The 56,115-nt window shown below is 66.3% G+C and carries 56 protein-coding genes, 1 other RNA gene, 1 pseudogene and 1 riboswitch (1 of these 59 only partly in view); of the genes and pseudogenes, 34 read left to right on the top strand and 24 right to left on the bottom strand.

From position 1 onward, the window contains the following. From J0I99_RS19220 to J0I99_RS19200, 5 genes are all read right to left on the bottom strand, one after another. A protein-coding gene (locus tag J0I99_RS19220; protein ID WP_291399085.1) for an arsenate reductase (azurin) large subunit crosses the window boundary here: on the bottom strand, positions 1-528 show its 5' portion. It extends 1,938 nt beyond the left edge of the window; only the first 528 of its 2,466 coding nucleotides appear in the window; the start codon lies at positions 526-528; its stop codon lies beyond the left edge, outside the window. A gap of 11 nt (positions 529-539) precedes the next feature. Beyond that, on the bottom strand, positions 540-1,061 hold the full coding sequence (locus J0I99_RS19215; RefSeq protein WP_291399084.1) for an arsenate reductase (azurin) small subunit: 522 nt from the start codon (positions 1,059-1,061) through the stop codon (positions 540-542). A gap of 155 nt (positions 1,062-1,216) precedes the next feature. Then, positions 1,217-2,542: a sigma-54 dependent transcriptional regulator gene (locus J0I99_RS19210; RefSeq protein WP_291399083.1), complete on the bottom strand. Its 1,326-nt coding sequence runs from the start codon at positions 2,540-2,542 to the stop codon at positions 1,217-1,219. Continuing rightward, positions 2,532-3,983, bottom strand: a complete 1,452-nt coding sequence (locus J0I99_RS19205) for a HAMP domain-containing sensor histidine kinase (protein ID WP_291399082.1) — start codon at positions 3,981-3,983, stop codon at positions 2,532-2,534. The genes J0I99_RS19210 and J0I99_RS19205 overlap by 11 nt, the downstream gene beginning before the upstream one ends. Then, the gene (locus J0I99_RS19200) at positions 3,980-4,840 is read right to left on the bottom strand and encodes a PhnD/SsuA/transferrin family substrate-binding protein (RefSeq protein ID WP_291399081.1); all 861 of its coding nucleotides are present in this window, start codon (positions 4,838-4,840) and stop codon (positions 3,980-3,982) included. Before J0I99_RS19200 ends, J0I99_RS19205 begins: the two co-directional genes overlap by 4 nt. Positions 4,841-4,971: 131 nt before the next feature. Here J0I99_RS19200 and moaA point away from each other — a divergent pair, with 131 nt between their 5' ends. The 4 genes and pseudogenes from moaA to J0I99_RS19180 all read left to right on the top strand — a co-directional run. Further along, the gene (gene moaA / locus J0I99_RS19195; protein ID WP_291399080.1) at positions 4,972-5,991 is read left to right on the top strand and encodes a GTP 3',8-cyclase MoaA; all 1,020 of its coding nucleotides are present in this window, start codon (positions 4,972-4,974) and stop codon (positions 5,989-5,991) included. A 3-nt stretch (positions 5,992-5,994) separates the two neighbouring features. Further along, a complete protein-coding gene (locus tag J0I99_RS19190; RefSeq protein ID WP_291399079.1) occupies positions 5,995-6,597 on the top strand; it encodes a molybdenum cofactor guanylyltransferase in 603 nt (200 codons plus the stop codon). Beyond that, a complete protein-coding gene (gene mog, locus J0I99_RS19185) occupies positions 6,594-7,121 on the top strand; it encodes a molybdopterin adenylyltransferase (protein ID WP_291399078.1) in 528 nt (175 codons plus the stop codon). Before J0I99_RS19190 ends, mog begins: the two co-directional genes overlap by 4 nt. A 45-nt stretch (positions 7,122-7,166) precedes the next feature. Continuing rightward, a pseudogene (locus tag J0I99_RS19180) lies at positions 7,167-7,328 on the top strand (IS5/IS1182 family transposase); the annotation flags it as partial. 288 nt (positions 7,329-7,616) lie between these two features. On the opposite strand, the gene gap reads toward J0I99_RS19180, so the two are convergent. Both gap and tkt read right to left on the bottom strand, forming a co-directional pair. Further along, positions 7,617-8,624, bottom strand: coding sequence for a type I glyceraldehyde-3-phosphate dehydrogenase (gene gap, locus J0I99_RS19175; RefSeq protein ID WP_291399077.1), 1,008 nt, complete (start codon positions 8,622-8,624; stop codon positions 7,617-7,619). A gap of 43 nt (positions 8,625-8,667) precedes the next feature. Next, entirely contained in the window at positions 8,668-10,647 is a 1,980-nt protein-coding gene (tkt, locus tag J0I99_RS19170; protein WP_291399076.1) for a transketolase, read from the bottom strand. 197 nt (positions 10,648-10,844) lie between these two features. Here tkt and J0I99_RS19165 point away from each other — a divergent pair, with 197 nt between their 5' ends. The 6 genes from J0I99_RS19165 to J0I99_RS19140 all read left to right on the top strand — a co-directional run bounded on the left by J0I99_RS19165 (position 10,845) and on the right by J0I99_RS19140 (position 14,021). Beyond that, positions 10,845-11,135 (top strand): DUF4164 family protein, encoded by a 291-nt coding sequence (locus tag J0I99_RS19165; RefSeq protein ID WP_291390988.1) that lies wholly within the window; start codon positions 10,845-10,847, stop codon positions 11,133-11,135. Then, positions 11,135-11,509, top strand: a complete 375-nt coding sequence (locus J0I99_RS19160) for a cell division protein ZapA (RefSeq protein WP_291390990.1) — start codon at positions 11,135-11,137, stop codon at positions 11,507-11,509. Before J0I99_RS19165 ends, J0I99_RS19160 begins: the two co-directional genes overlap by 1 nt. A gap of 95 nt (positions 11,510-11,604) precedes the next feature. After that, positions 11,605-11,761, top strand: a non-coding RNA gene (gene ssrS / locus J0I99_RS19155) — 6S RNA. Between the two features lie 20 nt (positions 11,762-11,781). Beyond that, positions 11,782-12,375 (top strand): 5-formyltetrahydrofolate cyclo-ligase, encoded by a 594-nt coding sequence (locus J0I99_RS19150; protein ID WP_291390992.1) that lies wholly within the window; start codon positions 11,782-11,784, stop codon positions 12,373-12,375. Then, a complete protein-coding gene (locus J0I99_RS19145; RefSeq protein WP_291390993.1) occupies positions 12,372-13,187 on the top strand; it encodes a TIGR00282 family metallophosphoesterase in 816 nt (271 codons plus the stop codon). The genes J0I99_RS19150 and J0I99_RS19145 overlap by 4 nt, the downstream gene beginning before the upstream one ends. An 84-nt stretch (positions 13,188-13,271) precedes the next feature. Then, positions 13,272-14,021 carry a YebC/PmpR family DNA-binding transcriptional regulator gene (locus J0I99_RS19140; protein ID WP_291399075.1) on the top strand — a complete coding sequence of 250 codons (750 nt, stop codon included), beginning with the start codon at positions 13,272-13,274 and terminating at the stop codon, positions 14,019-14,021. Here the strand turns inward: J0I99_RS19140 and J0I99_RS19135 are convergent, their stop codons facing one another. Then, positions 14,022-14,795: a GGDEF domain-containing protein gene (locus tag J0I99_RS19135; RefSeq protein WP_291399074.1), complete on the bottom strand. Its 774-nt coding sequence runs from the start codon at positions 14,793-14,795 to the stop codon at positions 14,022-14,024. A 90-nt stretch (positions 14,796-14,885) separates the two neighbouring features. Then, positions 14,886-15,662 carry a GGDEF domain-containing protein gene (locus J0I99_RS19130; protein WP_291399073.1) on the bottom strand — a complete coding sequence of 259 codons (777 nt, stop codon included), beginning with the start codon at positions 15,660-15,662 and terminating at the stop codon, positions 14,886-14,888. A 155-nt stretch (positions 15,663-15,817) separates the two neighbouring features. Here J0I99_RS19130 and ruvC point away from each other — a divergent pair, with 155 nt between their 5' ends. From ruvC to J0I99_RS19100, 6 genes are read left to right on the top strand one after another with little or no spacing between them, the layout of a single operon-like run. After that, positions 15,818-16,321 (top strand): crossover junction endodeoxyribonuclease RuvC, encoded by a 504-nt coding sequence (gene ruvC, locus J0I99_RS19125; protein ID WP_291390997.1) that lies wholly within the window; start codon positions 15,818-15,820, stop codon positions 16,319-16,321. After that, positions 16,318-16,935: a Holliday junction branch migration protein RuvA gene (gene ruvA / locus J0I99_RS19120; RefSeq protein ID WP_291399072.1), complete on the top strand. Its 618-nt coding sequence runs from the start codon at positions 16,318-16,320 to the stop codon at positions 16,933-16,935. Before ruvC ends, ruvA begins: the two co-directional genes overlap by 4 nt. Positions 16,936-16,988: 53 nt before the next feature. Then, positions 16,989-17,285 (top strand): AbrB/MazE/SpoVT family DNA-binding domain-containing protein, encoded by a 297-nt coding sequence (locus tag J0I99_RS19115; protein ID WP_291399071.1) that lies wholly within the window; start codon positions 16,989-16,991, stop codon positions 17,283-17,285. Then, entirely contained in the window at positions 17,282-17,677 is a 396-nt protein-coding gene (locus tag J0I99_RS19110) for a PIN domain-containing protein (RefSeq protein WP_291399070.1), read from the top strand. Before J0I99_RS19115 ends, J0I99_RS19110 begins: the two co-directional genes overlap by 4 nt. Further along, positions 17,674-18,717: a Holliday junction branch migration DNA helicase RuvB gene (ruvB, locus tag J0I99_RS19105; RefSeq protein ID WP_291399069.1), complete on the top strand. Its 1,044-nt coding sequence runs from the start codon at positions 17,674-17,676 to the stop codon at positions 18,715-18,717. The genes J0I99_RS19110 and ruvB overlap by 4 nt, the downstream gene beginning before the upstream one ends. After that, a complete protein-coding gene (locus J0I99_RS19100) occupies positions 18,714-19,106 on the top strand; it encodes a YbgC/FadM family acyl-CoA thioesterase (protein WP_291399068.1) in 393 nt (130 codons plus the stop codon). Before ruvB ends, J0I99_RS19100 begins: the two co-directional genes overlap by 4 nt. A gap of 29 nt (positions 19,107-19,135) precedes the next feature. Here the strand turns inward: J0I99_RS19100 and J0I99_RS19095 are convergent, their stop codons facing one another. Continuing rightward, positions 19,136-19,573 carry a CHRD domain-containing protein gene (locus J0I99_RS19095; RefSeq protein ID WP_291399067.1) on the bottom strand — a complete coding sequence of 146 codons (438 nt, stop codon included), beginning with the start codon at positions 19,571-19,573 and terminating at the stop codon, positions 19,136-19,138. 301 nt (positions 19,574-19,874) lie between these two features. On the opposite strand from J0I99_RS19095, the gene tolQ reads away from it, so the two are divergent. From tolQ to J0I99_RS19035, 12 genes are all read left to right on the top strand, one after another. Next, entirely contained in the window at positions 19,875-20,579 is a 705-nt protein-coding gene (gene tolQ / locus J0I99_RS19090) for a protein TolQ (protein WP_291394211.1), read from the top strand. Continuing rightward, positions 20,579-21,040: a protein TolR gene (gene tolR, locus J0I99_RS19085; RefSeq protein ID WP_291394204.1), complete on the top strand. Its 462-nt coding sequence runs from the start codon at positions 20,579-20,581 to the stop codon at positions 21,038-21,040. Before tolQ ends, tolR begins: the two co-directional genes overlap by 1 nt. A gap of 4 nt (positions 21,041-21,044) precedes the next feature. After that, positions 21,045-22,163, top strand: a complete 1,119-nt coding sequence (locus tag J0I99_RS19080; protein ID WP_291399066.1) for a hypothetical protein — start codon at positions 21,045-21,047, stop codon at positions 22,161-22,163. Between the two features lie 38 nt (positions 22,164-22,201). Continuing rightward, complete coding sequence (gene tolB, locus J0I99_RS19075; protein WP_291399065.1) at positions 22,202-23,509, top strand: Tol-Pal system beta propeller repeat protein TolB; 1,308 nt, start codon at positions 22,202-22,204, stop codon at positions 23,507-23,509. Between the two features lie 337 nt (positions 23,510-23,846). Next, entirely contained in the window at positions 23,847-24,338 is a 492-nt protein-coding gene (gene pal, locus J0I99_RS19070) for a peptidoglycan-associated lipoprotein Pal (protein WP_291394207.1), read from the top strand. A gap of 221 nt (positions 24,339-24,559) precedes the next feature. Continuing rightward, positions 24,560-25,606, top strand: a complete 1,047-nt coding sequence (gene ybgF, locus J0I99_RS19065) for a tol-pal system protein YbgF (protein ID WP_291399064.1) — start codon at positions 24,560-24,562, stop codon at positions 25,604-25,606. Then, complete coding sequence (gene tilS / locus J0I99_RS19060) at positions 25,588-26,616, top strand: tRNA lysidine(34) synthetase TilS (protein WP_291399063.1); 1,029 nt, start codon at positions 25,588-25,590, stop codon at positions 26,614-26,616. The genes ybgF and tilS overlap by 19 nt, the downstream gene beginning before the upstream one ends. Before the next feature lie 142 nt (positions 26,617-26,758). Next, positions 26,759-28,690, top strand: a complete 1,932-nt coding sequence (gene ftsH, locus J0I99_RS19055) for an ATP-dependent zinc metalloprotease FtsH (RefSeq protein ID WP_291399062.1) — start codon at positions 26,759-26,761, stop codon at positions 28,688-28,690. Between the two features lie 380 nt (positions 28,691-29,070). After that, positions 29,071-30,414 (top strand): phosphoglucosamine mutase, encoded by a 1,344-nt coding sequence (gene glmM / locus J0I99_RS19050; protein ID WP_291399061.1) that lies wholly within the window; start codon positions 29,071-29,073, stop codon positions 30,412-30,414. A 307-nt stretch (positions 30,415-30,721) separates the two neighbouring features. Next, positions 30,722-31,477, top strand: a complete 756-nt coding sequence (locus J0I99_RS19045; RefSeq protein WP_291399060.1) for a hypothetical protein — start codon at positions 30,722-30,724, stop codon at positions 31,475-31,477. A 98-nt stretch (positions 31,478-31,575) separates the two neighbouring features. Further along, positions 31,576-32,268, top strand: a complete 693-nt coding sequence (locus J0I99_RS19040) for a pentapeptide repeat-containing protein (protein ID WP_291399059.1) — start codon at positions 31,576-31,578, stop codon at positions 32,266-32,268. A gap of 105 nt (positions 32,269-32,373) precedes the next feature. Beyond that, positions 32,374-32,721, top strand: coding sequence for a hypothetical protein (locus J0I99_RS19035; protein WP_291399058.1), 348 nt, complete (start codon positions 32,374-32,376; stop codon positions 32,719-32,721). A 56-nt stretch (positions 32,722-32,777) separates the two neighbouring features. On the opposite strand, the gene J0I99_RS19030 is transcribed toward J0I99_RS19035, so the two are convergent. From J0I99_RS19030 to J0I99_RS18985, 10 genes are all read right to left on the bottom strand, one after another. Continuing rightward, positions 32,778-33,083 carry a hypothetical protein gene (locus J0I99_RS19030; RefSeq protein ID WP_291399057.1) on the bottom strand — a complete coding sequence of 102 codons (306 nt, stop codon included), beginning with the start codon at positions 33,081-33,083 and terminating at the stop codon, positions 32,778-32,780. Positions 33,084-33,171: 88 nt separating this feature from the next. Beyond that, a complete protein-coding gene (locus J0I99_RS19025) occupies positions 33,172-34,311 on the bottom strand; it encodes a crosslink repair DNA glycosylase YcaQ family protein (protein ID WP_291399056.1) in 1,140 nt (379 codons plus the stop codon). A gap of 197 nt (positions 34,312-34,508) precedes the next feature. Continuing rightward, a complete protein-coding gene (locus tag J0I99_RS19020) occupies positions 34,509-36,569 on the bottom strand; it encodes an ATP-dependent helicase (RefSeq protein WP_291399055.1) in 2,061 nt (686 codons plus the stop codon). A 68-nt stretch (positions 36,570-36,637) separates the two neighbouring features. Beyond that, positions 36,638-36,985, bottom strand: coding sequence for a hypothetical protein (locus J0I99_RS19015; protein WP_291399054.1), 348 nt, complete (start codon positions 36,983-36,985; stop codon positions 36,638-36,640). A gap of 89 nt (positions 36,986-37,074) precedes the next feature. After that, positions 37,075-38,202, bottom strand: coding sequence for a hypothetical protein (locus J0I99_RS19010; RefSeq protein WP_291399053.1), 1,128 nt, complete (start codon positions 38,200-38,202; stop codon positions 37,075-37,077). A gap of 67 nt (positions 38,203-38,269) precedes the next feature. Continuing rightward, positions 38,270-38,485, bottom strand: a complete 216-nt coding sequence (locus J0I99_RS19005; RefSeq protein WP_291392311.1) for a hypothetical protein — start codon at positions 38,483-38,485, stop codon at positions 38,270-38,272. A 179-nt stretch (positions 38,486-38,664) separates the two neighbouring features. Next, complete coding sequence (locus J0I99_RS19000; RefSeq protein WP_291399052.1) at positions 38,665-39,363, bottom strand: TfuA-like protein; 699 nt, start codon at positions 39,361-39,363, stop codon at positions 38,665-38,667. Further along, positions 39,363-40,481, bottom strand: a complete 1,119-nt coding sequence (locus J0I99_RS18995) for a YcaO-like family protein (protein WP_291399051.1) — start codon at positions 40,479-40,481, stop codon at positions 39,363-39,365. The genes J0I99_RS19000 and J0I99_RS18995 overlap by 1 nt, the downstream gene beginning before the upstream one ends. A 101-nt stretch (positions 40,482-40,582) precedes the next feature. After that, positions 40,583-40,801, bottom strand: coding sequence for a hypothetical protein (locus J0I99_RS18990; RefSeq protein ID WP_291399050.1), 219 nt, complete (start codon positions 40,799-40,801; stop codon positions 40,583-40,585). Positions 40,802-40,821: 20 nt separating this feature from the next. Continuing rightward, the gene (locus J0I99_RS18985) at positions 40,822-42,705 is read right to left on the bottom strand and encodes a BTAD domain-containing putative transcriptional regulator (protein WP_291399049.1); all 1,884 of its coding nucleotides are present in this window, start codon (positions 42,703-42,705) and stop codon (positions 40,822-40,824) included. 283 nt (positions 42,706-42,988) lie between these two features. Between J0I99_RS18985 and J0I99_RS18980 the strand changes: the two genes are divergently transcribed. The 3 genes from J0I99_RS18980 (at position 42,989) to serA (ending at position 46,707) form a co-directional block, all read left to right on the top strand. Further along, a complete protein-coding gene (locus tag J0I99_RS18980; RefSeq protein WP_291392319.1) occupies positions 42,989-43,462 on the top strand; it encodes a MucR family transcriptional regulator in 474 nt (157 codons plus the stop codon). Positions 43,463-43,856: 394 nt separating this feature from the next. Then, complete coding sequence (locus J0I99_RS18975) at positions 43,857-45,032, top strand: phosphoserine transaminase (RefSeq protein WP_291392323.1); 1,176 nt, start codon at positions 43,857-43,859, stop codon at positions 45,030-45,032. A gap of 88 nt (positions 45,033-45,120) precedes the next feature. Then, positions 45,121-46,707 carry a phosphoglycerate dehydrogenase gene (gene serA / locus J0I99_RS18970; RefSeq protein WP_291399048.1) on the top strand — a complete coding sequence of 529 codons (1,587 nt, stop codon included), beginning with the start codon at positions 45,121-45,123 and terminating at the stop codon, positions 46,705-46,707. Positions 46,708-46,765: 58 nt separating this feature from the next. Here serA and J0I99_RS18965 read toward each other — a convergent pair whose 3' ends face one another. Then, positions 46,766-47,710, bottom strand: coding sequence for a DMT family transporter (locus tag J0I99_RS18965; RefSeq protein WP_291399046.1), 945 nt, complete (start codon positions 47,708-47,710; stop codon positions 46,766-46,768). 437 nt (positions 47,711-48,147) lie between these two features. On the opposite strand from J0I99_RS18965, the gene J0I99_RS18960 reads away from it, so the two are divergent. Together J0I99_RS18960 and J0I99_RS18955 are read left to right on the top strand one after the other, a co-directional pair. Next, the gene (locus J0I99_RS18960) at positions 48,148-49,437 is read left to right on the top strand and encodes an adenylosuccinate synthase (protein WP_291389880.1); all 1,290 of its coding nucleotides are present in this window, start codon (positions 48,148-48,150) and stop codon (positions 49,435-49,437) included. Positions 49,438-49,485: 48 nt separating this feature from the next. Continuing rightward, on the top strand, positions 49,486-51,633 hold the full coding sequence (locus J0I99_RS18955) for a hypothetical protein (RefSeq protein ID WP_291399045.1): 2,148 nt from the start codon (positions 49,486-49,488) through the stop codon (positions 51,631-51,633). 12 nt (positions 51,634-51,645) lie between these two features. On the opposite strand, the gene J0I99_RS18950 is transcribed toward J0I99_RS18955, so the two are convergent. The 3 genes from J0I99_RS18950 to thiB all read right to left on the bottom strand — a co-directional run bounded on the left by J0I99_RS18950 (position 51,646) and on the right by thiB (position 55,054). Continuing rightward, entirely contained in the window at positions 51,646-52,284 is a 639-nt protein-coding gene (locus J0I99_RS18950) for an ATP-binding cassette domain-containing protein (protein WP_291399043.1), read from the bottom strand. Further along, on the bottom strand, positions 52,271-53,872 hold the full coding sequence (locus J0I99_RS18945) for a hypothetical protein (protein WP_291399041.1): 1,602 nt from the start codon (positions 53,870-53,872) through the stop codon (positions 52,271-52,273). The genes J0I99_RS18950 and J0I99_RS18945 overlap by 14 nt, the downstream gene beginning before the upstream one ends. 180 nt (positions 53,873-54,052) lie before the next feature. Further along, complete coding sequence (gene thiB, locus J0I99_RS18940) at positions 54,053-55,054, bottom strand: thiamine ABC transporter substrate binding subunit (protein ID WP_291399040.1); 1,002 nt, start codon at positions 55,052-55,054, stop codon at positions 54,053-54,055. Between the two features lie 65 nt (positions 55,055-55,119). Next, positions 55,120-55,215, bottom strand: a riboswitch (TPP riboswitch). Between the two features lie 26 nt (positions 55,216-55,241). On the opposite strand from thiB, the gene J0I99_RS18935 reads away from it, so the two are divergent. After that, a complete protein-coding gene (locus J0I99_RS18935; protein WP_291394309.1) occupies positions 55,242-55,940 on the top strand; it encodes a thiamine diphosphokinase in 699 nt (232 codons plus the stop codon). Positions 55,941-56,115 lie beyond the last annotated feature (175 nt).

The raw sequence follows: 56,115 nt of genomic DNA, 5'->3' as shown, positions 1-56,115 counted from the left end.
ACCGCCGCCGGCGCCGCCATGGTCGAACGCCGAGACGAAGAGGCCGTCCTCACCCTGATCATCGATGACGGCAGCGGTCACGCGGGCGACGAGATCGAGTGCATCGTCCCAACTCGTTGGCTGCATCTGGCCGTAGCGCCAGACCATCGGGTCGGTGAGGCGCTGCTGCTGAGTTAGGCGGGCCTTGCTGTAGCTGAGCTCCGCCATGCGGGCGCCGCGGATCGAGCCGAGGCCGGAGTTCACCTCGCAGCCGGGATCCGGCTTGATGACGAGGTGGACGTCTTTGCCGTCCTGCTTGACGATGTTGTACATCGACGGAGCGTACCAGTTCGACGTGTCGGCATCCTGCTGCACAGAGAGATCGACGCCGAAGACGTTTTCGGACGGGTCGGTGCCGCCCTGCTTGTTCACCGGCCAGCTGTAGGCATGGTAGCCGCAGCCGACGATGCAGAAGTGGCAGGTGACGATCTGTTCCTTGGCGCCGGCGGGAATAATCGGAAGCCGATCGATATGTCGCTTGAAAGCCATGACTTCCTCCCTCAGAGCACGTTGGACAGGCGACCGTAGAGCAACTCGTCGAGCCCCTCTGCGTAGATGTCGCCCTTGTCATCGACCCGCAGGATGTACTGCGGCAGGTTCTGCGTGGCGTGACCCCAGACCTGCTGGCCGCCTTTCTCACAGTCGAAGCGGGAGTAGTGACCCGGGCAATTGAGGGTCTTGTCGTTGGCGTCAAACGACATGGGGAAGCCCTTGTGGGGGCAGATCGTCGAGAAACCGACGATGTCGCCGTCGGGTCCCGCACCACCCTCGACCTTGGTGCCGAGCTTGATCAGCACGCCGGGAGCGGAGTCGTCGGGGTAAGACACGTCGAGTGGCTCATTCAGTATCAGGTCGGACACGTTGCCAAGCCGATTGGCCGGGTAGTTCACCAGAGCCTGGCCCGGCGCCGCCTGGGCGGGCTGGGCCACAACCGTAGCGGTGGCGGCCGACGCCACGCCGATGCCGGCGCCCCTCAGAAATTGGCGACGCCCCATATCAACGAGCTTTTCGCAGCTTGCCATCGATCCCTCCCTGCAACTGCCTCAGTGACGACAGTGCTGCAAGGGCCGTGCCACGGCTGGCTAAGGCAGTTAGGACCGACGCGGCAGTCCGCATTCAGGATGGGCACGTTTGGCTTTGCGAACGCCTCAGGCGGCCAGGTTCGGAAATCCGAACGTCAGTGGGTCGTGGATGACAATCCAAGGCGCCTCATCTTCTCCCAAAGGGTGGTGCGCGAAATTCCGAGCAGCTTGGCGGATTGGGCCATCTCGTTATTGGTCATCCCCAGCACCCGAAGAATGTGCTTGCGTTCGGCCTCGTCGCGCGTGGCCTCGAGAGACGGCACTTGTCCGTCTTCCTCGACTTCAGCAGGCCGCCGCTCCGGGAACAGATCAGACGGCATGAGCCAGGGGCCGGCCGCGAGTGCCACTGCCCGCTCGACCCGATTTCTCAGCTCCCGCACGTTGCCTGGCCACGGGTGTGTCAAAGCTACCTCTTCGACGAGGGCGCTGATGCCGCGCAGGTCGGCGTCGAAGCTCGGTGCGTAGGTGTCGAAGAACATCTCTAAGAGCGGCATGACGTCCTCCGGCCGCTCCCGAAGTGGGGGCACCTGAATGCTGAGGACGTTGATGCGGTAATAGAGGTCCTCCCGGAAACTCCCGGCCTCGACGCGTTTTTCCAGATCCGCGTTGGTGGCGCAGACGACCCTGGCTTCGAACTCAAGCACTTTCTCTCCGCCAATACGTGAGAATCGGCGCTCTTCAAGGACTCGCAGCAGTTTGGATTGAAGTGCGAGCGACAACTCGCTGATCTCGTCGAGAAACAGTGTTCCCTTGCCAGCTCGTTCTGCATACCCGGCGTGCCGGGCCTGGGCGCCGGTGAACGCGCCCTTCTCGTGCCCAAAGAGTTCGGCCTCCATGAGATCGTTGGGAATCGCCGCGCAGTTCACGGCGATGAACGGGCGATCGGCGCCTCCCGCTTCGTGGAGGAACCGAGCACAGACCTCCTTGCCCGATCCCGTCTCGCCGGTGAGGAGGACGGCGGTTTTGACTTTTGCGACCCGCCTCAGGCTCTGGGCTACCGAGCGCATCCCCGCCGACTGGCCGAGCGGCGCCCCGACCTCGTTCGCCGCGACCTCAGGGAGGATTCCCTGCAGGCGCTCGAGGAAGTCCGGCATCTCGAATGGCTTGGTCAGGTAGTCTCCAGCGCCGGCGCGGATCAGGCCCACGGCATGGTCGATATCGCCAAAGGCGGTGATGAACAGGAAAGGCGGAACCCCACCCGTCGCAGCCATTTCCCTGAAGACCTCATCACCGCCCATATCGGGGAGGCGGATGTCGCAGATAACCGCCTCTGGCTTGGCCTTGCCTAGTTCGGCGATCGCCTCGCGGCCGGTCTTCCACCAGCGCACCACGGTGCCTTCCAAGGCCAGCCGCTGAACCAGCGACTCGCCCATGATCAGGTCGTCTTCCAGGAGACCCACAACTCGTCCGCTAAGCGACACGCTCAATCTCCTCGTCAACGACCACAACTACGGGAACAACAATGCGGAAACGCGCTCCGCCCTGGGCGGACTTGCCAACGATCACCGACCCGCCCTGTTCCTTGACGGTTCGCTTGGTGACCCACAGCCCTAGTCCGGACGATGTCAGACGTGCTGCAGAGGGCCCGTCGTTGGCCAGGAACTCGGCGATGTGCGGCGGCAGCCCTGGTCCCTGATCGGAGACCTCGATCTCTAGCGCCCGGGTCGTCACCTCCGCTCGGAACACCAGTGCACCCCCGTTTGGCGTCGCGCGGCAGGCATTCAGCAGCAGGTTCAGCACGACCTGCCGCATGCCAAAAGCGTTGACGGGCGTGGCCGGGGGCAGGTCGTTCGACCAGGTCAACTTGATCTGCTTGCGGCGAACCTCAGGGCGGACAAGTACCAGCAGATCATCGAAGTCCGCCGGCGTCAGGTCTCGTGGCTCCCGGTCAGCGCGATAGGATGCGAGTACGGTTTGCACGACATCCCGGATCCCGCGGAGCCCACGATCTACCAATTGGACGGCGCTGAGGCGAACGCGGGGATCGTCGCCGTGAACCTTGATCGTGTCGACAGCATTCAGGATGCCGCCCAGGGGGTTATTGATCTCGTGCGCCACGCTGGAAGCGAGTTTTCCGAGACTGGCGAGCCGCTCTTCATCGGCGACTTTGGTGAGCAGGGTTTCGCGTTCCGCGAATGCCTCCGCCATGGTGTTGAACCGCCGAAACAGCCTTGCCCATTCCGGGCCCTGGCGCTTCACCACGTTGGCCGGGATGGGCAAGGCCGTCCCTCCGGCGGCTGAGTTGATGTGCTCCATCAGGATCTTCATCGGAGCGATCATCCCACGCACCGCAAACCAGCCCAGAGCGGCGAGAATGAGCGTAAGGACGGCGTTGCTGGCGATAAGGTACCAGAGCACCTCGCCACGCTCGGTGAGCAACGGAGAGATGTCCAACTGGGCGTATATGTACCCTACGGTGCGCCCCTCCACCGATAGCGTCCTGTCGAGGACAGCGACTTGCTGGCTCTGCTCGAGAGCAACATCAGCCTGTGTTTCCGGGGCTACCGGGCTTAGCTCGCTGCCGATAGGTGCCGACTTCGGATCCGAGGAGGCGAGCACCGTTCCTGCCGCGTCGGTGACGGTCGTCGAAAGGGGCCTTACCGCCGCATAGACGTTTCTCGCCCGATCGAGTGCGTCGAACACTTCCCAAGGGTCCTGGCGAAGCACCGGGTCAATGAGTGCCGCCTCAAGGCCGTCGAGGTAGGCATTTGCCAGATCCGTCAGCTGGCGCTCCTGCGTCACCGCCAGGCGCGCCAGGACGACCTGCGAGACTCCAAAGCTCACGAAGACCATGAGCAGGACTACGACGAGCGGCACACTCACCGTCACGGGCAGGCCATGCTTGAGGACCCTCGAAATCATGTGATGCCCCGGACCAAATCCCAGTTTTGCTCGATCGAGGCGAAGAGCGCCGGTTCCTGTTCCGCGAAACGATCGAGGCGCAGCATAGCCAGAACTTCCTGGCCGCTTTCGTCCTTGTGCATGTTCAGCAACGCCTGCTGGAGATCGAATGTTTTGGCCGAGGTGGCAGCGGCCCGAGGAACAGCGGTCGGCGGAAAGCCGAACCATTCGGAAGCCCGTACGACACGCGTCCCGCCAATTAGTGCTGGACTGGTTTCCTTCAGTACCTCATAGACATAGCCGTCCACGCTCCCACTTTGGGCGAGTCCGGCAGCCACGGCACGAACCACGTTGAAATGGCTGTAGGTGAAAATGGTCCGGCGGAAGAATTTGTCCGGCGTGGACTTCTGCCTTGCGAGTTCCGCTGCGGTCACCAGATACCCGGAGTTGGAGTCCGGATCGGAAAAGGCATGAATGTCGTCGGCGAGGTCCCCAATCGCGGTAGCATCGCGATCTGCTGAGCAGATGAGGTAGGACTGATAGAGCGGTTTCCCGCGCCAGACAGGCACCGCCAACAAGCTCAGTTGCGTCTTGTGCTCGACGAACGGGAAGCCGCACAGCCAGGCCCCATCGACCTGTCCGGAGACGAGCAGGGCCGTGACCTCCTGGTAGGTCCGTCGAGTGACAAGTTGCACCGTCTGACCGGTGGCCTTGCCCAGATAGGCCTTCAGGTGGTCGAGCAGGTCCAGATCCGAGGAGAGGAAGACCGGCGTCAACGCGAACCGAAGTACATCGTCCTGCGCAACGGCGTGCCTAGTTGTCGCCAGGACGGCCGAACCGCCCAAGACCAGCATCTCACGCCGGTTCATGGTCCCCATGATCGCGTCCTCCTCCGCAGATCAGCAAGTCACGCTAGCATGGAACAATTCTAAGGTGAAACCGGCCCGGTTCTTGCATGGAAATTGGCTAAGTCGAGGCCGCTAGACCTCGTCATGGGGAGGGGCCCTATATGAACATGATGCTTCCGCAGCGTCCGGCTCTGGTCGATCCATTTCGGCGTCACATCACCTATTTGCGGGTGTCCGTGACGGATCGGTGTGACTTTCGATGCGTCTACTGCATGGCGGAGGACATGACCTTCCTGCCGCGTAAGGATCTGCTCACGCTCGAGGAGCTCGACCGCCTTTGCTCGGCGTTCATCGAGCGCGGCGTGCGGAAACTTCGCCTGACCGGCGGGGAGCCATTGGTCCGCCGCGACCTGATGAAGCTGATCCGTTCTCTCTCGCGTCACCTGAGCAGCGGCGCCCTCGACGAACTGACCCTCACTACCAACGGATCCCAGCTGGCAAGGTACGCCGTCGAACTGGCAGATGCCGGCGTTCGGCGCATCAACGTCTCGGTCGACACGCTCGACCCCGAGAAGTTCAAAACGATCACGCGGCGCGGCAATCTGGATCAGGTTCTGGAGGGCATCGTCGCTGCCCAGGCCGCCGGCCTGCAGGTGAAGATCAATGCCGTAGCCCTGAAGGACGTCAACGAGCGCGAGATTGCCGATATGATGCAGTGGGCCCATGGAGCAGGCATGGATCTGACACTCATCGAGACCATGCCGCTCGGAGAGATCGAAGCCGACCGAACCGACCAGTTCCTCCCGTTGTCGCTGGTAAGGCAGCGGCTCGCCGAGCAGTGGACGCTGGAGCCCATTCCGTACAAGACCGGTGGTCCTGCGACTTACGTCAACGTGGCAGAAACCGGTGGCCGGGTCGGGTTCATCACTCCTTTGACCCACAATTTCTGTGAAACCTGTAACCGGGTCCGAGTCACCTGCACGGGCACCCTTTTCATGTGCCTTGGGCAGGAGGATGCTGTGGACCTGCGCGAACCGCTCAGAGCATCGGAGGCGGACGACCTGCTCCACGCTGAGATCGAGCGGGCGATCGCTCACAAGCCGAAGGGGCACGATTTCATCATCGACCGCCGGGGAGCAGCGCCGGCCGTCAGCCGACACATGAGCATGACTGGCGGCTGACGCATGCATGATGTTGCCGTAGTCTTGGCGGGCGGCCGCTCGACTCGCATGGGCGGTGGCCACAAGTTCATGCGCGAGATCGGCGGTTCGATGGTCATCGAGTGGGTGATCGAGCGATTGCGCCCACAGGTCGATCTGTTGGTGGTCAGCACCGGTACGATCGCCGTACCGCTGGATCTGGATGGTACCTGCGTGCCTGACCTAGTGCCCGATGGAGGCCCACTCGCCGGCATTCACGCTACGTTGAAATGGGCAGCGGCGGCGTTCGCACCTGACACGCGGATCGTAACCGTTCCAGCGGATACGCCGTTTATCCCGTTCGATCTGGTTCAGCAGTTTACGGGTGCTGCCAACGATCCCTTCTCGATCGCCGTTGCGGAGTCGGCCTCAGGGCCCCACTACGCGGTTGGTGCGTGGCCGGTGGGCGTGGGCGACGAGCTGAGCCGGTGGCTCGAAGCTTCGGATAACCGGTCAATCCGAGCGTTCCTCGCGACACAAAAGACTCGCCTCGTGAGGTTCGAGGGCGTCCCTGACCCATTCTTCAACATTAACACGCCTTCAGACCTTGCTATTGCAGACGCTATCGCCTCGAGGATTCGTGCATGAAGATTGGCATTCTTACCGTTTCGGATCGCGCTAGCCGTGGCGAATACGAGGATCTTAGCGGGCCAGCCATCGAACGGTTCCTCCATCGCGCTCTCACCAATCAGTGGGAAGCCGTTCAACGGATCGTTCCGGACGGCAGGGCCTCTGTCAGAGAGGCACTCGTGCGGCTCTGTGACGAGGACAAGGCGGGCCTCGTACTGATCACGGGCGGCACCGGCCCGGCGCCGCGGGACGAAACACCGGAAGCGATGGACGACGTCATCGAAAAGCAGCTTCCGGGGTTTGGCGAGTTGATGCGGAAGGTGAGCCTCGAGCAGGTGCCGACCGCCATTCTATCGCGGCAAGGCGCCGGGACACGCGGCTCCACCCTCATGATATCGCTTCCAGGCAAACCGTCGGCTATCGACGTCTGCCTCGGGGCTGTGTTCCCGGCGGTTCCCTACTGCCTCGACCTGATCGGAGCGGGGCGACTGGAAACCGATCCTGCAATCGTCAAAGCCTTCAGGCCCGGCAGCCCTCGGTGAGGATGCCCACGACGTGGCTCGAGCCTTGGCTACTACACCGGGCTTCGAAGCCCCCGGCCCTGGCGCAAGAAGGTCGGGATACTGTTCGCTCACCTCAAGTGCATTCTCAGGCGCGACCGCTTACGGCGCGGACCATGGGGCACTTGCGACGAGTTGCTGCTAGCTGCAACCGCCCAGAACCTCAGAGGGCTCGCTAGGCTCAGACCAACCACCGCGCTCGCGTATGTCGCGCAGGCATCCACCTGGGTCGATCTCTGCCGCTCACAGTCTCGCCGACTACGATGTGGGCGCGAAGCATCCGCGAGGTAGCCGGGACAACAGCTACGGCGTATAGGTCCGAATTCAGCACCAAAGGCTCTGGTGCACCTCCCGATGAAAGGCCCCCGCATTTCGGGGCCTTTCATGTTCATATCGAGGGTGCGCCAAACTGTTGCTTGTCATTGAGCCACACTGTGGATGGCATATGCCTATCCTTTGTGGGCGATCACATCTCGATCAGAGCATCCTGGCGAACAGGGCCGTGACGTCTGCCATGCGGTTCGAGAAGCCCCACTCGTTGTCGTACCAGCCGAATATGGTGACGAAGTTGCCTTCGATCACCTTGGTCTGGTCGAGCAGGATCGTGCACGAATGCGGGTCGTGGTTCAGGTCCGAGGAGACCAGCGGATGCCGGGTGTAGGTCATCACGCCCTTGAGCGCGCCTTCCGAGGCGGCGATCAGCGCCTCGTTAACTTCCTGCACGCTGGTATTGCGCCTAGCAACGAAGTTGAGATCGACCAGGGACACGTTCGGGGTCGGCACGCGGATCGAGATGCCGTCGAGCTTGCCCTTCAGTTCGGGCAGCACGAGGCCGATGGCCTTGGCGGCGCCGGTCGAGGTCGGGATCTGGCTGAGCGCGGCAGCGCGGGCCCGGTATAGATCCTTGTGCATGGTATCGAGCGTCGGCTGGTCACCGGTGTAGGAGTGGATGGTGGTCATCATCCCCTTCTCGATGCCGACCAGGTCGTTCATCACCTTGGCCATCGGCGCTAGGCAGTTGGTGGTGCACGAGCCGTTCGAGATGACCACGTCATCCTTGGTCAGCGACGCGTGGTTGATGCCGTAGACGATGGTCTTGTCGGCGCCGTCGCCCGGGGCCGAGATGATCACCTTCCTGGCGCCCGCGGCGAGGTGGGCCGAGGCCTTCTCCTTGGAGGTGAAGATGCCGGTGCACTCGAGCACGATGTCGACGCCGAGCTCCTTGTGCGGCAGCTGGGCCGGGTCCTTGACCGCGGTCATCTTGAAGGTCTGGTTGCCCGCGGTGATGGTGTCGCCGTTGACGGTCACATCATGCGGGAACTTGCCGTGCACGCTGTCGTAGCGGAGCAGGTGGGCGTTTGTCTCGACCGGGCCGAGATCGTTGGCGGCAACGACCTCAATGTCGGTGCGACCGCTTTCGACGATGGCGCGCAGGATGTTGCGGCCGATGCGGCCAAAGCCATTGATTGCGACGCGTACAGCCATGGTGGCTCCTTGGGACTTCTTGAGGAGGAGAAGGCGCGGTGTCTTACAACTGCGCCATGACAGCTTCAACTATGGCATTCGCGGTGATGCCGAAGTGCTCGTAAAGCTTTTCGGCCGGGGCGCTGGCGCCGAAGCTGTGCATGCCTACGAACCGACCCCTGTCGCCGAGGAGTTTCAGCCAGCTCATCTCGATGCCGGCTTCGATCGCGACCTTGGCCTTGGGCTTGCCGATGACGCTGTCACGGTATTCCTGCGACTGGGCGAAGAACAGCTCCATCGAAGGGACCGAGACGACCTTGCCCGAGATGCCCTGCTGGCTGAGCAGGTCCAGGCTCGAGACCGCGATGGCGACTTCCGAGCCGGTGGCGAAGATCACGGCGTCGGCGTCCTTGCCGCCGGCGATGACATAGGCACCCTTTGACGACGGGTTGCCTTCGACGATTTCGGTGCGGAGCGCCGGCAGGTTCTGGCGGCTGAGCGCCAGGATCGAGGGCTTTTCGGCCTCGATCGCGAGCTGCCAGCATTCGAGCGTTTCGACCGCGTCGGCCGGGCGGAAGACGAGCAGGCCGGGAATGGCACGCAGGGTGGACAGGTGCTCGACCGGCTGGTGGGTCGGGCCGTCCTCGCCGAGGCCGATCGAGTCATGGGTCATCACGTAGATGACCTTCTGCTCCATGATGGCGGAGAGGCGGATGGCCGGGCGGGCATAGTCGGTGAAGACGAGGAAGGTGCCGCCGTAGGGGATGAGGCCCTTGTGCAGCGCTATGCCGTTCATGGCGGCCGCCATCTCGTGCTCGCGGATGCCGTAGCGCATGTAGCGGCCGGTGCGGTCTTCGGCGGTGAAGGGCAGGGTCTCGGGCGTGTTGGTGAGGTTCGAGCCCGTGAGGTCGGCCGAGCCGCCGATGGTTTCGGGCAGGATCTTGTTGATCACCTCGAGCGCCATCTGGCTCGACTTGCGGGTCGCGACCTTCGGCTTGTCGGCGATCAGCTTGGACTTGTAGGTCTCGATCGCCTCGTTCCAGTTCTTGGGCAGTGCGCCCTTCATGCGGCGCTCGAACTCGGCGCGCAGTTCCGGCTTGGCGGCAGCGAGGCGGCCTTCCCAATCACCGCGCGCGTTGGCCGAGCGGGTCCCGGCGGCGCGCCAGGCGTTGAGGATGTGCGCCGGGATCTCGAATGCCGGGTAGTCGATGCCCAGCTTTTCCTTGGCGCCCTTCAGTTCCTCGGCGCCGAGCGGCGAGCCGTGGACGCTGTGCGAGTCGGCCTTCTTGGGCGCGCCGTAGCCGATGATGGTCTTGGCCGCGATCAGGGTCGGCTTGTCGGTCGACCTCTTGGCCTCGAGCAGGGCTTTCTCGACCGCGGCCTGGTCGAGGCCGTCGACCTCGATCGTGTTCCAGCCGCAGGCCTTGAAGCGGGCGATCTGGTCGGTCGAGTCGGCGTTGGAGACGCGGCCGTCGATGGTGATGTTGTTGTTGTCCCAGATGACGACGAGCTTGTTGAGCTTCAAATGCCCGGCGAGCGAGATCGCCTCCTGGCTCACGCCCTCCATCAGGCAGCCGTCACCGGCGATGACCCAAGTATGGTGGTCGACGAGGTCGGAACCGAACTCGGCGGCAAGCTTGGCCTCGGCCACGGCGAAGCCGACCGAGTTGGCGATGCCCTGGCCGAGCGGACCGGTGGTGGTCTCGATGCCGGCGGCGAAATGGTACTCGGGATGGCCGGCGGTCTTCGACCCAAGCTGTCGGAACTGCTTGATCTGGTCGATCGTCATGTCCTCGTAGCCGAGCAGGTAGAGCGAGGCGTAGAGCAGCATCGAGCCATGGCCGGCCGACAGGATGAAGCGGTCGCGGTCGGCCCACCACGGATCGGCGGGGTCGAACTTCATCACCTTGGTGAACAGCACCGTGGCGATGTCCGCCACGCCCATCGGCAAGCCAGGATGACCAGAGTTGGCTTTCTCAACCGCGTCCATGGCGAGGGAGCGGATGGCGTTGGCCATTTCATTGGCTTGCTGCGAATTGGGCATGAGACCTGCTTTCGGCTGGCGCTGAAAAAGCCCGGAAACCGGGCGCCACGCACCCGGTCTGCGAGGCGGGTTGACGCTTAGCAGGTTCATTTGACCTGTCAATGTCGCCTCCCGGAGGGGTGACAATTGCCACGGCGCTCCAGCTTTGCGCTATAGTAGCAAGTGGAATCGCCGTTTTTCACGCGCGGGGGGTCGCCGTGGCAGAACCAAGTCCGGATGAAGGTTACGAGGCCGCGGCCAGTCGACTCGACAGGGCGTTCGGGCGGCTGGAAGCGAGCGTGCGCAGCCTCAACGGGCGCATGCGTGCGCACAGCCGGATCGAGGCCGACACGCAGAAGCTGGTGGGCGAACGCCAGCGGCTGGCGCAGGAGCTCGACAAGGTGAGCGCCAGGGCCAAGCGGCTGGACGACAGCTCGGCCGAGGTGGCGCGCCGCCTGGTGGTCGCGATGGAGTCGGTACGCGAAGTGCTCGCCAGGGGAGAGGGCTGATGCCCGAGGTCAATGTCGACATCAATGGCCGCAAGTACCGCATGGCCTGCGAGGAAGGGCAGGAGCCGCATCTGCTCGGGCTCGCCGACCGGTTCAACCGGCAGATCGACCAGTTCAAGGGCACGTTCGGCGAGATCGGCGACAACCGGCTGACGGTGATGGCCGGCATCGCCGTGCTCGACGAACTGGCCGAGGCCGAGCGGCGCATCGCCGAACTGACGCAGGACGTCGCGAACCTGACCCGGGCGGGCGAGGCGCTGACGCACGAGGCCGAGGAACTCGAGCGCAAGTTCGCCAAGCGGCTCAACGAGGCAGCCCGCAAGATCGAGGCGATCTCGACGGCCATCGACGAGACCGGTGCCGCCGCGAACTGAGGGCTGGCGCCCAGCATGCCGGATGCCACGAGGCGACGGCCGCGAGGGAAAAACAAACAAGCGCTTGGCGTCGGGGCGTCGGCACCCCTATATTGTGGGTGCTGCCCGGTGCGTGTTGGATCATTTTTCCCCGGGGCCGTACTGATCCTGAAGGGAGCTGTCCCCGCCCGGACCCCTGGGTTCGGGCACACGGCGCCCACCTACGTAAGTAGGTTCCCGGGATCTGTATCCCACGGCCAGGGCGGCACCTGTTCTTTCGCCAGAAAGCTTCAATGAGCGACGCAAGGATCGAAGAGGCTAAGGCGGCGCTGCGCAAGGTCGCCCACAAGAAGCGGGCTTCGCTGCATCCCTCGTTGCGCAGCGAGGCGGCGGCAGCGGCGACCGCGCATTTCTTCGAGCACGTGCCGTTGCACAGCGGCGAGGTGGTGGCGGGCTACTGGCCAATCCGCGACGAACTCGACATCAGGTCGATCGTTGCGAGGCTGATGGACGCGGGCCAGCCGGTCTGCCTGCCGGTGGTGGTGGGCGACGAGCAGCCGCTGGAACTCAGGCTGTGGCAGGAGGGGGCCTCGTTGTACGAGGCCGGTTACGGCACACTGGCGCCGGCCGACGACGCGCCCCGCGCCGAGCCCGACGTGATCCTGATGCCCCTGCTCGGTTTCGACAAACACGGCACGCGGCTCGGCTACGGCGGGGGCTACTACGACCGGACGCTGGCGGCGCTGGGCAGGCGTCCGCGGCTCATCGGCTTCGCCTTCACGCTCCAGGAAGTCGATGACATTCCGCGCGAGGGGCACGACGTGCCGCTCGATGCCATCGTCACGGAAGCGGGCGTCCGTGTCTTCGAGAAGGCGCCTGTCACGTGAGACTGCTGTTCCTGGGCGATGTGGTCGGCAAGTCCGGCCGGGACGCCGTTGCCGACCGGTTGCCCGGTTTGATTGACAAGCACAGGTTCGATTTCGTCGTCGTCAACGGCGAGAACGCCAGCCACGGCCGCGGGCTGACCGAAACCCATTTCGCCGAGATCAGGGCGGCCGGCGCCGACGTGGTGACGCTCGGTGACCACGCCTTCGACCAGCGCGACACGCTGACCTACATCACGCGGGAGCCGACGCTGCTGCGACCGGTTAACCTGGCGCCGGGGACGCCGGGACGCGGGGCCAATCTCTACGAGAGCCGGGCCGGCCACCGGGTGCTGGTGATCAATGCGCAGGGCCGCGTGTTCATGGATCCGGTCGACGATCCGTTCCGGGCCGTGGAGGCGGCGGTCGCCGCCTGCCCGCTGGGCGAGCAGGCCGACGCGATCGTGCTCGATTTCCACACCGAGGCGACATCCGAGATCCAGGCCATGGGGCACTTTCTCGACGGCAAGGTGAGCCTCGTGGTCGGCACGCACACCCATATTCCCACCTCGGACCACCGCATCCTCAGGGGTGGGACGGCGCTTATGGCGGATGCCGGCATGTGCGGCGACTACGACTCGGTGATCGGCGTCGATGTCGAGGAGCCGCTGAACCGCTTCCTGACCGGCATCGCCAATGGCCGCTTCACACCGGCAGAAGGCGAGGCGACGCTGTCGGGCATAGCGATCCAGACCGATCCGAAGACCGGCCTCGTGACCGACCTGTCGCCGCTCCGGGTCGGCGGTTCGCTGGCGCAGGTCGAGCCGACGTTCTGAGCGACGCCGGTACCTTCACAATTGCGCGTGCCGCCCTTATAAGGCGCGCCATACTCCGTTTTTCCAGTCGAATGAGGGGATCGAATGGCTGGCCATTCGCATGCCAAGAACATCATGCACCGCAAGGGCAAGTCCGACGCGGCGCGCTCCAAGGTGTTTTCGAAACTCGCCCGTGAAATCACCGTCGCCGCCAAGCTCGGCATGCCCGATCCGGCGTTCAACGCCCGCCTGCGCCTGGCGGTGCAGAATGCCCGCGCGCAGTCGATGCCCAAGGACAATATCGACCGCGCCATCAAGAAGGCATCCGGCAACGACGGCGAGAACTACGAGGAGATCCGCTACGAGGGCTACGGCCCGGGCGGCGTCGCGGTAATCGTCGAGGCGCTGACCGACAACCGCAACCGCACCGCTTCGAACGTGCGCTCGACCTTCTCCAAGAACGGCGGCGCGCTGGGCGAGACCAACTCGGTCGGCTTCATGTTCGATCGCGTCGGCGAGATCTACTACCCGGCCTCGGCCGGCAGCGAGGACAAGGTGATGGAAGCGGCCATCGAGGCCGGTGCCGACGACGTCGAGAGCGACGAGGAAGGCCACTGGATCTACACCTCGTTCGAGTCGTTGAACGAAGTGGCGGCGGCGCTCGAGAAGGTGCTGGGCGCGGCGGAATCGGCCAAGTTCATCTTCAAGCCGCAGAACGAGGTGCCCGTGGATGCCGAAAAGGGCGCATCGCTGCTGCGGCTGATCAGCATCCTCGAGGAAGACGACGACGTGCAGAACGTCTACTCGAATTTCGACATTTCCGACGAGGACATGGCCAAGATCGACGCCGCCTGATCAGGCGGCCGTGGCCGGCAGGGTCTCATAGTGTGCGATGGACGAGACTGCGCTGCAGTTTCGTCCGTTTTGCTTTGCGGCGTAAAGCTGCTGGTCGGCGAGACGGAACAGTTCGGCCAGCGGCAGGTAGCGGTCATAGACCGCGCCGCCGATGCTCACGGTCAGCTGGCGCCGGCGGTTGTCCGGCCGGAACTCGGCGGCAAGGACGGCGAGGCGCAGGCGCTCGGCAACCGCTTCGGCGATGAGCTGGCTGGCGCCGGGCAGGAACACCGCGAACTCCTCGCCGGCAATGCGGCCGACGCGGTCGGCAGCACGCAGCGCGCCCTGCAGGATGCCTGCGATCAACTGCAGTGCGGCGTCGCCGTGCTCGTGGCCAAAGCTGTCGTTAATGTCCTTGAGGTTGTCGACGTCGACGACGAGGAGCGCGCCGCGCATGCCGTCGGGGGCAAAGCGCGCATCGGCCAGTTCCTCGTCGACTTCACGGGTGAAGGCGGCCCGGTTGAGCAGGGCGGTGAGGCCGTCGGTGTCGGCGTGCCGGCGCAGCAGCCGATGGGCGCTGGCCAGTTGCCGCAGCTTGCTCAGCAGGACGTACAGGATCGGGGCGGCGAGCAGCACCGACACGACAATGTCGGTCGCCGCGGCGTGCAGCAGTCGGGCCGGTTCGAGGGTCGCGTGGTTGACTGCCGCAAGGAACAGGGCGACGGCCACGCAGCCGATCGTTCCGAGGACCGTCCCCAGGAGCACACGACCCTGGCCGGTGGGTGAAAGATCCAACGCGTCGCTCCGCCGTCTGCAAGCGAAGCGAAGCTAGGCCGGCCGGGTTGAAATCAGCTCAAGCCGGTCGGTGGGATTTTAGCCATCGGTTCAGCCGATTGCGGCCACCAGCGCGGCGACATCGGAGTCGTCAATGCTTCCGCCCAGTTCGACGCGGTTGCGCCCGGCGTGCTTGGCGGCATAGAGGCGCCGGTCGGCGACCCGGAACAGCTGGGCGAAGCCGCCGTCGCCGGCGCAGACGGCGCCGCCGATGCTCACCGAGAGACGCTGCACGACGCCTTCGGAGGTGACGAAGAGGCCGTTGATCGCGGCCCGGATGCGCTCGGCGATGCGGCCGGCGGCCTCGAAGCCGGCGCCCTTGAGGAACACGCCGAACTCCTCTCCGCCCAGCCGGCCGACCAGGTCGCCGTCGCGGATGCTGTCGCGAATGGCGGCGGCAATCATCTGCAGAACCTCGTCGCCGCGCTCGTGGCCGAAGCGGTCGTTGATGGTCTTGAAGTGGTCGGCGTCGATGACGAGCAGCGTTCCCGTCGGCTCGCCGCTGTCGAGGGCCGAGCTGACGCTGGCGGTGAAGACGCGGCGGTTGAGGCAGTCGGTCAGCCAGTCCGTCGAGGCGAGCGTCTCGAGCCGGCGATTGGCGACGCGCAACTGGGCCGAGCGGACCTGCAGAAACAGCAGGACCGGCCCCCCGAGTGCCGCCGGCAAGGTCAGGGCGAGGATGGTGCCGACGTCATTCATGCCCTGCTGCAGGGACATCATGACGAGGTTGGAGACGAGCCAGGAGGCCACGGTCGAGGCAGCGGCGATAAGGATCGTGCGTCGCCAGACGACACTCCATTCCGATGGTGGCAGCACAGACTTCTCCATTCAGAGCCCCAGGACGCGAATGCGTAGGCCATAGGGGTAAAATGCTTGCCTGCCGATTAATCCGGCGTCGGAGATCGAAGGCAATTCGGTGGATCGTTTCTGTTTCGTTCACAATCCGCTTGGTAGGTTTGCCGGCGTGACCTAAAGCATGAGCCATGGCGGAAACCGTGCGAATCATCGGCATCGATCCGGGCCTCAGGCGGTGCGGCTGGGGTATCATCGAGAGCACCGGCAACCGGCTTGGCTTTGTCGCCTGCGGCACGATCACGCCGGCCACCGATGCCCCGCTGTCGGAGCGGCTCGTCGAGCTGCACCGCGGCATCGCGGCCGTGCTGGACGAGCATGAGCCCGACGAGGCGGCGGTGGAGGAGACGTTCGTCTCCGCGGGGGCACGGTCGGCCCTGCAACTCGGCCAGGCGCGCGGCGTCGTGCTGATGACTCCGGCGCTGCGCGGATTGCCGGTGGGCGAATACGCCGCCAACCTGATCAAGAAATCCGTCGTCGGCACCGGACATGCCGAGAAGGCCCAGATCCAGATGATGATCAAGATCCTGCTGCCGACCGCCAGCTTCAAGGGCGCCGACGCGGCCGACGCGCTCGCCATCGCGGTGTGCCACGCGCACCACCGCGCGATCCGTCAGATCCGGGCCATCGCATGATCGGCAAGCTCAAGGGCCTGGTCGACGGCTTCGGCGATGATTTCGTCCATGTCGACGTCAACGGCGTCGTCTACGAGGTGTTCTGTTCGTCCAAGACGCTGGCGGCCCTTCCGCAGGTCGGGCACGCGGCGGTGGTGCACATCGAGACCATCGTCCGCGAGGACATGATCCGGCTCTACGGCTTTTTCACCGAGGCGGAGAAGGCCTGGTTCAACGTGCTGATGACCGTGCAGGGGGTGGGCGCGCGGGTTGCGCTCTCCATCCTCTCCACGATCACCCCGTCGGAGCTCGCGAGCGCCATCGCATTGCAGGACAAGGCGATGGTCGGGCGCGCCAACGGGGTTGGCCCCAAGCTCGCTGTCCGCATCGTCACCGAGCTCAAGGGCAAGGCGCCGGTCGGCGGCACGGTGGATGCGGGTACCCTCGGGCTGCAGGCGGCGCTGGGCGAAGGCGTGGCTTCGGGCAACGTCGCCGACGCCGTTTCGGCGCTGGTGAACCTCGGCTACTCGAGCGCGCAGGCCTCGGCTGCCGTGGCGCGCGTCGTGGGCAAGGAAGGCGACGGGCTGGCGACGGACAAGCTGATCCGGCTCGGACTCAGGGAATTGAGCAGCTAATCCTTGCACTGAGCCTTACTCCTTACTATTGTGGCCAAGTAAGGAGAGATGAAATGGCAGGCAAGTCGCAATCTGCACGGACAAGATATGTGGGTAAGGTCACCAGCAAGGGTCAGACCACCGTGCCCAAGGAAGTGCGGGACTTTCTTGGCCTCGAAGAGGGAACGCTGATGGAATGGATCGTGGATGACGGCAAAGTCATCGTGAAGCCGCGGAAGCTGCGGGCGATTGACCTGGCCGGGATGCTCGGCCCGCCGCCGAGCGGCGTGAGAAACACCACTGTCGAAGAAATGAATGAGGCGATCGGTGATGCGATCGTCGAAAGCTACGAGCGCTCGCTGAAGCAATGATCGGCGTCGACACCAATGTTCTCGTGCGACTGCTGGTGGCGGGGGAGCCGCAGCGGGAAAAGGCGGAGGCGTTCTTTTCTCAACGTTCCGCTGCGGATCCGGCTTTCGTTTCTATCGTCGTCCTCGTTGAGCTGGTCTGGGTCCTCAATCGCCACTACGGGTACGGATATGAACAGCTTCAAAAGGCGGCACAGTGGCTGCTGGACTCCGATGATTTCGTGGTCGAACATCGTGATCGGGTCGAGTGGGCGGTGGCGAACTACACGCGTTCAAAGATCGATTTCGCTGATTTGTTGATTGCCCGCGCCGGCGAAGAGACAGGGGCGCCGCGAACGGCGACGTTCGACGTCAACGCCGCCAAATTCGTCCCAGGCATGGAACTGCTCAAGTGAACGCTGACCTCACCTCCGCCACTGCCGGGCGCGACGATCCGCTGGATGTCTCGCTGCGTCCCTCGGGCTTTTCAGAGTTCATCGGCCAGGCCGAAGCGCGCGCCAATCTCGAGGTATTCATCAAGGCGGCCAAGCACCGGGGCACGGCGCTCGACCATGTGCTGTTCGTCGGTCCGCCGGGACTGGGCAAGACGACGCTGGCGCAGATCGTGGCGCGCGAGCTCGGGGTTGGTTTCAGGGCTACCTCCGGCCCGGTGATCGCCAAGGCGGGTGACCTTGCTGCCTTGCTCACAAACCTCGAAGAACGCGACGTGCTGTTCATCGACGAGATCCACCGGCTCAATCCGGCGATCGAGGAGGTGCTCTATCCGGCGATGGAGGACTACCAGCTCGACCTGATCATCGGGGAAGGACCGGCGGCGCGCTCGGTGCGGATCGATCTCGCCAAATTCACCCTGATCGGCGCCACCACCCGCGCGGGCCTCCTGACGACGCCGCTGCGCGATCGCTTCGGCATTCCCATCCGGCTCAACTTCTACACGCCGGAAGAACTGGTGAAGATCGTCGAGCGCGGCGCGCGCCTGCTCGGCACGCCGATGGCGCCCGATGGCGCGATGGAAGTGGCGCGCCGGTCGCGCGGCACGCCGCGCATTGCCGGGCGGCTGCTGCGCCGTGTCACCGACTTCGCGCTGGTCGATGGCGCCAGGGAGATCACGCGCTCGATCGCCGACAAGGCGCTGCTTCGCCTCGATGTCGACGCGCGCGGGCTCGACCAGCTCGATCGGCGCTACCTTCGGGTCATCGCCGATTTCTACGGCGGCGGGCCGGTCGGCATCGAGACGATCGCGGCGGCACTTTCCGAGCCGCGCGACGCGCTCGAGGAGATCGTCGAGCCCTACCTGATCCAGCAGGGCTTCATCCAGCGCACCCCGCGCGGCCGCATGCTCACCGCGCTCGCCTTCCAGCACCTGGGGCTCCCGACGCCGCAGGGCTTCGTCGGGATGCAGGGAAGCCTGTTCGAGGAGCCGGAGAGCGAGTGAGCACCAGCCATCTCAGCGTCCGCGTCTACTACGAAGACACCGACTTTTCTGGTAACGTCTACCACGCCGCCTACCTCCACTTCTTCGAGCGGGGGCGCACCGAGTTCCTGCGCGAGCGCGGCGTGCACCATTCCGAACTGGTGAAGGACGGGGTCGCCTTCGCGGTCCGCTCGATGAGCATCGACTTCAAGGCAGCCGCCCATATCGACGACCTGCTCGACGTCACCACCCAGGTCGCCTCGATGACGCCGGCGCGGCTCAACCTCTTGCAGTCGATCGCGCGCGACGGGGTGGAGATCACCCGGGCCGAAGTGCAGGTGGTCGCCATCAAGACCAGCGGCGGCGTGGCGCGCATGCCGCGCGACCTCGTCGCCGCCTTCAGCAAGTAGGGCGGGGGCCGCGGACGGCCCCGGTCGGGCTACATCGCAGCTGCCATCACCTGGCCGCGGATTTCGCCGTCAGGGAACTTGGCGGTGTGGATGTTGAGGTACCAGCCGCCACCCTTGAGCTGGGTGATCTGGTCGTCGGTGAGCTTGGCATTGCCATTGATCGGGCTGGCCAGCGGGTCAGGGATGGGCACGACCACGTCACCCGCTGCACCCTTGGCGCCGGCATGGAAGTGCGCGCCGATAGCATCGCCGCTGAGACCCTCATAGGTCACCGTCCACGTGAACACCTTGGAGTCGGTGTCGAGCGTCGCCTCGAGCTTGCCGGTGCCCGCCGAATCCGTCGGCGGCACCTCCGAGGCGCCCTTGAGGTCGGCCGAGAATTTCAGGGTTTCGGCCAGGGCCGGCATGGCCGAGAAAGCCAGGACGGCCGTCGCTGCGAGCAGGGTGCGGGTCATTGCGTTTTGCATTGGGGGATCTCCTCGGATGGTTGCGAAGTCCAACCACGGCGAGCCCCCGGACTCCGCGGTTGACTGGAAACGCTGCAGGAAGGCCGAAGTTGCTTTGCGCCGATCCGTCGCGTTCCCGTGCAGGCGCGGAATCGCTTTGTTAACGCTTGCTTGACCATAAGTAAGGCAGGGCATCCCCAGTGCTGCCAAAGGTCCGGGATTCCGGGCTTTTCTCTTAAATTTGACAAATTTGGACCGCATCGACCGACGATCAGGTTTCGGTCGTCGGGGCCGGACTGAGAAGGACCCTTACATGGAAGCCATGGATGCCGTCGGCACGGTCGCTCCGCATGCCGACCTCTCGATCTGGGCGCTGTTCTGGCAGGCGGACCTCGTCGTCAAGACCGTGATGGTCGGCCTGCTGGCCGCCTCCGTCTGGTGCTGGGCGATCATTGTCGACAAGACCATGCTGTACGGCCGGGTCAAGGGCGAGATGAACAAGTTCGAGCGCGTGTTCTGGTCGGGCCAGTCGCTCGAGGAGCTCTACCAGCAGATGAGCGAGCGGCCTTCGCCGGGCCTCGGCGCGGTGTTCGTCGCCGCCATGAAGGAGTGGAAGCGCAGCCACGAGCAGAATGCGTCCTCGTTCGTCGGCGTGCAGGGGCGCCTCGACAAGGTGCTGGATGTGGCCATCGCCCGCGAGAGCGAGACGCTGGAGAAGCGCCTGGGCTTCCTTGCCACGGTGGGCTCGGCCTCGCCCTTCATTGGCCTTTTTGGCACGGTATGGGGCATCATGAACGCATTCACGGCCATTTCGGCCGCATCGAGCACGAACCTGTCTGTCGTGGCGGGGCCGATCGCCGAAGCGTTGTTCGCGACCGCGCTGGGCCTGCTGGCGGCCATTCCCGCCGTTATCGCCTACAACAAGCTGAGCGGTGACGCGAACAAGCTGATCGGCCGGCTCGAGGGCTTTGCCGACGAGTTCTCGACCATCCTGTCCCGCCAGCTCGAAGCGCGGGGTGCCCGCTGATGGCCATGGCTGTTTCGAGCGGCGGCGGAGGCGGCGGACGCCGGCGCGGACGCCGGCGCGGCGGCGGCAGCAAGCCGATGAGCGAGATCAACGTCACCCCGATGGTCGACGTGATGCTGGTGCTGCTCATCATCTTCATGGTGGCGGCGCCGCTGATGACGGTGGGCGTGCCTATCGACCTGCCCAAGACGCAGGCCAAGCAGCTCAATACCGAGCAGAAACCGATCACCATTTCGGTGACCAACGATGGCGGAATCTTCCTCGGCGACCAGCCGGTGGCGATCGCCGACCTCGTGACCCAGGTGGCGGCGCAGGCGACCAACGGCACCGAGGACCGCATCTATGTGCGTGGCGATCTTGCCGCCAACTACGGCTCGGTGATGCAGGTCATGGGGGCGCTGTCGGGCGCCGGCTATTCCAAGATCGGCCTCATCACGGAACAGGCGCAGCAGGACCAGTGAGCTGATGCGCACGGGGTTCACGGTTTCCGTCACTGCACATGCCGCACTGATCGTCCTGGCGATCGTGGGCATCGGCATGGGCCGGCCGATCGATGCGACTCCCGTCGAATCCATCGCCGTGGACCTCGTGCCGGTGTCCGAGTTCACCAACATCCGCATGGGCTCGCTGGACAGCACGATCGTCGAGACCGAGACGCCGTCGGTGGTCGAGGATACCAAGCCCGCCGAGATCGCGCAGCCGACCGGCAACACCACCGAGGACCAGCCGACGCCGGCCGACAACGCCAAGGTGACGCCGGCGCCCACCGAGAACACGGCGCCAGCGCCGGATGCGGCGCCCGAGCCCTCGCCGCAGCCGCAGCCCGAGGCCGTCGCGCCGACCCCCGACACGCCTCCTGCCGCCCAGCCCGAACCGCAGCCCGAGCCGACGCCGACGCCGGTGCCCGAGCCTGCGCTGCAGCCCGATCCGGCGCCCGTCGCCACCCCAGAGCCGACGCCCGATCCCGCGGATGCGGCACCCAAGCCGAACCTGCGGACGGCTGCGCTCGACCAGAAGCGCGCCGACTACAAGAAGCAGCAGGATGCGCTGAAGAAGCAGCAGGCCGACGAGAAGGCGCAGGCCGAGGCGGCAAAGAAGAAGGCCGCCGAGGACGCCAAGAAGAAGGCCGACGACGAAAAGAAGAAGGCCGCCGAGGAGCAGAAGCGCATCGAGCAGGCCAAGGCCGCCGACGCCAAGAAGACCGCCGACGAGGTCGCCAACATCATCAACAACGAGGACTCGCGTGGCGCGACCACCGGGCAGGGCGGCCAGCCGACCCTGGGCAAGGAAACCGGCCGCGCGGCAACGCTCAGCCAGTCCGAGATCGGCGCGCTGGTTGCCCAGCTCCGTTCGTGCATTACTCTGCCGGCCGGTGCCGAGGATGCTGATGCGCGCGCCGAGTTCACATTCACGATCGGTGCCGATGGCATGGTGGCGGGGCGACCGCAGATGCTGAGTTCGCCGACCAACCAGATCGAAGACGCCTATGCGCGGGCCGTGTCCCGTGCGCTGCAGCGGTGCGGTCCGTTCACGATGGCGGCCGGCCAGGACGTGAGAGCCCAATTCGCCGCGCGTGAGTACTGAAATACCTCGTGCGCCAACGCAAAGACTGGAGACGTAACATGCCCCTGATCACCCGGCGCAATGCGCTGAAGCTCGGACTTGCCGGCGGTGCATTCGCCCTTGCCACGCCGTCGCAGGCGCTGGTCGAAATCGTCGTCACGGGCGGCAATTTCACGCCGCTGCCGATCGCCATTCCGGATTTCGCTTCGTCCGATCCCGCCTTCGGCGCCGAGATCGCCGAGATCGTGCGCGCCAATCTGCGCCGCTCCGGCCTGTTCGTGCCGCTCGATCCGGCGACGCTGCCGATCCGCGTCGGCGACGTGCAGAACGAGCCCGATTTCGCCGCCTGGCGCGCGGCGACCGTCGATGCCCTGGTGATGGGCTCGGTGGATCGGGGTGCCGAAGTCTCCTCGCAGGTGCGCGTGTGGGATACGCAGGCCTCGGCGCAGGTGGTCGGCAAGTCCTACCGCACCGATGCGCAGAACTACCGCCGCATCGCGCATATCGTGTCGGACGCCATCTATGCCTCGCTGTCGGGCGGCACGGGGTATTTCGATACCCGCATCGTCTATGTCGCTGAGTCCGGCCCCAAGGCCAACCGCGTGAAGCGCCTCGCCATCATGGACCAGGACGGCGCCAACGTGCAGTACCTGACCTCGGGCAAGTCGCTGACGCTGGGGCCCAAGATCTCGCCGCGCGGCGACAGCCTGGTGTTCACCTCGTATGACGATGGCACGCCGCAGGTCTATTTCGCCGGACTCGGCGGCGCATCGAGGAAACTGATCAACGGCGCGCCCATGTCGTTCGCGCCGCAGTTCTCGCCCGATGGCGGCACCGTGGTCTTCTCGGTGTCCAACGGCGGCACCACCAACATCTATTCGGCTGCCGCCAATGGTGGCCAGCCGACCCAGCTGACCAGCGGCGCGGCCATCGACACCTCGCCCTGCTACTCGCCCGACGGTTCGCGCATCGTGTTCGAAAGCGATCGCGGCGGTAACCCGCAAATCTACATCATGGGCGCCGGCGGCGGTAACGCGCAGCGCATCTCGTATGGCGAGGGCCTGTACTCGACCCCCGTATGGGCGCCCACCGGCGACCTGATCGCCTACACCCGCCAGTCCGGCGGGCAGTTCCACATCGGCGTGATGAAGCCCGACGGCTCGGGCGAGCGCATCCTCTCCTCGTCCGGCCAGGTGCAGGAGGGGCCGACCTGGGCCCCCAATGGCCGCGTCATCGCCTTCTCGCGCGATCCGGGCGGCGATGCCGGTCCGGGACTGTGGACCGTCGATATCTGGGGCCGCAACGAGCAGAACATCAAGACCGAGAGCTTCGCGTCGGATCCGAGCTGGTCGCCGCTCAGGGGCTAGTTCGACGCCTGTGCTTACCGCTCCCACCCACCGGCTTCGCCGGTTCCCCCACAAGGGGGAGGGACAACAGACTGAATGCTCCGGTTCTTGCGGTGTCCCTCCCCTTGATGGGGAGGGTAGTGGAGCTTGGCAGCTTGCTGCCTGGCGCAACTGGGTGGGATGGGACCGCATGCACTGAAGCCGCCGTTGCCCGGCCGCAACACCACGGAAAAGCCCGGATTCAGGCCACATTCGCGCCCCAATGACCAAGAATTAACCAAACGCGACAACCCCGCCTTAAGATTACCGGCGGTAAAACTTCGCCACTCGAATCCTTCCGTTTAGGAGATCAACCCGGATGCGTTCTGTAACGCCCCTCATCGCCGTGCTGCGTGCTGCCGCGCTGGTGGTTCTCGTGGTCGCTGTGGCGGCCTGTTCGCGCAACGGTGCTGGTGGGACCGGCGTCGGCAATCTCGGGCCGGGCGGCGGTGCGCCGGGCAGCCAGCAGGAGTTCCTCGTCAGCGTGGGCGACCGCGTATTCTTCGAGACCGACTCCTCGAGCCTGACCCCCACTGCCATGGCGACGCTCGACAAGCAGGCCCAGTGGCTCAACCAGTACAAGAACTACCGCATCCTGATCGAAGGCCATGCCGACGAACGCGGAACCCGCGAGTACAACATCGCGCTCGGCGCGCGCCGCGCCGCGGTGGTGGTGAACTACCTGGTGAGCAAGGGCGTCGACCAGCGTCGCATCACGTCCAAGTCGTTCGGCAAGGAGCGGCCCGTGGCGATCTGCAACGATATTTCGTGCTGGTCACAAAACCGCCGTGCTGTGACGGTCGTACAATAGTCACGAGCGGGCTTCGGGGCGGGGCGCTGCTCATTTCAGCGGCGCATTCCGTGCGTAATCCCCGAGGCTTGTTCGACTGGAGGCAAGAGCGCCGGGCGCCGCGTATTTGGGCCCGGCGCTTTCTTTTTGTCGAAATCCTGCTCTACTCCAAGGCTGTCAGTTCTCCTCCTTTCGATCCGGAGCACCCCAACGTGAAACCACCACCACTTCGCGGACCGGCCATGCGCCCCGCGATCTACGGCACGCTGCTGGCAGCGGCCATGACCGTGCCGGCCCTTGCCGCCGGCAGCCTCGACCCGGTCCCGCCGGCCGCGGTGCCGCAGGAGCGCATCCTCGTCGCCCAGAACAGCCAGAACACGGCGCAGCTGCTGGTGCGCATCCAGGAACTCGAGGACGTCATCCGGCAGCTGACCGGTCGCGTCGAGGGGCTGGAGTTCCAGCTCACCCAGATGCAGACCCAGTTGCAGAAGCAGGCCGAGGACAACGAGTTCCGCTTCCAGCAGCTGGAAGGCGGTGCCGGGGGAAAACCGCAGGCGGCAGCGCCAACTGACGGCGTGACGCCGTCCGATACGCTGCCGCAGACTCCGACCCCGACTGCGCCCGCCGCCACCGCGGCGCCCGAACAACCCGCCCTCCCGCCGGCCCCGGCCGATGCGGCGATCGCGCCTGCACAGCCGTCCGACGGCACGGCGGCCGCGCCGCCGGGCAATGTCGACGCCGCGGGCCAGCCGATGGACAGCCTCGGCGATTCCGAGGACCCGTTGCTGCGCGGCGGCATTGACCAGCTCGGCACCATGCCGCCCGATGACGCACTCAGCCTCGATCCGGGCCGTCCGCTCGACCTGTCGCTCAATGGCGGCACGATCTCGAACGGCGATGCCAAGGCGCAGTACGAAGCGGGCTACGAGGCCATGACGCGCGGCGACTATGCGTTCGCCGAGGACCAGTTCTCGCAGTTCGTCGCGCTCTACCCAGACGATCCGCAGGCGCCCGACGCCATCAACTGGCTCGGCGAGGCGCTGATCCAGCGCGGAGCCTATACCGACGCGGCGCAGGTCCTGGCCGACGGCTATACCAAGCACAAGGACAGCAAGCGGGCGCCGGACATGCTGCTCAAGCTCGGCGTGGCCCTGGTGGGGGCTGACCAGGTGGATGTCGGCTGCCGCACCTTCTTCACGCTCAAGCAGCGCTATCCCGACCTCGCGCCGGCCTTCCAGCAGCGGCTCGCCGAGGAGCAGCAGAAGGCGAAATGCCCGGTCACGAACTGATCGACAGCGAGGCGATCTTCGCCCCGCTCAATGCGTTCCGACGCATCGGGCTCGCCGTTTCCGGCGGGCCCGACAGCCTCGCCCTGCTGCTGCTGGCCGCCGACTATGCGCGCAAGCACGCCCAGCCCGATCGCTTCATCGTCTATTCCGTCGATCACGGGCTGAGGCCCGAGGCGGCCGACGAGGTCGGGTTCGTGCTCGCCATCGCACATCAGTATGGGTTCGCCGCGCGCGGGCTCAAGTGGGAGGGCGACAAGCCGGTAACGGGCATCCAGCAGGCCGCCCGCGCCGCCCGCTACGCGCTGATCGGCGCCGCCATGGCTGAAGATGGCGCCGAGGTCCTCGTCACCGCCCACCACCTGGGCGACCAGGCCGAGACGGTGCTGATGCGCCTGGCGCACGGCAGTGGCGTCGAGGGGTTGCGAGGCATGGACTACTTCGCCGAGATCGGCGGCGTGATGCTGGTGCGGCCGCTGCTCGGCATCGAGAAGGCGCAACTGGCCAGGGTCATCGCCGCCGCCGGTCTTGCCCCTGCCGCCGACCCCAGCAACATCGACACCAGCTATGAGCGGGTGCGCTGGCGGCAGATGCTGCCGCAGCTGGCGGCGATGGGGCTGGATGCCCGCCGCCTCGCCCGCTTCGCCGACCGCATGCGCGATGCCGACGCCGCGCTGGGGGAGATGGCGGCCAGGATTGCTGTCGATCACGACGAAATGACCGGTGAGCGACGCATCGCGCGCGCTGCGCTACGGGCCGCGCCGCGCGCCGCGGCGATCCGGGCGCTCGGCAACGTGCTGCGCGACGCGGGGGGCGGCGCCAAGGCGCACGATCTCGCCCCCGTCGAGGCGCTGGTCGACCGGCTGCGAGCCGACCCGGCCCTGAAGCGGACAAGTTTGCATGCTTGCCTCATCTCCAGCGATGGCGAGACGGTATCGATTGCGCCTGAGCCCGGCCGCTCGGCCAAGTCGCAGGCACGCGGCAAGGGGCAGCGGTCCGTGACGCGGAATTAACCGGGAAAGCGCAAGCGCCCTCGACTCTTCGGCCAAAGGGCCGCACAGGTTGGCCCTACCGCTACCTTGTAAGGCCCCAGGGCGAGGCCTACATTCGCCCTAACTTTCCCGGCCCACTATCGGCCGGCTTCAGGACAGGATGATGAACGTCAATTTCCGGAACTTCGCCATCTGGTTGGTGATTCTGTTCATGCTGATGGGCCTGTTTCAGGTCTTTCAGTCGTCGACCCGCGCAATTGCGGTTTCCGACAAGAGCTACAGCCAGTTCATTACCGACGTAGATGCCGGCAGCGTGAAGTCGGTGGTGATCACCGACAATGTGGTGGCGGGCGAGCTCACCAACGGCTCCAAGTTCGAGACCGTCATTCCGCAGGGCGCCGACGTCGTGTCGCGACTTGAGGATCGTGGCGTGTCGATCACCGCGCATCAGCCGGAGTCGAGCCCGTTCTGGGGCATGCTGCTGACCTCGTGGCTGCCCTTCCTCGTCATCATCGGCGTGTGGTTCTTCTTCATCCGGCAGATGCAGGGTGGCGGCCGCGGCGGCGCGATGGGCTTTGGCAAGTCGCGCGCCAAGCTGCTCACCGAGACGCAGGGCAAGATCACCTTCGAGGATGTCGCCGGTGTCGACGAGGCCAAGCAGGACCTCGAGGAGATCGTCGAGTTCCTCCGCGATCCGGGCAAGTTCCAGCGCCTGGGCGGCAAGATCCCGCGCGGCGTGCTGCTGGTCGGCCCGCCCGGCACCGGCAAGACGCTCATTGCGCGCGCTGTCGCCGGCGAAGCCAACGTGCCGTTCTTCACCATCTCGGGTTCGGACTTCGTGGAAATGTTCGTCGGCGTGGGTGCTTCGCGCGTCCGCGACATGTTCGAGCAGGCCAAGAAGAACGCCCCGTGCATCATCTTCATCGACGAAATCGACGCTGTCGGCCGTCACCGTGGCGCTGGCCTCGGCGGTGGCAATGACGAGCGCGAGCAGACCCTCAACCAGCTGCTGGTCGAGATGGACGGCTTCGAGGCGAACGAGGGCATCATCCTCATCGCGGCGACCAACCGTCCGGACGTGCTCGACCCGGCGCTGCTGCGTCCCGGCCGCTTCGACCGCCAGGTCGTGGTGCCGAATCCCGACGTGCAGGGTCGCGAGAAGATCCTCAAGGTCCATGTCCGCAAGGTGCCGCTGGCTCCCGATGTCGACCTCAAGGTGCTGGCCCGCGGTACGCCCGGTTTCTCGGGCGCCGACCTGATGAACCTCGTCAACGAGGGAGCTCTCCTTGCGGCCCGCCGCAACAAGCGCTTCGTCACGATGGCCGAGTTCGAGGACGCCAAGGACAAGCTGATGATGGGCGCCGAGCGCCGCACCCTCAGCATGACCGACGAGGACAAGAAGCTCACCGCCTATCACGAGGCCGGCCACGCGCTGCTCGCGATCAAGATGGAAGCGTCCGACCCGATCCATAAGGCGACCATCATCCCGCGCGGTCGCGCGCTGGGCATGGTGATGCGGCTCCCCGAGCGCGACCAGGTCTCGCTCACCCGCCGCAAGGCCTATGCCGATCTCGCCGTGGCCATGGGTGGCCGCGTCGCCGAAGAGGAGATCTTCGGCTACGAGAAGGTGACCTCGGGTGCCTCGGCCGACATCAAGATGGCCACGGGCCTGGCTCGCGCCATGGCGACCGAATGGGGCATGTCCGACCGGCTCGGGCCGCTGCTCTACGGCGATGCGCAGGACGAGGTGTTCCTCGGTCGGTCGATGATGCAGCGCAACACGCACCTTTCGGACGAGACCCAGCAGGTGGTCGACGCCGAGGTGAAGCGTTTCGTCGAGGAAGGCTACCAGACGGCGCAGACGGTCATCCGCGAGAACATCGACGACCTGCACGCCATTGCGCAGGCGCTGATCGAGTTCGAGACGCTGACCGGCGACGAGATCCGCGGCCTGCTCGAGGGCAAGACCCCGACGCGGCCCGAGGACAACGAGCCGGCGGTCAAGTCGACCGGCGTGCCGGTCGCCGGCAAGACCGGCAAGAAGCGCCCCGACGCCGACCCCGGCGCCGCGCCGGAGCCGCAGCCGGGCAGCTGAGCCGACGTTCAGATAGACAAAGGGCCGTCCTTTGGGGCGGCCCTTTTGTCTGTCGGGGTATCCTGGCCGCACCCCTCACCCGTCTCGGCCTGCGGCCGATCCACCCTCTCCCCGACGGGGAGAGGAACACGCTGCGGCCCGATCAGGGCACCCTCTGTTCTTCTCCCCGTCGGGGAGAAGGTGGCGCGCAGCGCCGGATGAGCGGCAAGGCGCGGGGGCGTTGATGGCGCGCCGTGCACCCGTGCAACACCCACCGCCGTCCTTGCATCCCAGCCCCACATCCGCCCGGATTTGCCGGTTAACGAAACGGCACCAATCTGTTTCGTATGGTGGGAGACCGGCGCTAAATAGGCGCCCACCCGCAAGTCGAGGGCTTTCACATGGCGCGCAAGTATTTCGGGACGGACGGCATCCGCGGGCTGGCCAATGGCGACAAGCTCACGCCCGACCTCGCGATGCGCGTCGGCATGGCGGCGGGACTCAGGTTCGCCAATGGCGACCACCGCAACCGCGTCGTGATCGGCAAAGACACGCGCCGGTCGGGCTACATGCTCGAGAACGCCCTGACCGCCGGCTTCACTGCCGTCGGCGTCGACGTCTACCTGCTCGGGCCGATGCCGACGCCGGCCGTGGCCATGCTGACCCGCTCGCTGCGCGCCGACCTGGGCGTCATGATCTCGGCCTCGCACAATCCGTTCGAGGACAACGGCATCAAGCTGTTCCGCCACGACGGCTACAAGCTGAGCGACCAGGTCGAGAGCGAGATCGAAGCGCTGATGGATACGAACCTGGCGCCGCGCCTGTCGAACGGCCGCGACATCGGCCGCGCGCATCGCGACGAGGCGGCCCAGACCCGCTATATCGAATATGCCAAGCGCACGCTGCCCAAGGGCACGGACCTTTCGGGGCTGCGGGTGGTGCTCGATTGCGCCAATGGCGCGGCCTACAAGGTGGCGCCGACGGCGCTGTGGGAACTGGGCGCCGAGGTGTTCACCATCGGCGTCGAGCCGGACGGCTTCAACATCAACGACAAGGTCGGATCGACCGCCCCCGACGCGCTGATCGCCAAGGTCCGCGAGCTCCGTGCCGATATCGGCATCGCGCTCGACGGCGACGCCGACCGCGTCATCATCGTCGACGAAAAGGGCGATATCGTCGACGGCGACCAGTTCATGGCGGTGATCGCCCAGTCCTGGCATGCGCGCGGCGAGCTGCGCGGCGGGGGCCTGGTCGCGACCGTGATGAGCAATCTCGGTCTCGAGCGCTATCTCGGCGGGCTCGGGCTCAGCCTCGAGCGTACGCAGGTCGGCGACCGCTACGTGCTCGAAGCCATGCGCGCCAAGGGCTTCAATGTCGGCGGCGAGCAGTCCGGCCACATCATCCTCACCGACTTCACCACCACGGGCGACGGGCTCATCGCGGCGCTGCAGCTGCTGGCGGTGGCCAAGCAGGCCGGCAAGCCGGTGTCCGAGGTGTGCCGGTGCTTCGACAAGGTGCCGCAGCTGCTGCAGTCGGTGCGCTACAAGGAAGGCAAGCCGCTGGAGCACAAGCTGGTGCAGCAGGCGATCAGGGAGAGCGAGGCGCGGCTGGGGCAGGGCGGCCGCCTGGTCATCCGCCCGTCCGGTACCGAGCCGGTGATCCGGGTCATGGCCGAGAGCGACGACGAGGGGCTGGTGGCCGCGATCGTCGGCGAGATTGCCGCGACCATCCGAAAGGTGGCCTGAGCCATCGACGGAGACGGTCGCGTCACGGCAGGCTAACGACCTGCTCCTACAGTCCGAGGCGTGTCCTCTCTCGAGTCGGGCACGGAGGCAATGGGGCCCCGGCCGTTGCGACCATGGCCGGGGTTCTCCGCCTCGCAAGACCTTCCGGAGAATTTCAGGCGGCCCACGAAGTCTTCGCAAGGTTTCGTTAACTTCTGTTTTTCAGCCAATATTAGGGTTATCCGTTAGGGTTAAGCCGCCTTTAACAGGTCTCGGCGCATGGTGGGGTCTCTCGATTGGTCGTCTTGGCGGCAACAAGGACTCAAACATGCGCAAGACTTTTGCTTCGGCACTGGCGGCAGGAGCCGCACTGCTGATCGCCGGCCCGGTGGCCGCGGCGGACATGCCCGAATATCCCGACATTCCCCAGGTCGACTACGACATCGGCGGCTCGTTCTACCTGCGCGGCAGCGCTGCACTGAACTGGCACTGGGCTCCGGACGTGAAGCACCCCTGGTTCAGTGAGACCGACGCGATCGTCGACTACGGCTACGGCTACAGCTGGGGCGCGGGCTTCGGCTACGAGACCGGCACCGGCCTGCGCTTCGATGCCACCATCGACTCGGTCGAGACCACCGGCCTCAAGATCACCAAGACGGGCGGTGACGATCCGCCGACCGGCGACAATGGCGACTACACGCTGATGCTGCGCTCCACCGTTGCGCTCGCCAACGTCTATTACGACTTCGGGCTGGGCGGCGACTGGAGCTATTCGTCCGGCGCCGGTGGTGCGTTCGGCTATGTCGGCGCCGGTGTCGGCGCCGCGTGGAACCATACCGAGACCAATTCTCCGTGGGGTGTTCCGGTGCCTGTGCCGACCGGCACCAATGTCAGCGCCGCTGCGGCCGTCATGGCCGGCGTCGGCTACGACATGGGCAGCTGGGTGGCCGATATCGGCTATCGCGGCCTCTACATCAATCAGATCAACAACGCCCCCACCGACACGACGAGCGAGGGCTACTTCGAGATCGACAACAACTGGATCCACGAGCTGCGCGGCACGATCCGCTACCGGTTCAACTGATCCTCTGCCGACGACCAGAGTTCCGCGGACGGCGCCCAGAAGGGCGCCGTTCCGTTTTAGGCGGCCGGTTTCCTCTCAGACTCAGCTATTGCTCCGGCATGGACCAGCCGAGCCGCACCATCGAAGGCCAGACACTCGCACGCGACGCGGTCGCCACACTGGCCGGGGACGGGCCGGCGAGGCTGCTCGATTGCGATCTCGAGGGGGCCAACCTCAGCCGGCTCGACTTCACTGGCTGGGTGTTCGAGCGCTGCCGGCTGGGGCGTACCGACTTCGGCGGCGCCATGCTGGAGCTGACGCGCTGGAGCCAGTGCCGCGGCGGCCATGCCGGGTTCAAGGGTGCCAGGCTCGAGGATGCAGCGTTCCGCTCCTCGGACTTCAACAACGGCAACTTCCGTAGCGCCGTACTCTCGTCGGTCCGTTTCGAGGACTGCAAGCTGACCGGCGCCGACTTCACCGACGCCCGGGCGCTCGGCCTGCGGCTGGTGCGCACGCTCCTCGTCGCGGCGCGGCTGCCGGGGTGCGATTTCCGCAAGGAAAAGCTGGAGGGGGTCGACTTCAGCTCGGCCGACCTCGCCAACAGTGACTTTCGCGACGCGGTGTTCGAGCAGTGCAGCCTGCGCGAGGCCAATATCGAGGGTGCGCGCTTCGAGAATGCCGACCTGCGTGGCGCAGACCTGGGCGGCCTCGACATCCTCGGCAAGCCCGGCCGCTTCCGCGGCGCGGTGGTTTCGGCCGCACAGGCCGAACTGATCCTGAGCCAGACGGGGATCAGGGTGAGGGCGAGGTGAGCCGGGATGCGACTGCCGGCCGGCGGTAAGGTTTCGTTAGGCAAACATGCCTAGCGTCCCGGCGCGCCCGGCCGCTGGCCGGCGATACATTCGGGAGACCCTTACTTGTCCAAGTTCCTGCCTTTTGTCATTGCCACCGCCCTGCTGGCGGCTCTGCCTTCCTCAGGTTTCGCGGCGGCGCATGTCGCCAACGCCGCCACCAGCAAGCTGTGCGGCCCGGATGCGCCGGAGAGCTACAAGCGCCCAGGCGGCTATTGCGATCAGCTCGATGACCTCGACTCGCTCGCTCCGAAGGGTGAGGGCAGCCATTGCGCCAAGTTCGCCGATGCCGGCTTCCGCTTCGACGAAATCCAGGGCCGTCTGCTGATGGCCACACCACCCATGGACCCGTGCTGCGTGGGCTTCATCATGCAGATGCAACTGCCCGTCGCAGGCATCCTCCTCGCCTGCTGACCTGATCGTGTGCGGCGGATGCTGTTGCGGCGTCCGCCAACTGACTGACGCGGACGCTAGGGCGCGATTGTTATGCCCGGCGTGCTCACGCCGTTGTCGATGCCGACGTCCGGCGCCTCCAGGGTCTGGGCGCGCTTGAGGCAGGTATTGTGCCGGCGATCGCACCTGCGCTGGCAACTGGCGACGGCGTCGCCGATGTCGATCAACTGGTCGCAGCCATCGAGGCAAGTGATCCACTTCAGGTCGCAGATGCCCTGCTTGTCCTTGACGCTTAGGCCGGGCCGCTTCTGCTCGGCGTCCGCAGTGGTCGCAAGACCGGCGAGCAGCAGCGTGACGAGCAGCACCTTCAATAGTCCCGGCATGGTTCCCTCCCCTCGCCAGCACTAGGCGGAAGGTAGCAGACGTATTGCCTGCACGGCAACGGGCGCAAAGCTTGGCTGGGGTGCGCGATTACCCCAGCTGGAAGCGTTCGAACCGGCCCAGTTCTTCTTCGATGGCGGCCTTGTGCTCGGCAGCATTGCCGGCGCCGATCCAGTGCCAGGACTGGATCAGCATCCGGCCGGCCGCCCTGTCGGTCTTCAGGTCCATTGCCGCGACCACCTCATCGCCCACCAGCACCGGCAGGGTGAAGTAGCCGTACTGGCGCCTAGCCTTGGGGACGTAGGCCTCGAACACGTGGTCGTAGCCGAAGAACAGCTTCAGCCGCCGCCGCTGGATGATCAGGGGATCGAAGGGCGAGAGGATGTGGACGAGCGGCGGGCGGTGGAACGCCGGCTGTTCCAGGGTCTCAGGGCGGACGTAGTGGACCGTCGTATCGTCGCCGACCATCACCGGCACCAGCTTTTTCGTTCGCACCCGCGACTCGATCATCTTGGCCATCTCGGGCGTGAAGCGCAGTCTCGGGTGCATCACCGAGGGCCCGCTGATCAGGCCCTGGGCAGTCAGCGCCCGCTCGATCAGGTGCTCGTCGATCTGCCGTTCCGTGGCGGCGCGCGGGCGAGGCGGCCAGCCGAAATGGCGGTCGATCAGTTCGTAGGTCTTCACCATGCCGTTGCGCTCGGAAATGGCGAGCTCGCCGGAGTAGAAGCCGTATTGCAGCACGCGCTTGGATGGCTTGCGGCTGGCCCAGGGATGGTCCTTCTCGACCAGCTCCTCGTCCTCGATATCGCGGATCGAGATGGCGCCGTCCTTCCTGATCTGGCGCAGCAGGCGTTTCAGGTCGTTGGGGTCGGCATCGGCGTACCACCGCATCGGTTCGGAGCGATGGTGCCGCATCTCGTTGAGGTAGAAGCCGATGTCGCGCAGCGGCAGGTAGGCGAGGGCGTGTGTCCAGTACTCGAACACGGACTTGTCCTGGCTCTGGACATGCGCGAGGTCGGTGCGCCGGTAGTTCGGGATGCGCGAGTAGAGGATGTGGTGGTGGGCGCGCTCGATGACGTTGATGGTGTCGATCTGCACATAGCCAAGGTGCTCGATGGCAGCCAATGTCGCCGCCGGCCCGTCGCCGAAGGGGGCGCGCTCATCGAGGCGGGTGGCATTGAGCCAGATACGGCGGGCATCGGCGATGGAAAGGGCGACGGGTTTTTTCACCCCTTCACCTCTCCCTTTGGGGGAGAGGTCGGCGCGTAGCGCCGGGTGAGGGGGCCTTCTGCGGTGCCGGTGGCAAAGGCCCCCTCACCCCAACCCTCTCCCCCAGAGGGAGAGGGGGCGCTGTGGAACAGTCGGTGTTCAATTTTCCTCATGCCGACAACCTAACGCACGACCCTGCCAGGCCGTGTCAGGCTTTGTCATTTCTTCCACATCGCCAAGAGCCCGGCGCCGACGTCGACACGCGGCGCAGCGGGAGCGATGCCGCGCAGCTCGGCAGGCGTCACCGCGGGCCAGAACATGTCGTCGAACAGTTCCAGCATGGCCTTGGTGATGAAGCGGGTGCGCTGGGCATAGACGTGCTTGTCGCCATAGGGCGTCTGCTGGTGCACGTAGAAACGCTGCGGCACGAGCAGGTGCAACTCGTCCCTGGCGCGCGTCATCGCCACATAGAGCAGGCGCCGTTCCTCCTCGAGCTCGTGCGTCGAGCCGGTGCCGAGGTCGGACGGGATGGCGCCATCGACGACGTTGAGCACATGCACGTTCTTCCACTCCTGGCCCTTGGCCGAGTGGATGGTCGAGAGGATCAGGTAGTCCTCGTCGAGCAGCGGCACGCCGGCCTGGTCGGAGGTGGCATCAGGCGGATCGAGCGTCAGCTCGGTGAGGAAGCGCTCGCGGCTCGGATAACCCGAAGCGATCTGCTCGAGCTGGTAGAGGTCTTCCTTCCTGACCTCGGCGTCCTCGTACACCGCCTCCATCAGCGGCTCGTACCACAGGCGGGCGCGCAGCAGCTCGGCCGGCCAGCCGCCGCCACCTTCGCCAAGGTGCCGGACCGCCTCGATGAAGGCGGGCCAGCCCTCCGAACCACGCGGTGGGGGCGGGGCGTTGATCAGCTCGGCGAGGGGATCGGCGCTCTCGGCCATGCGGTCGAGCACCTTGCCGGCGGCACCGGGCCCGATGCCGGGCAGCAGCTGCAGCACGCGGAAGCCGGCGACGCGGTCGCGCGGGTTATCGACGAAGCGCAGCAGCGACAGCATGTCCTTGACATGGGCGCTGTCGAGGAACTTCAGCCCGCCGAACTTCACGAACGGGATGTTGCGGCGCGTGAGTTCGACCTCGAGCTCAGCCGAGTGCGAGGAGGTCCTGAACAGCACCGCCTGCTGCTTCAGCGCCGTGCCGCCCTCGCGGCAGGCAAGCACGCTCTCGACCACGTAGCGGGCCTGGCCGGGCTCGTCCTTCACCGTGACGAGGCGCGGCTTTTCGGTGGCGACGCGCTCGGTCCACAGGTTCTTGGTGAAGCGCTCAGTGCTTTCCGAGATCACCGCGTTGGCGGCTTCGAGGATCGGCTGGGTCGAGCGGTAGTTGCGGTCGAGCGTCACCATGCGGGCCGTCGGGGTGAACGAGCCGGGGAAATCGAGGATGTTGCGCACCGTCGCGGCGCGGAACGAGTAGATCGACTGGGCGTCGTCGCCGACCACGGTCAGCCCGGTGCCCTCGGGTTTCATGGCGAGGAGGATCGAGGCCTGCAGGCGGTTGGTGTCCTGGTACTCGTCGACCAGCACATGGTCGAAGCGCCCGCCGATATCGTCGGCGATTGCAGGCTCGCGCATCATGGCGGCCCAGTACAGCAGCAGGTCGTCGTAATCGAGCACCTGCTGGCGCTGCTTGGCTTCGACATAGGCGGCGAACAGGGCGCGCAGTTCGTCGGCCCACATGGCGATCCATGGGAAATGGGTCTTCAGCACCGGCTCGAGCTCATCCTGCGCGTTGACCACGCGCGAGTACACCGCAAGGCAGGTGCCCTTGGTCGGGAAGCGCTTCTTGGCCTCCGAGAACCCCATCTCGTGGCGGATGATGTTGATGAGGTCGCCCGAATCCTCGCGGTCGTGGATCGAGAAGCCCGGTGTCAGGCCGATCTGCTCGGCATGCTCGCGGAGCAAGCGTGCTCCTATTCCATGGAAGGTACCGGCCCAGCTCAGCGCGTCGGTGACAACGCCCGCCTTGGCGCCCATCACCTGTGCCACCAGCCGCTCGACCCGGCGCTGCATCTCGCCCGAGGCGCGGCGCGAGAAGGTCATCAACAGGATGCGGCGCGGGTCGGCGCCGTTGACGATCAGGTGCGCCACCCGGTGCGCCAGCGTGTTGGTCTTGCCCGAGCCGGCGCCGGCGATCACCAGCAGCGGCCCGCCCATATGCTCCACGGCCTGCCGCTGCTCGGGGTTCAGCTTGTCGAGATAGGAGGAGGCGAGGGCAGTCGGCACGCGAATCGATCCGGAGCGAGGATCGGACCAGCAAGCATCATTCGCGTTTTGTTCGCAACCTTGGCCTGTCAGATCTGCGGCGAGACATTGTCATCAGGCAGCGGGCGGCAGGGGTCCTTGTCGTCATCAACTGCGTCCATCACGTGAGCGCAGCCGTTGTCGTCGTCCGAGGCGAGCGACTTCATCTCCGGCGGGATGTTGCTCGGCATGCAGTACTTGGCGTGGATCGACGGCGCGGAGATGAGCACCCCGGCACAATCGATGAAGTGCTGCATCGGGTCGACGCTCTGTGGCGTGATGGTCTGGGAACTCGCCGATCCGGAGAGGAGCAGCAAGCCGCCTGCCGAAATCGTTGCCAGAATGCGTACTGCGCGCAGGGTTGTCTTCAGGCCGGCCTTGGTCGAGACCGCATGCATGGCGAAATCTCCTCAAGTACAACGATGGACGACGCCTATATAACCACCTCGTGCTGCTGCCGCACAGCATGAAAAGGACTACTCGGGGATCACATCTTCCAGAGGCTCTCGCCGCCGAGCAGGTTGCGATAGAGCAGCAGCGCCGACAGGCAGTGCTGGGTCGAGTCGATCCGCGTCCTGAGGGTATAGGCCCCGTTGAGGAAGGCGCCTGCGAAGTTGGCCAGCTTGGGGTCCGCGTAGGAGCGGTCGGGTCCATAATCGATGCGTGGACTGCCGGTCAGTTGCAGGTCCAGCGCCAGCGCCAGTCCGGTCACCGCCTTGTCCAGCACCTCGGCCGCCAGCGCCTGCCTGCCGTGGTCCTCGAGCGCGCCGGCGGCGGCCATCAGCCCCTCGAGGGCGGCACAGCGGTTGCCGCGCATGTCGTTGGCCGGCATGCGGTTCCGCACGAAGTCGGTCACGAAGGCCGCAATGAAGTCGAGATAGCGGGTGTCGCCGGTGGTGCGCAGCCGCTGGGCCGCGGCCATCAGGCCCCAATGGGCGAACTGGTTGTCCGGCTTTTCGAGGTACTTCACCATCACGCGGGTCTCGAGCCGGTCGAGCAGGGGGGCCAGGGTCGGCTGGTTGGCATCGAGGTCGGCATAGTGAGCGAGTGCCAGCCAGGTCTCGCCGGTCGCGTAGGAGTCCTCCTCGACGTCACCGACATTCTGGGCGATGCCGCCGGTCGGCAGCTGCAGCGCGGCCAGCCCCCTGAGCCAGCCCAGCCGCAGGTCGGGGCGAAAGTCCTTGCCGATGGCCCGGCTCTGGAACAGTTCAGCCAGCATCGCCAGAGCCGTGGCTCCCGCGCGTCCGCCTGCCACCGTGCGGTCCTCGGAGACAAGCAGGCCGTCGCCATGCCTGGCCGACTGCGCCGCGTAGTAGCCGATGGCCCGGCCGCCCGGCTCGGTGAAGCTCGGCTTGCCGCTGGCCGCGAGGAACTGGTTTAGCACGAAACCGGCCCCGGCCTGGCGGACGATGTTGTCGTCCGGCAGGAAGCGGGAGGCGAGGAAGTCGAATTCGTAGAGGAAGCGGCCATCGGCGGCTTCCACGGCCACGAGGTATCGGGCTGCCGCCTCGGCGCGCCGTTCAACCTCGGCGCGGTCGAGCTGCGCCGCGGATGCCCCCGCCACAAGGCCCAGGGCCAGGGCCAGGAACCAGATCCATCGGAATGTACCGAGCACGGCGACCCCTCCATTGCCGGGCCGCTGCCGAGGCCGCCTGGCCTCCGGGCCCTCGTCCTCGCCGACGCTAGTCGGCGGCCCGGCCCAGGTCGCGCTGCTTCATCAGGAAGGCGACGCCTGCCGTATAGCGGTCGTGCATGCGTGCGAAGCGGCTCAGTGTTTCCCTGGGCACGCCCAGCTCGATCAGTTCGGCGTGGATGGCCTTGAGGTTCTTTTCCATCTCGTCCATCTCGACGAACATCTGGTCGATCTGTTCGCGCGAGAGCCGCACCATCGTTGCCATGGCCCCCTCCTCGTGGCTGTTGCAGATGTTGCAAGGCCAGTGTGCCACAGCTGGCAGCAGGCGTCGATGTGCGCTGCTATCCATATGAATTCATTGAATTAATCGTATCATTCTCGCGGGCGCCCGTTGCCGATGCTGCTGCGCTCGCACGCTACCGCAGGTGCCTGAGAGAAAGCCGACTACGCCGCCGGCTGGCCGGCAAGATAGTGCCGCCACGGGTCGGACGGGACGAACTCCCAGTCGGGCGGCGCCTGCCGGCCCGGCGGCAGCGCGCGCAGGCCTTCGACGAGCAGCAGCGCGTCGGCAGTCTTGGCGCCGACACGGGCCTTGCGATAGGCCGGGGCAAGCTCGTGCAGGCCGGCCATGGCGGTGATCGTCTCGACGGTGCGGTCGGCGAAGTAGATAGAGCGCGCCGCGACGAGCAGCGCCTCGGCCTCGCCGGGTCCGGCAAGCCCGGCCGCGCGCATCGCGGCCACCGTGGCCTCCACGTCGACCAGCGGCTCGGTCAGCGGCATGAAGTCGAGTTCGGCAGGGGCGTGGACGAGGCAGACATCGGCGTCCTCGGTGCGAGTGCCGAGCTGGTAGCTGCGGGCGATGGGGCCGACGACTTCCATGCCGAAGGGGGCGCACTCGGCGGCGCGCAGGGCGCCGAGAGAAGCGGCGCCGAGCACGCGCACCCCGGACTTAAGCGCGAACAGGATCTCCTTGTGCCAGACCGAGGGCACGAAGCCGAACACGCCGTCGACGAGGCCGATCGCATCGGCGCCATGCAGCACGGCGCGATGGATGTCGCCTTGCCGGGCCGGCGGGCGGACATCGAGGCCGGATCGATCGTAGGACGCGCCCCACAGCGAAGGCCCGGCGAACAGGACTTTCATCAGAACCCCAGCATGGCGGCAGCGGCGCGCCGGCCGGGGCGCCAGTTGCGGTTGGTGAGCCGGTCCTCGAGGCCGGGCACGAAGACCTTCACCACATGGATGCCAACGTCCTCGCCCCCCAGTGGGATGACGATGGTGCCGCCAAGCCCGACACGCATCAGCCCGGCCCGCACGGCGGTGAGCAGTCCCTCCTCGCTGGCGGGGCCCGTGAGCCCGGCGGGAGCCGGGCGATCGGCGGCAAGCGGCGTCTCGGTCAGCACGGCGATGCTGCGGCTCAAGTGCTGCTCGTATTCGTTCTCGACGATGTCGTCGCGAGCGCCGGCAATGTTGGTGATGCGGGTCTGGGCCGCCTCGACGATGGCGCGCCGGGCCGCCACCGCGGCGATGGGATGGCAACTGGCGCCGGTCGCCGCGTCGAAATGGTGCTCGGCACCGTCGTCGGGCGAGAGCACGGCGTAGATCACCGGCAGGCCGGTATTGCTGGTCTGGTCATAGAGGCGGAGGCGGAATCCTGCTTCGGCGATGCGGAAGTCCAGCGCGTCGACATCGGCATCGTCGAAGGCGGCGGGCGCGACGGCGGTTGCGGCAGCGGCAGCGTCCGACTTGAAACCCCAGAGGCAGACGGCATCGCGCTCGATCACCTCGCACATGGCATGGATCAGCGCCCGGGTCTGCGTCGTGCCGGCGGCGATGCCGTTGGTCGATTGCGCAATACCGGGCAGGTCGCTGGGGGGCGGACCGAGGGCCACGGCGTCATAGGGGACGAGGATGGGCGAGCCGGTCTCGAGCACGACGCCCTCGACCCAGCGCAGCGGCCGGTGCGGGTCGATCACGGCGCCGCGCGGCAGCAGGTGGCCCACGTCCATCGTGGCGGTGCCGGCCGCTTCGAGCTCGGCAAGGCTCATGCTGCGCTCGAGTGCCCGCGGGGCCTCGGCGATGGCGTATTCGGCCGCCTCCATCACCGCTGAAATCTGGGCCGAGACGTCGTCCATGCCCTTGCCCTGGTGGCTGGCGATGGTCGCCGAATTCGGCCGGATCGCCGCATAGCAGGGGATGCCGATGCGATCGAGGCCGGTCTGGCGCGCCAGCCGGGTGATGCCCAGCCGGGCAAAGTGCAAAGACAAATCCCGCAGCAACGCCGCGGGACTTGTGGTGCCGCCCGCGGCCGGAGCCGCCGGGCGGAGAGTCGGATCCCCAAGCAAGTGTTGTCGCTTCGGTCTTACTTGGCGTGGAAGTGCCAGACGGCCGAGCCGTCATCGCGCTGACCGGCGGCCACGGCGATGTCGATGCCGTCAACGATGGTGTTGCCGGCAGCGAGCGCGGAGCGGACGTTGGAGGGAACCACGGTTTCCTGGTCCACCGGGGTAACAGTCATCAGCTGAGTGTCCACGACCAACAGCTGCGAAGAATCTTTCTGCCCAATGATGACGTAGCGCATAAGTATATCTCCTTTGCGGCCTACTTGAATCCGGCCTTTCGCAATGCCTCGATATACAGGTCGACATCGGCAGGGTCCCGCTGCGGCATGCGGGATACCCAACGGGAGGTTGTGAAATCAGGCTGCAATTTAAGCGCTTGCAACCGATAGCGTCGGGCGAGATCCATCTGACCCGCCATGGCCGCCGCTGCGGCCATCAGCCGGAAGGCGGGTTCGGGGTTCCGCATCTGGCTCAGGTGGCGCAAGGCCTCCTCCCACCGGCCGCGGAAGAAATTGATGCCGCCCAGGGTCCACAGGTACTCGTCGGGCGGCACCGGATTGAGCCGGATCGCAGCGTCGATCTTTTCCTGTGCGCTGTTGAAGTCGGAGTTGTGGACAAGCGTGTCGGCAAAGTCGGCCAGCACGTCGGCATGGTTGGGGGCGAGGTCGGCCGCCATCGACATGTGGGCGAGGCTCAGGTCGAGGTCCCGGTCGAACAGGGCGACGCGCCCGAGCTCACGATAGGCCGTGCCGTCATTGGGGTCGATCGACACGGCGCGCTCGGCGTGGAGCTTGGCCTTGTCGAGCAGCGCCCGGTCCGAGCCGGCGCGGAGCACCCACTCGACCACGTATGAACGGGCGAGGGCGCTTTCGATCGAGGCCTGCTCCGGCTCGATCTCGCGGGCGATGCGCAGCGACTTGCGGCCCCGCCGGATCTTGGGCAGGTCGAACGTGCGCAGGTTGTGCCGGCCGGCGAGATAATGGGAATAGGCGTTGGCGTCGCGCTGCGTCCGCTCCCGCTGCAGTTCGGCCGTCTCGATCGAGTCGGCGAGGGCGCGGGCGACCCCGTTGGTGAAGTCCCAATAGCGCTCCTGCGCGCTGAGGGCCGAGAAGGCGAACTTGTCAGCCCAGACGATCTCGCGACCGGCCGCGCGGACGAGGCGGATGGCGAGCGAGAGCCCGTCGCCGGTGAAGTTGGGCGCAATGCGGCTTTCGACGGCATAGTCGATCTGGTGCGAGCGTACTTCGTCGAGGGCCGAGAACGGGTCGAGCTGCCAGGCCGTGTGCGGGGCGATCACCGACACCGATTTCAGCCGCGACAGGCCGATCGTGACGTCCTCCACCAGCGCCGGCGCAAGGTGCCTGGGGATCGAGGCTTGCTTGAAATCCTGCAGCGGCGGCAGCAGCACGACGCGCGGCACGAAGCTGGGGCGGATCGTGTCGTCGGGCTGGATGTCGGTGGAGCGGCGGGCCGGCGTGCGCGGCTGGGCGCCGACCGGCGCCGCTCCCTCCTGCTCGATCAGCTCGGCGGTCTCCGCCGCCGGCTCCAGTCCGAGGCCATGGCGCAGCCGGTTGCGGAAGGCGGCGTAGGCGGCCCGAGCCCCGGCTTCGTTGCCCTCGGCGCGCAACAGTTCGATCGTCGCGCGGCAGACGGTGTCGGAGTAGGGCAGGCGCTCGGCCAGCTTGTGCAAGGCTGCGTGGCCGGTGCGTCCACCGAAGCGCAGCGCCGCCTCGGTGGCCTGGATGGCAAACTGGTTCTCGATGCGGGTGCGCTCGAGCGAAAGCCACTGGCCGAATTCGCTGCCCAGCCCGTCGACGCCGGCCAGCAGTTCGCCGCGATACAGGTCGATCAGCGTCTCGAGGTCGGCGGCGTCGGTGGCGGCGCGGATGCGGCCGATCTCGCGCAGGTCGATGGTCAGGTCGCGGTTGAGCTCAATCTCGGTGGCGTCGGCCTCGAACAGGAGGAAACCATGGCGGGACTCGACGTCGCGCGTGTGCAGCAGGGTCTGGCGCAGGTTGGTCATCGCCTGCTCGGCGGAGCTGTCCTCCCAGACCTTCTCGGCCAGCGACGACCGCCGGGTGCGATTCGAGAACTCGAGGTAGAGCAGGGCGGCCAGGGCATAGGCCTTCTGCCGCAGTTTCACGGCCGATCCATCCGGCAGGCGGAGAACCGGACTGCCCAGGAGCTGCAGCGATACCGTTCCAAGCATGAAAGTGATCGGCAAAGTTCAGTTGTTCCGACAATCTGGTGGAAGTTTACTTGACGAAGTAAAGGCCGAAGCGTAGCGACATAACGGCTGGATAACGCATTCAAGTAAGCTGCCCTACTGCAATGCGCCAGCGAAATAACCCCGAGGGGCTTCGGCGGGTGGGCCGTAGTCTCGCGTACTTAGGACCCGAAACCTAGGCAACATTCTAGAGGGAAGTATGGAATCAGGAGCGTCGAACTCGTCAGCAGCGGGGTCGGAGGCACGCAGTTCTCATCTGGTGGAATTGAGCGCGGACATTGTGAGCGCATACGTCAGTCACAATGCGCTCAGCGCCAGCGATCTGGGCAAGCTGATCGCGAGCGTGCATGCGACACTCGTCGGTCTGGGCGGTGCCGCCGAGCCGGAAGCGGTGGTCGAGGCCAAGCCGGCCGTTCCGGTGAAGAAGTCGATCACGCCCGAGTACTTGATCTGCCTGGAAGACGGCAAGAAATTCAAGTCGCTCAAGCGTCATCTGCGCACTGAATACGATATGTCGCCGGAAGAATATCGGGCCAAGTGGAACTTGCCGCCCGACTATCCGATGGTGGCCCCGACCTATTCGGAGGCTCGCTCGCGTCTGGCCAAGACCATCGGCCTGGGGCGCAAGCCAAAGACACCCGCGGTGCGCGGACGCGGCAAGGTTCTCGCCTGAGACCTGGCCGAAGGCTGGAGCCGTTCCCGGATCGGCATGGCCTCCAAGAAAACTGCTCCCTCCGCCGCAAGGAGGGAGCAGGTCGCGTTCAGGCCCCGAAAATCCTGCACGCTTGTTAACCATAGCGTCGTCCACGTGATGCCGGCGTTATGCGTCGGCGTGTCGCTCGCGCGAGGCGCGGATGTCATCCGGGATCGCCCGCGACCGGCGCATGCCGGGCCCCCTTTGAGGTGCGCGGCATAGGCGCGGCGATAGCGCCATCGCTGGCTGCCAGGCCAACCAAAGGCGCATCCGATCCCCATTGACGCGATCGGGCGAGCAGGAGTATCAGCCCGTCTCAGGACACCTCACCCTAACGTGAGGCTTTCGACCTGGGAGGGTCGCCATGGCTGATATGCCCCTGACTGCGCCGGCAGTGAAACCGGCTAACCCCAATTTTTCGTCGGGCCCCTGTGCCAAGCGTCCTGGCTGGACGGTGGATGTGCTCGCCAACGCGCTGGTCGGCCGTTCGCACCGCGCCAAGCCGGCCAAGCAGCGCATCGAAAAGGCCATCGCGCTGACGCGTGAGCTGCTCGAGGTGCCGGCCGACTACCTGATCGGCATCGTGCCCGCTTCCGACACCGGCGCTGTCGAGATGGCGCTGTGGTCGATGCTCGGCGCCCGCGGCGTCGACATGCTGGCCTGGGAATCGTTCGGCGAGGGCTGGGTCACCGACGTGACCAAGCAGCTCAAGCTCGACAACGTCCGGGTGCTCAAGGCGCCCTACGGCGAACTGCCGGACCTCTCGACCGTCAACTTCGATAACGACGTCGTCTTCACCTGGAACGGCACCACCTCGGGTGTCCGCGTCCCGAACGCCGACTGGATCCCGGCCGACCGCAAGGGTCTCACCATCTGCGACGCGACCTCGGCCGCCTTCGCGCAGAACCTCGATTTTGCCAAGCTCGATGTCGTTACCTTCTCCTGGCAGAAGGCGCTCGGCGGTGAAGCCGCGCATGGCATCCTGATCCTTTCGCCCCGCGCCGTCGAACGGCTCGAGACCTTCAAGCCGGATCGCCCGCTGCCCAAGATCTTCCGCATGACCAAGGGCGGCAAGCTGATGGCCGATATCTTCGAGGGCGCCACCATCAACACCGTTTCGATGCTGTGCATCGAGGATGCGGTGGACGCGATGGAGTGGGGCAAGTCGATCGGCGGCCTCAAGGCCATGCAGGCGCGCGCCGACGCCAACGCCAAGGCGCTGGCCGACTGGGTGGCGAAGTCCGACTGGGCCGCTTTCCTCGCCAGGAACGAAGCCGAGCGCTCGAACACCTCGATGTGCCTCGTGATCAAGGATCCGGCGATTACTGCTCTTTCCGACGACGCGCAGGCAGCCTTCGCCAAGGCGATCGTCTCCCGGCTCGACAAGGCCGGCGTGGCCTACGACATCGGTGGCTACCGCGACGCGCCGACCGGCCTGCGCATCTGGACCGGTTCGACCGTCGACACGGCCAATGTCGAAGCGCTGCTGCCGTGGCTCGATTTCGCCTTCGCCACCGAGAAGGCCGCGCTGGCTCAGGCCGCCGCCTAAGGAAGCTGGCCCTCGCGTAGAGCGAGGGTCCCTGTCCCGTTATTTCCCGTTCATCCGCGTGGCATTCCCGCGGCAAGAGGAGGGCGACATGCCCAAGGTTCTCGTTTCGGACAAGCTGAGCAAGACGGCTGTCCAGATCTTCAAGGACAACAATATCGACGTCGACTACCTGCCGGACCTCGGCAAGGACAAGGACAAGCTGTTCGAAGTCATCGGCCAGTACGACGGCCTCGCGATCCGCTCGGCGACCAAGGTCACCGAGAAAATCCTGAGCGCTGCCAAGAACTTGAAGGTCATCGGCCGCGCCGGCATCGGTGTCGACAATGTCGACATCCCGGCCGCGACCAAGAAGGGCATCATCGTGATGAACACGCCCTTCGGCAACTCGATCACCACGGCCGAGCACGCCATCGCCATGATGTTCGCGCTAGCCCGCCAGCTCCCCGAGGCCGATGCCTCGACCAAGGCATCGAAGTGGGAAAAGAACCGCTTCATGGGCGTCGAAGTCACCAACAAGGTGCTCGGCCTCATCGGCGCCGGCAATATCGGCTCGATCGTCGCTGATCGCGCCCAGGGCCTGAAGATGAAGGTCATCGCCTACGACCCCTTCCTCACCCCGGAGCGGGCCCAGGCGATCGGTGTCGAGAAGGTCGAGCTGGACGAGCTGTTCAAGCGCGCCGATTTCATCACCCTGCACACGCCGCTGATCGATGCCACCCGCAACATCATCAATGCCGAAGCCATCGCCAAGATGAAGGACGGCGTGCGCATCATCAACTGCGCCCGCGGCGGCCTCGTCGATGAGGCCGCGCTCTACGACGCGCTGAAGTCGGGCAAGGTTGCCGGCGCCGCGTTCGACGTCTTCGTCGAGGAGCCGGCTCAGAACAACCCGCTGTTCGAACTCGCCAATTTTATTGCCACCCCGCATCTCGGCGCCTCCACCACCGAGGCGCAGGAGAACGTGGCGTTGCAGGTGGCCGAGCAGATTTCGGCCTATCTCAACACCGGCGAAATCGCCAACGCGCTCAACTTTCCCTCGATCACCGCCGAGGAAGCGCCGCGCCTGACGCCGTGGATCAGGCTCGCCGAAGCGCTCGGCTCGTTCGCCGGCCAGCTCACCGAGACCTCGATCAAGGGCATCCGCATCGAGTACGAGGGCAATGTCGCCGCCCTCAACGTGAAGCCGATGACCGCCGCGGCGATCAACGGCGTGCTGAAGCCGCAGGTGGCCGAGGTGAACATGGTCTCGGCCCCGCAGATCGCCAAGGATCGCGGCATCAATGTCGAAATCATCACGCGCGACCAGCAGGGCGCCTATGAAGGCTACATCCGCCTCACGGTGGTCACCGAACGGCAGGAGCGCGGCGTCGCCGGCACCATCTTCGCCAACGGCAAGCCGCGCATCATCCAGGTCAAGGGCATCAACATGGATGCCGAGCTGACACCTGCCATGCTTTACGTCACCAACGAGGACAAGCCGGGCCATATCGGTCGTCTCGGCACGCTCCTCGGCAACCTCGGCATCAACATCGCCAACTTCAACCTCGGCCGCGCCGAGGTGGGCGGCGACGCCATCGCACTGCTGTCGATCGACGGTGCGGTCACCGCCGAGCAGCTCCAGGAGATCGCCAGCCTCCCCGGCGTCAAGCAGGCCAAGGCTCTCGCCTTCAACTGAGCGGGCCACGGATCCACGCAAGAACACGAGGGCCGGTCGACGACCGGCCCTTTGCTTTCTAGCCGCGCCGTGCGCTCCACTCGGCCAGCACGATGCCGGCGGCGATCAGCACCGCCGCGATGAAATGGAACGGCTGCAGTACCTCGCCCAGCACGATGATCGAGCCGATGGTGCCGAACAGCGGGATCAGGTTGATGAACAGGCTCGCCCGGTTGGAGCCGATCAGCTCGATGCCGCGGACGTAGAGCATCTGCGAGAGTACCGAGGGGAAGATCACCGTGTAGGCGACGATCATCCAGCCTTGCGCGTCAATGGCGCCGAGATTGGCCGGCAGGCGGGCGAGGCCATCGCCGATCGTCGCCTGGTAGGCGATCGAGGCGAGGATGGCGCCAACGAAGGTGGCAGCGAGGAAGCTCAGCCAGTTGGTCTGCGGGCGCCAGCGCAGCGCGATGGAATACACCGCGTAGGCAAGGCAGGCGAACAGCACCATCAGGTCGCCGACATTGAGGTCGAGGCGCACGATGCGGCTCAGCTCGCCATGCGTGGCGATCAGCGCGATGCCGGCAATCGTCAGCACGACTCCCGCCAGCTGCAGCACGCGCACGCGGGTCCCGAACAGCACGAAATTGAACAGGAGAACCATGATGTTGATGGTCGCCTGTTCGAGCGCGGTGTTGACGCCGGTGGTGTAGTGCGCCGCGACGTAGACGAAGACGTTGAAGGTCGCGTAGCCGACGGCGCCGTAGAACAGGTAGAGCAACCACCTGGCGCGGATCACCGGCCAGTCGCGCTTCACCGGGCCGATGGCAAAAGGCACCACCAGCAGCAGGGCGCCGGTCCAGCGCAGGATCATCAGCGAGTGGGCGTCGATATGACCGACGGCGAGCTTGCCGGCCACGACATTGCCGCCCCAGAACAGGGTGGTGAGGATGAGGATCAGGTAGGGCCGGTCCATGATCGCATGGAAGGCGCCGGCGCGCGTCGTTTCTGGACTGTCGGTCATCGGTCGTCGAAAGATGAGCGACCACCGCCCGGTGGAGCGGTGGTCGACAAGGAGGGCGCGAACCTACTCGTCCCGGAGCGATTGCGCCAGCCGCGCGGCGGAACCGCGCGCTGGGCCCGGCGTCGCTTCAACGGCAACATGGCTGCCGATCTCGGCTGCCGGGTGGACGTGAGCCCGCGGGTGTCTCGCTGGTATTCTAGCCGCCTGTCTTCATCCTCACCCTGCGCCGAGGGGGAGGCAGTGGCGGGTCGGCAATCCACCGCCTGCGACGCATCGGCGTTTGTCATTCGTCAACCTTTGCTCTAAAGGACGTCCGCAACTCCACCGGACAGCCTTTCGCTCGCGTCCGACGGCAGCTTGCAGCGAAATTGAAGCAGAACCTTCGCAGCTCCCGGTGTCGTTCCGGTGGGCTTCCGAATCCTGAGGGACTCAAGCGCATGGCAAACGTGATCGTCGTCGGCAGCCAGTGGGGTGACGAGGGCAAGGGCAAAATCGTCGACTGGCTCAGCGAACGGGCCGATGTCGTCGTGCGCTACCAGGGCGGCCACAACGCCGGCCACACGCTGGTCATCGACGGCACGAGCTACAAGCTGGCGCTGCTGCCTTCGGGCGTGGTGCGCGGCAAGCTCAGCGTCATCGGCAACGGCGTCGTGGTCGATCCGCACCACTTCGTGCAGGAGGTCGAAAAGATCGGCGCGCAGGGCATCAAGGTGACGCCCGAGGTGCTGAAGATCGCCGACAATGCGCCGCTGATCCTGAGCCTCCACCGCGAGCTTGATGCCGTCCGCGAGAGCGGCAATTCGGGGTTGAAGATCGGCACGACCCGCCGCGGCATTGGTCCGGCCTACGAGGACAAGGTTGGCCGCCGTGCCATCCGCGTGTGCGACCTCGCCGAGCCCGACACGCTGATGCCAAAGATCGAGCGGCTGCTCAGCCACCACAATGCGCTGCGCCGCGGCATGGGCCTCGTCGAGCTCTCGGCCGACTCGCTCTACAACGAGCTGATCGAAGTCGCCGACAAGATCCTGCCCTATGTCGACCAGGTCTGGCGCCTGCTCGACGAGAAGCGCCGCGCTGGCGCCCGCATCCTGTTCGAGGGCGCGCAGGGCGCGCTGCTCGACAACGACCACGGCACCTATCCGTTCGTCACCTCGTCCAACACCGTAGCCGGGCAGGCCGCGGCCGGTTCGGGCCTCGGGCCCACTGCGATCGGCTACGTGCTCGGCATCACCAAGGCCTACACCACGCGTGTCGGCGAGGGGCCGTTCCCGTGCGAGCTCGATGACGAGATCGGCCGGCACCTGTCGAGCGTCGGTCGCGAAGTCGGCGTCAACACGGGCCGGCCGCGCCGCTGCGGCTGGTTCGACGCCGTGCTGGTGCGCCAAACCGTCAGAACGTCGGGGATAAACGGTATCGCCTTGACGAAACTGGATGTCCTCGACGGTCTCAAGGAGATCAAGGTGTGCGTGGGCTACGAGCTTGACGGTCAAAAAATTGACTACTTGCCTGCCTCAATGGGAGCACAAGCTGCTGTTAAGCCCATCTACGAAACGCTTGAGGGGTGGTCGGAAACAACGGCTGGGGCGAGAAGCTGGTCTGAACTCCCGGCACAGGCTGTGAAGTACGTTCGGTATATCGAGGAGCTGATCGGCGCACCTGTCGCCATGCTCTCCACCAGTCCCGAACGTCTTGACACGATCCTAGTGCAGGACCCGTTTCAAGATTGAGAATTTTTCGTTAGAACAGGCCCCCAAACTACGGATGTCGTTTAGCGAATGGCGGACTACAAAGAGCTGTTGCGCAGGGCAGTAGAAGCCCTGCCCGAGAACAACGGCGCCGCGCGCCGTGCGGTCTACGAGAAGGCACGCGCCGCGCTCGTTGGCCAGTTGCGCGCCATCAATCCGCCCCTTGCCGCCCGTGACATCACCGCGCATCGACTCCAGCTCGAGGACTGTATCCGCCAGGTCGAGCAGGAGGCCAGCGAGGCCGTGATCGCCGGTCTGGGCTCGGGCAAGGAAGACAATCCGCCGCCGCCGCCGGTCTATTTCGACGCGCCGGCGAAGAAGGCGGCGCCCGTTGTTGCGAAGCCCGTGGCCAAGCAGATTCCAGCGGTGAGCAAGGAGCCGATGAAGCCCCTGCCGCCCGGCGGGACGATCGAAGAGATCATCGCCGCGGCCAATGCCGAACAGACGCAGGCCCAGTCCGACCAGTCGCGCCAGATCGTGCGACCGGATGCCAAGCCGATGGGCAAGCCGGTGCCAAAGCTGGTGCCGACTGCGCACCGCGCGCAGCTTGCCGCGCCCGTTCAGCCAGAGGGTGAAGAAGAGGCGCCGCCGCGCGCTCCGGTACGCGCGCCCATTCCGGTCAAGCCGCAGCCCGCCGCCGCCGGCCGTGCGCTGCCTTCGATCGTGGCGCGGGCCGAGGCGGCAAAGAGCCGCACCGGCAGTGCCGCGTTCGGCGCGCCGATCGGCGGGCCGGCCCGCGGGCCGGTGCTCGAGCCGCGTCGCGAACTCGCCGGCCCGGCGCGTGGCGGCCATGCTGCCGCGGCGCGGCAGGTCGAAGCCGAGCCGGTATCGCTCTACAACGAGCCTCCGGTCGCCGCCGCGATGTCGGCAGTGCGTGAGGTCGAGCTCGAGACGCCGTCGGTCGATCCGCAGGGCGCCATCGACCGGGCCATTGCGACGCTGGATCGCGAGGCACGCGGCGACAGCGACTACGATGAGGGCGTCAACGGCGCCCAGTACGACGGAATCGACGACGGAGACGAGTCGCCGGCCGAGGAGACGCCGTTCGTTGCGCCGGCCCTCAAGGCTGATTCCTCGATGCGTCCGCAGCAGCGGGACGGCAAGCAGGCCAAGGCCAGCGCCTTCGCCCGCGATGCACGGGCGCCACGCCAGCGCAAGGCCGAAGCCCGGGTGCCGCGGGCCCGGCAGGAAGACGAACATCGCGGCTTGGGCGCCGTGACGATCTTCCTGATCGTTTTTGCCGTGCTGCTGATCGGCGTCGGCGGCGCCGGGTTCTGGGCCTGGCGCGAGGGTTTCATCGATCTCGACAGCATGTTCGGGCGCGGCGCACCCGCCACCGAGCAGGCCGCCGTGGCCACGCCCGCCGCTCCCACCGGGGCGGCGGCCGAAACGCCGGCGACGGGGCCGGGCAATACGGCGACGCCGGCCGACAGCGATACCCCCACCGCCGAACTCCGCACGGACGACAGGCTGGGCGCCGAGCCCGCGGCGCAGGCCGCAACGACGGCCCTGCCTCTGGTCGAGCCGACCTCGCAGGCCCGCCTCGGCGCGGAGGCGACCCCGACGGCTACCACCGACGCCCAGCAGGCGGTCGCGGCGGTCGATCCGGCCAACCTGGCCGGCAGCCAGTCGCTGCTGCTCGAGGCGTCCGACAATGGCACCACCGGTGCCGTGCCCTATTCGGGTACCGTCGAGTGGAGCAAGGGTACCGACGAGATGGGCCTGCCGACCCTCGTGGGCAAGGCGAACATCCCGGCGCGCAACCTCGCGGTAGATGTGCTGATCCGCAAGAATTCGGATTCGAGCCTGCCGGCCAGCCACCTGATGGAAGTCAACTTCCGCGTCACCGACAGCTTCATCGGTGGCTCGATCGCCGGCCTGCCTGGCGTCCTGCTCAAGAATGAGGAACTGGTGCAGGGTACGCCCCTCGTCGGCGCCTCGGCGCGCGTCGTGGGCAATTCGTTCCTGTTCGCGCTCAGCGCGACGCCGGCCGACATCACCGCCAACTCCAACCTCCTGACTTCGCGCAAGTGGATGGACCTGGCGCTGATCTACGCGACCGGCAAGCGGGCCATCATCACGCTCGAGAAGGACGCCAACGCCGAGAAGCTGTTCAACGACGTCGTCGCGCAGTGGACCGGGGCGTCGACCGCGGCGGCGGCTCCCGCGACAAACTGACGACCGAGGCCGTCACGCCTCGGTCAGCTTTCCGTCCACCAGCCGGTAGCGCCTCCTCGCCAGCGCCTCGATATCGTCGAGGTGGTGGCTGACGAGCAGGGTGATCCAACCGTGCCGCTCGGTCAGCGACTTCACCAATGTGCGGATCGTGGCGCGCGTTTCGTCGTCGAGCGCCGAGAACGGCTCGTCGAGCAGCAGCACCGGGCGATTGCGCAGCAGGGTGCGGGCCAGCGCCACGCGCTGCTTTTCGCCACCCGACAGGGTCGCGGCGCGCTGGTTCAGCACTCCGGACAGTCCGACCTCGTCGAGGGCGGCGGCGATCAGACGGTCGCGCTCGGCCCGGGCCGTGGCAGGGGCCAGCCCGAGTTCCAGGTTGCGCGCCGCCGTGAGGTGGTCGAACAGCGTTTCGGACTGGAGCAGGATCGAGACCGGGCGCTGCTCGGGCGGCAGGGGCAGGAGGTCACGGCCCGCGAGTGTCAGCGTGCCCGAGACCGGCACCAGGAAGCCCGCCACGAGGTCGAGCAGCGTCGATTTGCCGGCGCCGCTCTGACCGCTGATCGCGGTGACTTCACCCGGGCTGGCGGTGAAGCTCAGGTCGAAGCGGCGCGCCGCGCCCGGGTGCTGAAAGATCAGGTGTTCAGCTTGCAGCATCGGTGAGCCTTCCGACCAGCTTCGGCAGCAGCACGAAGGCGGCAATGGTGATGACCAGCATGAGCGCAGCAATCGCCGCCGCATCGTTGGTGCGATAGGCCCCGAGGGCGCGATACATCAGCAAGGGCAGGGTGACGAAGTCCTGGGTGCCGAACAGGGCGATGACGCCGAGATCGCCGAGCGAGAAGCAAAAGCTCAGCGCCAGCACGACGCCGACGTCGCGGCTGATCAGCGGCCATTCGACCGCCTGGAACTGCTGCCAGCCGCCGAGGCCGAGCGAGCGGATCAGGCGGCCGCGCTGGCGGACGATCGCGTCGAGCGGCGGCGCCAGCGTGGCGAGGGCAAAGGGCAGCGACAGCAGGGCATTGGCGCACAGCACGACGGCCGGGGCGGCTGTCTCGGGCACCAGCCCGGCATTGCGCACGAGAAGGAAGGCGCCGAGCGACAGGACGACCGCGGGCACCGCCAGATAGGCATAGGCCGGCGCGCCGATTCCGGTGCGCAGGGACGGGCGGGGCGTGGCGGCGCGGCCGAGGCCGATGCCGAGGGCGAGCAGCAGCGTCAACAGGGCCGAGCCCGTGCCGATCAGAAGGCTCGAGCCGAGCGCGGACCAGAAGCTGCCGCGCGCCATGACATCGAGCACGCCCGGCCCGAGGCCGTTGACGAGGATGGCGAGCAGTGGGAGGCCGAAGCCGAGGACCGAGGCAACCAGCACGCCGCGTTGCAGCAGGCGAGCCGGGCCGCGATCGCGCCAGCGCGGTTCGGTCGATGCCCCGGTGGCAGCCGAGATGGGCGCGAAGGCCGCGGCGGCGACGATGACGGCCGAGCAGATGGCGATCTGGACCAGGGCCAGCTGCACCGCCCCCTTCAGGTCGAAATCCAGTCGGACGGCGGAATAGATGGCGACTTCCATGGTCTGGTTGGCCGGCCCGCCGCCGAGCAGCAGCACGATCGGGAAGCTGGTGAAGGCGAGCAGGAAGATGATGGCGGCGAGGCCGGGCAGGGAGCCGCGCAGCATCGGCCAGTCGATCACGGTGAAGCGCTGCCACGCCGTCAGCGCAAGGCTCTGGCCGGTCTTGAGCCGGGCCGCGGGGATGGCGTCGAGCCGGGCAAGCAGGATGCGAGCCGCGAAGGAAGCGTCGAGGATGACGTGGGCGGCGAGAATGCCACCGAGCCCGAACAGGGGGATTTCCAGCGGATGACCGGTCAGCGCCAGCGCGGCCTGGTTGATCCACCCGGCCCGCCCCCAGACGGCGAGGAGGCCGAAGGCGACAATCAGGCCCGGGGTGACGATGGCCGAGGCGAACAGCCCGACAACGAGGTCGCGGCCGGGAAAGCGCAGGCGGTTCAGCGCCCACGCCAGCGCCACGCCGACGAGCAGCGACAGCACGGTACTGAGGCCGGCCTGGATCGTCGTCATGGCGACGAGGTGCCAGACATCGACCCGCGGCGGCTGGGCCGTGCTGTCCGAAGCAGTAGTGAAGATGGCCCACAGCACCATGGCGACGAGGGCCGCGATGGCGAGCGCGACGGCCGCGCCGGACAGCGTCCGGAGCGGCCGATCGGGCAGGATGCGTGGGTTAGTCACGAGGGGCCTCCGCAGCCGGTTCGAGAAGGTACCCCCACCCCTGTCCCCTCCCCGCAAGGGGGAGGGAGACGCCAACACCTCTGTCGGTGAGTGACGAAGACTTGCGAGCGCAGGTCACCTCCCCCCTAGCGGGGGAGGGACAGGGTGGGGGGTGTGTTTCCCGCGCCATCATTGATTGCCCTACTGCAGCGCGGCGAGGGCTGCATCGACCCAGGCCCGGCTGTTGGCAGCAATGCTCGCCTCGTCGAGCGCCAGGACCTTGCCCGGCGGCGTGCCGAAGGCGGCCGGCAGGTCGGCACCGATGTCGATCACCGGGTACATCCAGTTGGTCGTCGGGATGACCTTCTGGGCCTCTGGCGAGACGAGATAGGCGAGGAACTTCTGGCCCAGTTCGGCCTGATCGGAGCTCTTCAGCAGGCCTGCGACCTCGACCTGGGGGATGAAGCCTTCGGTGAACCGGGCGTAGGCGTACTTGTCGTCGTGCTCGGCGATGGCGTGGTAGGCGGGCGAGGTGGTGTAGCTCAGCACCATGTCGGCCTGGCCATCGAGGAACAGGCCATAGGCCTCGGACCAGCCGCGGGTCATGGTGAGCACGTGCGGCTTCAGGCCCTTCCAGATCTCGGGCGCCCTGTCGCCATAGGCAGCGGCGATCCAGAACACGTTGCCGAGGCCCGGCGTCGACGAGCGCGGGTCCTCGATGACGATCTTGAAGCTCGCGGGCAGGGCGATCAGCTCTTCGAACGAGGTCGGCGGGTTGGGTGTCTTCTCCTTGTTGTAAACATAGGCGAAGTAGCCGTAGTCGAAGGGCACGAACTCGACGTCGGTCCAGGGCAGGACCAGCCCGTTCAGCTGCTGGCCGTGCGGGGCGAACAGGCCGGTGGCGCGGGCCTCGCCCGAGGTGGCGGTGTCGAGCCCGACGACGACGTCGGCCTTGGTCGCGGCGCCCTCGAGCTGCACCTTGCGCAAGGTCGAGATGGCGTCCTCGGCGGTGGTGAAGTTGACGGTGCAGCCACAGGTCTTCTCGAAGCCGGCCTTGAGCTGCGGGCCGGGGCCCCACTCGGCGGCGAAGCTGTCATAGGTGTAGATGTCGAGGACCGGCTTGGCCTCCTTATCTTGGGCGAGGGTAGGAAAGGCGAGGGCGCAGATGACTGCCGCCAACGCGAAGCGATTGAACGAATACATGTCGTTCCCTTCGGTTTGCGGCCATGTGGATTGAAGGGCACGTGCATGGATCGGACGCGAGCGCGCCCTTGCCATCTCGAACTTCCTCCGCCAGCATGACCTGGTTCAGGTTCAATGGGTAACTCTCAGCTCCGGAACCCGGAGCACCCCAGCGAGACCCTTGACAGATAGACAGAGTTTTCCCCCCGTGCAAGCGCGCCCCAACGAGACTTCCGTCGCGGTCTTTGACGACCTGCTCGTCATTGTCGGCGGCGGGACGGTCGATCCCGACCTTCTGCAGGAACTTTATGCCTCGGGCGGCCACGTGGTCGGGGCCGATGGCGGGGCCGACGCCATTGTCGACGCCGGGCTCAAGCCGGAGCTGATCGTCGGCGACTTCGATTCACTCAAGACTCCGCATGCCTGGCTGGGCAAGACCCGGCTGATGCAGATCGCCGAGCAGGAAACGACCGATTTCGAAAAGGCCCTGTATTCCACCCGTGCCCCGGTGACGGCAGCGCTGGGGATGACCGGCCGGCGCTTCGACCACACGCTGGCCGCGCTCGACGCGGTGGCCAAGTACGCGCATCGCCGGCGGATCGTGCTGGTCGACGAGGAGGACGTTGCGTTGGGGCTGACGGAGGCGTTCAGCTTCACGGTCGAGCCGGGCGAACGGGTCTCGATCCACCCGCTGCAGCCGGTGACCTTCTGGCGCTCGGAGGGGCTCAAATATCCGCTCGACGCGGTCAAACTCGCCCCGGGCGTGAGGACCGGCACATCGAACGAGGCACTGACCGGGCCGTTCAGGATCGTGCCGGAGGAGGGCGTGCACGCGCCTTACCTGCTGATCCTGCCACGGGCGTATCTGGCGCCGCTGATCGCCAAGCTGTTGCTGGAGAAGCGGTAGGTCCGAGGCCAAGCCGGCTTCCTGCGCGCCGGACATGCTGATTTGTCCGACAGCCCTGCGGCTTCGGAGTTTGTCAAAGAGCCATCCCCTTTGCGGGGGATGAAGCGAACGGGCCGGCGGGGCCTTTGCCCCTCGCGGTAGTCCGCAGAATGAATGAGGCTCACGCCTCGCCGGC

It is taken from the genome of Devosia sp., assembly GCF_017307495.1.
Lineage (GTDB): Bacteria > Pseudomonadota > Alphaproteobacteria > Rhizobiales > Devosiaceae > Devosia_A.
This window is presented reverse-complemented; position numbering and strand designations above follow the sequence as displayed.

What these genes read in the sequence shown, in the direction of transcription:
- J0I99_RS19215 (WP_291399084.1), bottom strand. Translation starts at nt 1,061, where the DNA reads ATGGCAAGCTGCGAAAAGCTCGTTGATATGGGGCGTCGCCAATTTCTG.
- J0I99_RS19205 (WP_291399082.1), bottom strand. Translation starts at nt 3,983, where the DNA reads ATGATTTCGAGGGTCCTCAAGCATGGCCTGCCCGTGACGGTGAGTGTG.
- J0I99_RS19200 (WP_291399081.1), bottom strand. Translation starts at nt 4,840, where the DNA reads ATGGGGACCATGAACCGGCGTGAGATGCTGGTCTTGGGCGGTTCGGCC.
- moaA (WP_291399080.1), top strand. Translation starts at nt 4,972, where the DNA reads ATGAACATGATGCTTCCGCAGCGTCCGGCTCTGGTCGATCCATTTCGG.
- J0I99_RS19190 (WP_291399079.1), top strand. Translation starts at nt 5,995, where the DNA reads ATGCATGATGTTGCCGTAGTCTTGGCGGGCGGCCGCTCGACTCGCATG.
- mog (WP_291399078.1), top strand. Translation starts at nt 6,594, where the DNA reads ATGAAGATTGGCATTCTTACCGTTTCGGATCGCGCTAGCCGTGGCGAA.
- gap (WP_291399077.1), bottom strand. Translation starts at nt 8,624, where the DNA reads ATGGCTGTACGCGTCGCAATCAATGGCTTTGGCCGCATCGGCCGCAAC.
- tkt (WP_291399076.1), bottom strand. Translation starts at nt 10,647, where the DNA reads ATGCCCAATTCGCAGCAAGCCAATGAAATGGCCAACGCCATCCGCTCC.
- J0I99_RS19160 (WP_291390990.1), top strand. Translation starts at nt 11,135, where the DNA reads ATGCCCGAGGTCAATGTCGACATCAATGGCCGCAAGTACCGCATGGCC.
- J0I99_RS19150 (WP_291390992.1), top strand. Translation starts at nt 11,782, where the DNA reads ATGAGCGACGCAAGGATCGAAGAGGCTAAGGCGGCGCTGCGCAAGGTC.
- J0I99_RS19140 (WP_291399075.1), top strand. Translation starts at nt 13,272, where the DNA reads ATGGCTGGCCATTCGCATGCCAAGAACATCATGCACCGCAAGGGCAAG.
- J0I99_RS19130 (WP_291399073.1), bottom strand. Translation starts at nt 15,662, where the DNA reads ATGGAGAAGTCTGTGCTGCCACCATCGGAATGGAGTGTCGTCTGGCGA.
- ruvC (WP_291390997.1), top strand. Translation starts at nt 15,818, where the DNA reads ATGGCGGAAACCGTGCGAATCATCGGCATCGATCCGGGCCTCAGGCGG.
- ruvA (WP_291399072.1), top strand. Translation starts at nt 16,318, where the DNA reads ATGATCGGCAAGCTCAAGGGCCTGGTCGACGGCTTCGGCGATGATTTC.
- J0I99_RS19115 (WP_291399071.1), top strand. Translation starts at nt 16,989, where the DNA reads ATGGCAGGCAAGTCGCAATCTGCACGGACAAGATATGTGGGTAAGGTC.
- J0I99_RS19110 (WP_291399070.1), top strand. Translation starts at nt 17,282, where the DNA reads ATGATCGGCGTCGACACCAATGTTCTCGTGCGACTGCTGGTGGCGGGG.
- J0I99_RS19095 (WP_291399067.1), bottom strand. Translation starts at nt 19,573, where the DNA reads ATGCAAAACGCAATGACCCGCACCCTGCTCGCAGCGACGGCCGTCCTG.
- tolQ (WP_291394211.1), top strand. Translation starts at nt 19,875, where the DNA reads ATGGATGCCGTCGGCACGGTCGCTCCGCATGCCGACCTCTCGATCTGG.
- tolR (WP_291394204.1), top strand. Translation starts at nt 20,579, where the DNA reads ATGGCCATGGCTGTTTCGAGCGGCGGCGGAGGCGGCGGACGCCGGCGC.
- J0I99_RS19080 (WP_291399066.1), top strand. Translation starts at nt 21,045, where the DNA reads ATGCGCACGGGGTTCACGGTTTCCGTCACTGCACATGCCGCACTGATC.
- tolB (WP_291399065.1), top strand. Translation starts at nt 22,202, where the DNA reads ATGCCCCTGATCACCCGGCGCAATGCGCTGAAGCTCGGACTTGCCGGC.
- pal (WP_291394207.1), top strand. Translation starts at nt 23,847, where the DNA reads ATGCGTTCTGTAACGCCCCTCATCGCCGTGCTGCGTGCTGCCGCGCTG.
- ybgF (WP_291399064.1), top strand. Translation starts at nt 24,560, where the DNA reads ATGCGCCCCGCGATCTACGGCACGCTGCTGGCAGCGGCCATGACCGTG.
- tilS (WP_291399063.1), top strand. Translation starts at nt 25,588, where the DNA reads ATGCCCGGTCACGAACTGATCGACAGCGAGGCGATCTTCGCCCCGCTC.
- ftsH (WP_291399062.1), top strand. Translation starts at nt 26,759, where the DNA reads ATGAACGTCAATTTCCGGAACTTCGCCATCTGGTTGGTGATTCTGTTC.
- glmM (WP_291399061.1), top strand. Translation starts at nt 29,071, where the DNA reads ATGGCGCGCAAGTATTTCGGGACGGACGGCATCCGCGGGCTGGCCAAT.
- J0I99_RS19045 (WP_291399060.1), top strand. Translation starts at nt 30,722, where the DNA reads ATGCGCAAGACTTTTGCTTCGGCACTGGCGGCAGGAGCCGCACTGCTG.
- J0I99_RS19040 (WP_291399059.1), top strand. Translation starts at nt 31,576, where the DNA reads ATGGACCAGCCGAGCCGCACCATCGAAGGCCAGACACTCGCACGCGAC.
- J0I99_RS19030 (WP_291399057.1), bottom strand. Translation starts at nt 33,083, where the DNA reads ATGCCGGGACTATTGAAGGTGCTGCTCGTCACGCTGCTGCTCGCCGGT.
- J0I99_RS19015 (WP_291399054.1), bottom strand. Translation starts at nt 36,985, where the DNA reads ATGCATGCGGTCTCGACCAAGGCCGGCCTGAAGACAACCCTGCGCGCA.
- J0I99_RS19005 (WP_291392311.1), bottom strand. Translation starts at nt 38,485, where the DNA reads ATGGCAACGATGGTGCGGCTCTCGCGCGAACAGATCGACCAGATGTTC.
- J0I99_RS19000 (WP_291399052.1), bottom strand. Translation starts at nt 39,363, where the DNA reads ATGAAAGTCCTGTTCGCCGGGCCTTCGCTGTGGGGCGCGTCCTACGAT.
- J0I99_RS18990 (WP_291399050.1), bottom strand. Translation starts at nt 40,801, where the DNA reads ATGCGCTACGTCATCATTGGGCAGAAAGATTCTTCGCAGCTGTTGGTC.
- J0I99_RS18980 (WP_291392319.1), top strand. Translation starts at nt 42,989, where the DNA reads ATGGAATCAGGAGCGTCGAACTCGTCAGCAGCGGGGTCGGAGGCACGC.
- J0I99_RS18975 (WP_291392323.1), top strand. Translation starts at nt 43,857, where the DNA reads ATGCCCCTGACTGCGCCGGCAGTGAAACCGGCTAACCCCAATTTTTCG.
- serA (WP_291399048.1), top strand. Translation starts at nt 45,121, where the DNA reads ATGCCCAAGGTTCTCGTTTCGGACAAGCTGAGCAAGACGGCTGTCCAG.
- J0I99_RS18965 (WP_291399046.1), bottom strand. Translation starts at nt 47,710, where the DNA reads ATGACCGACAGTCCAGAAACGACGCGCGCCGGCGCCTTCCATGCGATC.
- J0I99_RS18960 (WP_291389880.1), top strand. Translation starts at nt 48,148, where the DNA reads ATGGCAAACGTGATCGTCGTCGGCAGCCAGTGGGGTGACGAGGGCAAG.
- J0I99_RS18955 (WP_291399045.1), top strand. Translation starts at nt 49,486, where the DNA reads ATGGCGGACTACAAAGAGCTGTTGCGCAGGGCAGTAGAAGCCCTGCCC.
- J0I99_RS18950 (WP_291399043.1), bottom strand. Translation starts at nt 52,284, where the DNA reads ATGCTGCAAGCTGAACACCTGATCTTTCAGCACCCGGGCGCGGCGCGC.
- thiB (WP_291399040.1), bottom strand. Translation starts at nt 55,054, where the DNA reads ATGTATTCGTTCAATCGCTTCGCGTTGGCGGCAGTCATCTGCGCCCTC.